The organism is Treponema sp. SP13 (genome assembly GCF_050938355.1).
Lineage (GTDB): Bacteria > Spirochaetota > Spirochaetia > Treponematales > Treponemataceae > Treponema_D > Treponema_D socranskii.
Window position 1 is genome coordinate 518,470 of the sequence record NZ_JADOVM010000001.1, and the last position, 57,671, is coordinate 576,140.

55 protein-coding genes and 1 pseudogene (2 of these 56 only partly in view) are annotated in these 57,671 nt (G+C 50.2%); 16 read left to right on the forward strand and 40 right to left on the reverse strand.

Annotated features, from left to right (window positions below):
• Positions 1-889, reverse strand: the 5' portion of a protein-coding gene (locus IZU26_RS02305) for a tRNA dihydrouridine synthase (protein ID WP_433276451.1). Its footprint begins 137 nt before the window's first position; 889 of the gene's 1,026 nt are visible here — the first part of the coding sequence; it begins with the start codon at positions 887-889; its stop codon lies off the left edge, out of view.
• Positions 890-1,028: 139 nt separating this feature from the next.
• Between IZU26_RS02305 and IZU26_RS02310 the strand changes: the two genes are divergently transcribed.
• The 3 genes from IZU26_RS02310 to sppA all read left to right on the forward strand — a co-directional run bounded on the left by IZU26_RS02310 (position 1,029) and on the right by sppA (position 3,560).
• Entirely contained in the window at positions 1,029-1,751 is a 723-nt protein-coding gene (locus tag IZU26_RS02310) for a CYTH domain-containing protein (RefSeq protein ID WP_433276452.1), read from the forward strand.
• Positions 1,752-1,846: 95 nt separating this feature from the next.
• Positions 1,847-2,608, forward strand: a complete 762-nt coding sequence (locus tag IZU26_RS02315; protein ID WP_433276454.1) for a DUF975 family protein — start codon at positions 1,847-1,849, stop codon at positions 2,606-2,608.
• Positions 2,595-3,560 carry a signal peptide peptidase SppA gene (gene sppA, locus IZU26_RS02320; protein WP_433276456.1) on the forward strand — a complete coding sequence of 322 codons (966 nt, stop codon included), beginning with the start codon at positions 2,595-2,597 and terminating at the stop codon, positions 3,558-3,560. Before IZU26_RS02315 ends, sppA begins: the two co-directional genes overlap by 14 nt.
• Before the next feature lie 136 nt (positions 3,561-3,696).
• Here sppA and IZU26_RS02325 read toward each other — a convergent pair whose 3' ends face one another.
• Positions 3,697-4,305, reverse strand: coding sequence for a response regulator (locus IZU26_RS02325; RefSeq protein WP_021330846.1), 609 nt, complete (start codon positions 4,303-4,305; stop codon positions 3,697-3,699).
• A 147-nt stretch (positions 4,306-4,452) separates the two neighbouring features.
• Between IZU26_RS02325 and pepF the strand changes: the two genes are divergently transcribed.
• Positions 4,453-6,255 (forward strand): oligoendopeptidase F, encoded by a 1,803-nt coding sequence (gene pepF / locus IZU26_RS02330; protein ID WP_433276459.1) that lies wholly within the window; start codon positions 4,453-4,455, stop codon positions 6,253-6,255.
• A 61-nt stretch (positions 6,256-6,316) separates the two neighbouring features.
• Entirely contained in the window at positions 6,317-7,348 is a 1,032-nt protein-coding gene (gene add, locus IZU26_RS02335; RefSeq protein ID WP_310824110.1) for an adenosine deaminase, read from the forward strand.
• A 286-nt stretch (positions 7,349-7,634) separates the two neighbouring features.
• Here the strand turns inward: add and IZU26_RS02340 are convergent, their stop codons facing one another.
• The 17 genes from IZU26_RS02340 to IZU26_RS02420 all read right to left on the reverse strand — a co-directional run bounded on the left by IZU26_RS02340 (position 7,635) and on the right by IZU26_RS02420 (position 23,112).
• Complete coding sequence (locus IZU26_RS02340; protein ID WP_433276461.1) at positions 7,635-8,045, reverse strand: PIN domain-containing protein; 411 nt, start codon at positions 8,043-8,045, stop codon at positions 7,635-7,637.
• Positions 8,042-8,311, reverse strand: a complete 270-nt coding sequence (locus tag IZU26_RS02345) for a type II toxin-antitoxin system RelB/DinJ family antitoxin (RefSeq protein ID WP_310824106.1) — start codon at positions 8,309-8,311, stop codon at positions 8,042-8,044. Before IZU26_RS02345 ends, IZU26_RS02340 begins: the two co-directional genes overlap by 4 nt.
• Before the next feature lie 108 nt (positions 8,312-8,419).
• A complete protein-coding gene (locus IZU26_RS02350; RefSeq protein ID WP_433276463.1) occupies positions 8,420-8,668 on the reverse strand; it encodes a PIN domain-containing protein in 249 nt (82 codons plus the stop codon).
• A 360-nt stretch (positions 8,669-9,028) separates the two neighbouring features.
• On the reverse strand, positions 9,029-9,637 hold the full coding sequence (locus IZU26_RS02355; RefSeq protein WP_433276465.1) for a hypothetical protein: 609 nt from the start codon (positions 9,635-9,637) through the stop codon (positions 9,029-9,031).
• Positions 9,630-9,794 carry a hypothetical protein gene (locus tag IZU26_RS02360; RefSeq protein ID WP_433276467.1) on the reverse strand — a complete coding sequence of 55 codons (165 nt, stop codon included), beginning with the start codon at positions 9,792-9,794 and terminating at the stop codon, positions 9,630-9,632. Before IZU26_RS02360 ends, IZU26_RS02355 begins: the two co-directional genes overlap by 8 nt.
• 227 nt (positions 9,795-10,021) lie before the next feature.
• Positions 10,022-10,360: a type II toxin-antitoxin system RelE family toxin gene (locus tag IZU26_RS02365; protein WP_433276469.1), complete on the reverse strand. Its 339-nt coding sequence runs from the start codon at positions 10,358-10,360 to the stop codon at positions 10,022-10,024.
• Entirely contained in the window at positions 10,360-10,632 is a 273-nt protein-coding gene (locus tag IZU26_RS02370; RefSeq protein WP_433276470.1) for a type II toxin-antitoxin system Phd/YefM family antitoxin, read from the reverse strand. The genes IZU26_RS02365 and IZU26_RS02370 overlap by 1 nt, the downstream gene beginning before the upstream one ends.
• 290 nt (positions 10,633-10,922) lie before the next feature.
• Positions 10,923-13,016: an SUMF1/EgtB/PvdO family nonheme iron enzyme gene (locus IZU26_RS02375; RefSeq protein WP_433276472.1), complete on the reverse strand. Its 2,094-nt coding sequence runs from the start codon at positions 13,014-13,016 to the stop codon at positions 10,923-10,925.
• Between the two features lie 135 nt (positions 13,017-13,151).
• Positions 13,152-13,484, reverse strand: coding sequence for a hypothetical protein (locus IZU26_RS02380; protein WP_433276474.1), 333 nt, complete (start codon positions 13,482-13,484; stop codon positions 13,152-13,154).
• 206 nt (positions 13,485-13,690) lie between these two features.
• Positions 13,691-14,572 (reverse strand): sensor histidine kinase, encoded by an 882-nt coding sequence (locus IZU26_RS02385; protein ID WP_433276475.1) that lies wholly within the window; start codon positions 14,570-14,572, stop codon positions 13,691-13,693.
• Complete coding sequence (locus IZU26_RS02390; protein WP_433276477.1) at positions 14,569-15,165, reverse strand: hypothetical protein; 597 nt, start codon at positions 15,163-15,165, stop codon at positions 14,569-14,571. Before IZU26_RS02390 ends, IZU26_RS02385 begins: the two co-directional genes overlap by 4 nt.
• The gene (locus IZU26_RS02395; protein ID WP_433276479.1) at positions 15,162-15,815 is read right to left on the reverse strand and encodes a LuxR C-terminal-related transcriptional regulator; all 654 of its coding nucleotides are present in this window, start codon (positions 15,813-15,815) and stop codon (positions 15,162-15,164) included. Before IZU26_RS02395 ends, IZU26_RS02390 begins: the two co-directional genes overlap by 4 nt.
• Before the next feature lie 213 nt (positions 15,816-16,028).
• Complete coding sequence (locus IZU26_RS02400) at positions 16,029-17,987, reverse strand: tRNA uridine-5-carboxymethylaminomethyl modification enzyme MnmG/GidA (RefSeq protein ID WP_433276480.1); 1,959 nt, start codon at positions 17,985-17,987, stop codon at positions 16,029-16,031.
• Position 17,988: 1 nt separating this feature from the next.
• Entirely contained in the window at positions 17,989-18,348 is a 360-nt protein-coding gene (locus IZU26_RS02405) for a hypothetical protein (protein WP_433276481.1), read from the reverse strand.
• A 150-nt stretch (positions 18,349-18,498) separates the two neighbouring features.
• Positions 18,499-19,077 (reverse strand): hypothetical protein, encoded by a 579-nt coding sequence (locus IZU26_RS02410; RefSeq protein ID WP_433276483.1) that lies wholly within the window; start codon positions 19,075-19,077, stop codon positions 18,499-18,501.
• Positions 19,078-19,267: 190 nt separating this feature from the next.
• Positions 19,268-21,787, reverse strand: coding sequence for a DUF4959 domain-containing protein (locus IZU26_RS02415; protein ID WP_433276485.1), 2,520 nt, complete (start codon positions 21,785-21,787; stop codon positions 19,268-19,270).
• A 482-nt stretch (positions 21,788-22,269) separates the two neighbouring features.
• Positions 22,270-23,112 (reverse strand): Rpn family recombination-promoting nuclease/putative transposase, encoded by an 843-nt coding sequence (locus IZU26_RS02420; RefSeq protein ID WP_433276487.1) that lies wholly within the window; start codon positions 23,110-23,112, stop codon positions 22,270-22,272.
• Between the two features lie 164 nt (positions 23,113-23,276).
• Between IZU26_RS02420 and mgtE the strand changes: the two genes are divergently transcribed.
• Positions 23,277-24,656 (forward strand): magnesium transporter, encoded by a 1,380-nt coding sequence (gene mgtE / locus IZU26_RS02425; RefSeq protein ID WP_433276490.1) that lies wholly within the window; start codon positions 23,277-23,279, stop codon positions 24,654-24,656.
• A 20-nt stretch (positions 24,657-24,676) separates the two neighbouring features.
• Here mgtE and IZU26_RS02430 read toward each other — a convergent pair whose 3' ends face one another.
• Complete coding sequence (locus IZU26_RS02430) at positions 24,677-25,300, reverse strand: peptidase E (protein WP_433276492.1); 624 nt, start codon at positions 25,298-25,300, stop codon at positions 24,677-24,679.
• Positions 25,301-25,402: 102 nt separating this feature from the next.
• On the opposite strand from IZU26_RS02430, the gene IZU26_RS02435 reads away from it, so the two are divergent.
• Positions 25,403-26,359, forward strand: a complete 957-nt coding sequence (locus IZU26_RS02435; protein WP_433276495.1) for a helix-turn-helix transcriptional regulator — start codon at positions 25,403-25,405, stop codon at positions 26,357-26,359.
• Positions 26,360-26,380: 21 nt separating this feature from the next.
• Here IZU26_RS02435 and IZU26_RS02440 read toward each other — a convergent pair whose 3' ends face one another.
• Positions 26,381-27,811, reverse strand: a complete 1,431-nt coding sequence (locus IZU26_RS02440) for a prolyl oligopeptidase family serine peptidase (RefSeq protein WP_433276498.1) — start codon at positions 27,809-27,811, stop codon at positions 26,381-26,383.
• 183 nt (positions 27,812-27,994) lie between these two features.
• Here IZU26_RS02440 and prfA point away from each other — a divergent pair, with 183 nt between their 5' ends.
• Positions 27,995-29,086, forward strand: coding sequence for a peptide chain release factor 1 (prfA, locus tag IZU26_RS02445; RefSeq protein ID WP_315326627.1), 1,092 nt, complete (start codon positions 27,995-27,997; stop codon positions 29,084-29,086).
• A 32-nt stretch (positions 29,087-29,118) separates the two neighbouring features.
• Positions 29,119-30,159, forward strand: coding sequence for a peptide chain release factor N(5)-glutamine methyltransferase (prmC, locus tag IZU26_RS02450; protein WP_433276501.1), 1,041 nt, complete (start codon positions 29,119-29,121; stop codon positions 30,157-30,159).
• On the opposite strand, the gene IZU26_RS02455 is transcribed toward prmC, so the two are convergent.
• The 4 genes from IZU26_RS02455 to IZU26_RS02470 form a co-directional block, all read right to left on the reverse strand.
• Positions 30,117-31,151 (reverse strand): SAM-dependent methyltransferase, encoded by a 1,035-nt coding sequence (locus IZU26_RS02455; RefSeq protein WP_433276504.1) that lies wholly within the window; start codon positions 31,149-31,151, stop codon positions 30,117-30,119. The genes prmC and IZU26_RS02455 overlap by 43 nt on opposite strands.
• Positions 31,136-31,528, reverse strand: a complete 393-nt coding sequence (locus IZU26_RS02460; protein ID WP_433276506.1) for a hypothetical protein — start codon at positions 31,526-31,528, stop codon at positions 31,136-31,138. Before IZU26_RS02460 ends, IZU26_RS02455 begins: the two co-directional genes overlap by 16 nt.
• Positions 31,529-31,631: 103 nt before the next feature.
• Positions 31,632-33,533 (reverse strand): ABC transporter ATP-binding protein, encoded by a 1,902-nt coding sequence (locus IZU26_RS02465; RefSeq protein WP_433276509.1) that lies wholly within the window; start codon positions 33,531-33,533, stop codon positions 31,632-31,634.
• Positions 33,534-33,536: 3 nt separating this feature from the next.
• Positions 33,537-35,270 (reverse strand): ABC transporter ATP-binding protein, encoded by a 1,734-nt coding sequence (locus tag IZU26_RS02470; protein ID WP_433276512.1) that lies wholly within the window; start codon positions 35,268-35,270, stop codon positions 33,537-33,539.
• Positions 35,271-35,334: 64 nt separating this feature from the next.
• Here IZU26_RS02470 and arfB point away from each other — a divergent pair, with 64 nt between their 5' ends.
• Positions 35,335-35,745 (forward strand): alternative ribosome rescue aminoacyl-tRNA hydrolase ArfB, encoded by a 411-nt coding sequence (gene arfB / locus IZU26_RS02475; RefSeq protein WP_433276514.1) that lies wholly within the window; start codon positions 35,335-35,337, stop codon positions 35,743-35,745.
• Positions 35,746-35,830: 85 nt separating this feature from the next.
• On the opposite strand, the gene tsaD is transcribed toward arfB, so the two are convergent.
• The 6 genes from tsaD to hisD form a co-directional block, all read right to left on the reverse strand.
• Complete coding sequence (gene tsaD / locus IZU26_RS02480) at positions 35,831-36,859, reverse strand: tRNA (adenosine(37)-N6)-threonylcarbamoyltransferase complex transferase subunit TsaD (RefSeq protein ID WP_433276516.1); 1,029 nt, start codon at positions 36,857-36,859, stop codon at positions 35,831-35,833.
• Positions 36,860-36,875: 16 nt separating this feature from the next.
• On the reverse strand, positions 36,876-38,168 hold the full coding sequence (locus IZU26_RS02485) for a divergent polysaccharide deacetylase family protein (protein ID WP_433276518.1): 1,293 nt from the start codon (positions 38,166-38,168) through the stop codon (positions 36,876-36,878).
• 80 nt (positions 38,169-38,248) lie between these two features.
• On the reverse strand, positions 38,249-39,256 hold the full coding sequence (locus IZU26_RS02490) for a leucine-rich repeat protein (protein WP_433276520.1): 1,008 nt from the start codon (positions 39,254-39,256) through the stop codon (positions 38,249-38,251).
• Between the two features lie 122 nt (positions 39,257-39,378).
• Positions 39,379-40,326 (reverse strand): methionyl-tRNA formyltransferase, encoded by a 948-nt coding sequence (fmt, locus tag IZU26_RS02495; RefSeq protein ID WP_433276523.1) that lies wholly within the window; start codon positions 40,324-40,326, stop codon positions 39,379-39,381.
• Between the two features lie 75 nt (positions 40,327-40,401).
• Positions 40,402-40,977: a peptide deformylase gene (def, locus tag IZU26_RS02500; protein WP_433276997.1), complete on the reverse strand. Its 576-nt coding sequence runs from the start codon at positions 40,975-40,977 to the stop codon at positions 40,402-40,404.
• 93 nt (positions 40,978-41,070) lie between these two features.
• Positions 41,071-42,438: a histidinol dehydrogenase gene (gene hisD / locus IZU26_RS02505; protein ID WP_433276525.1), complete on the reverse strand. Its 1,368-nt coding sequence runs from the start codon at positions 42,436-42,438 to the stop codon at positions 41,071-41,073.
• 141 nt (positions 42,439-42,579) lie between these two features.
• Here hisD and IZU26_RS02510 point away from each other — a divergent pair.
• Positions 42,580-42,696: pseudogene (locus IZU26_RS02510) on the forward strand (formylglycine-generating enzyme family protein); the annotation flags it as partial.
• Between the two features lie 71 nt (positions 42,697-42,767).
• On the opposite strand, the gene amrS reads toward IZU26_RS02510, so the two are convergent.
• The 6 genes from amrS to IZU26_RS02540 form a co-directional block, all read right to left on the reverse strand.
• A complete protein-coding gene (gene amrS / locus IZU26_RS02515; protein ID WP_433276527.1) occupies positions 42,768-43,613 on the reverse strand; it encodes an AmmeMemoRadiSam system radical SAM enzyme in 846 nt (281 codons plus the stop codon).
• Positions 43,600-44,568: a DNA-methyltransferase gene (locus tag IZU26_RS02520; RefSeq protein ID WP_433276530.1), complete on the reverse strand. Its 969-nt coding sequence runs from the start codon at positions 44,566-44,568 to the stop codon at positions 43,600-43,602. The genes amrS and IZU26_RS02520 overlap by 14 nt, the downstream gene beginning before the upstream one ends.
• Before the next feature lie 15 nt (positions 44,569-44,583).
• Positions 44,584-46,005 (reverse strand): AmmeMemoRadiSam system protein A, encoded by a 1,422-nt coding sequence (gene amrA, locus IZU26_RS02525; protein ID WP_433276533.1) that lies wholly within the window; start codon positions 46,003-46,005, stop codon positions 44,584-44,586.
• 95 nt (positions 46,006-46,100) lie between these two features.
• On the reverse strand, positions 46,101-48,359 hold the full coding sequence (locus IZU26_RS02530) for a polysaccharide deacetylase family protein (protein WP_433276535.1): 2,259 nt from the start codon (positions 48,357-48,359) through the stop codon (positions 46,101-46,103).
• Positions 48,356-48,601, reverse strand: coding sequence for a hypothetical protein (locus IZU26_RS02535; RefSeq protein WP_021330688.1), 246 nt, complete (start codon positions 48,599-48,601; stop codon positions 48,356-48,358). The genes IZU26_RS02530 and IZU26_RS02535 overlap by 4 nt, the downstream gene beginning before the upstream one ends.
• Before the next feature lie 82 nt (positions 48,602-48,683).
• Positions 48,684-49,874 carry a peptidoglycan DD-metalloendopeptidase family protein gene (locus IZU26_RS02540; protein WP_433276538.1) on the reverse strand — a complete coding sequence of 397 codons (1,191 nt, stop codon included), beginning with the start codon at positions 49,872-49,874 and terminating at the stop codon, positions 48,684-48,686.
• Positions 49,875-49,919: 45 nt separating this feature from the next.
• Here IZU26_RS02540 and lepB point away from each other — a divergent pair, with 45 nt between their 5' ends.
• From lepB to IZU26_RS02560, 4 genes are all read left to right on the forward strand, one after another.
• Positions 49,920-50,432, forward strand: coding sequence for a signal peptidase I (gene lepB, locus IZU26_RS02545; protein WP_021330779.1), 513 nt, complete (start codon positions 49,920-49,922; stop codon positions 50,430-50,432).
• On the forward strand, positions 50,429-52,297 hold the full coding sequence (locus tag IZU26_RS02550) for a penicillin-binding protein (protein WP_433276540.1): 1,869 nt from the start codon (positions 50,429-50,431) through the stop codon (positions 52,295-52,297). Before lepB ends, IZU26_RS02550 begins: the two co-directional genes overlap by 4 nt.
• A gap of 43 nt (positions 52,298-52,340) precedes the next feature.
• The gene (locus IZU26_RS02555) at positions 52,341-54,227 is read left to right on the forward strand and encodes a motility associated factor glycosyltransferase family protein (RefSeq protein ID WP_433276542.1); all 1,887 of its coding nucleotides are present in this window, start codon (positions 52,341-52,343) and stop codon (positions 54,225-54,227) included.
• A gap of 210 nt (positions 54,228-54,437) precedes the next feature.
• Positions 54,438-55,700: an HD-GYP domain-containing protein gene (locus tag IZU26_RS02560; RefSeq protein ID WP_310824044.1), complete on the forward strand. Its 1,263-nt coding sequence runs from the start codon at positions 54,438-54,440 to the stop codon at positions 55,698-55,700.
• Between the two features lie 94 nt (positions 55,701-55,794).
• Here the strand turns inward: IZU26_RS02560 and IZU26_RS02565 are convergent, their stop codons facing one another.
• Positions 55,795-56,202: a hypothetical protein gene (locus IZU26_RS02565; RefSeq protein WP_433276544.1), complete on the reverse strand. Its 408-nt coding sequence runs from the start codon at positions 56,200-56,202 to the stop codon at positions 55,795-55,797.
• 108 nt (positions 56,203-56,310) lie between these two features.
• Between IZU26_RS02565 and IZU26_RS02570 the strand changes: the two genes are divergently transcribed.
• A complete protein-coding gene (locus IZU26_RS02570) occupies positions 56,311-56,607 on the forward strand; it encodes a helix-turn-helix domain-containing protein (protein ID WP_162147025.1) in 297 nt (98 codons plus the stop codon).
• 35 nt (positions 56,608-56,642) lie between these two features.
• Here the strand turns inward: IZU26_RS02570 and IZU26_RS02575 are convergent, their stop codons facing one another.
• Both IZU26_RS02575 and IZU26_RS02580 read right to left on the reverse strand, forming a co-directional pair.
• The gene (locus tag IZU26_RS02575; protein ID WP_021330794.1) at positions 56,643-57,404 is read right to left on the reverse strand and encodes an aldo/keto reductase; all 762 of its coding nucleotides are present in this window, start codon (positions 57,402-57,404) and stop codon (positions 56,643-56,645) included.
• 72 nt (positions 57,405-57,476) lie between these two features.
• On the reverse strand, positions 57,477-57,671 hold the 3' end of the coding sequence (locus IZU26_RS02580) for a glycine--tRNA ligase (protein ID WP_433276547.1). It continues 1,242 nt past the right edge of the window; the window shows 195 of its 1,437 coding nt (coding positions 1,243-1,437); its start codon lies beyond the right edge, outside the window; the stop codon is at positions 57,477-57,479.

The following is a 57,671-nucleotide window of genomic DNA, read 5'->3' on the forward strand; positions in this document are numbered from 1 at the left end:
GCGTTTGGAAATAGTGCGCAAACGAAAAACCGCGGCAGTAATACGCGAAAAAACGCTGCATACGGGTTTTCCAAAATTCTTTCGGCTGATATTTTTCAAGCATATCGATAAAATCGAGGGCAAGCTTTTCGCAGTCGATCACCGCATCGAAGCTTTCGTGCCGCAAATCCGCTGCAAGTTCGGCAAAAAGCCAGGGTTTTTCGATCCCTCCCCGCGCGATCATAATGCCCGAAGCGTGAGGAGAGGTGCGCAGGGCATCGCGCATCGACGGCACATCCCGTACGCCGCCGTTCAAAACGACGGAAACCCCTTCTTTCGCATATCGCAGGGCAAGGCGTTCGACGTATTCCCATCTGAGAGGAGATCGGTATTTTTCTTTGCTCGTGCGCGGATGCAATGCAAAAAGCGTTACGCCTTCGGCAACGAGCATATCGCACAACGAAAAAAAACGCTCGTCGGTAAAATGTTCGTCGCCGAGTCGGAGTTTCACCGAAAGCCTCTTTCCCGAAGGCAAAAGCGCCTCTTTTACGCTTCGCACCATAGCGCGAGTTTCGGAAGCATCTTTCGAAAGCCACGCCGCACCCGCACCGCTTTTAACGATGTCCGGAGCCGAGCATCCCATATTGATATCGATCCCGATTCCCGGAAGCTCGGCGAGCATGGAAGCGGCTTCCGCAAGGTGTTCGGCTTTCCGTCCGGTGATCTGCCACACCGTTTTTTCAGGTGCAGGGTCGGGAATGACATAGTATTTTTCAAAAGGGCCGCCGTTGACAAAGGTAGCCGCGTTTATCATTTCGGAATAATATTCGTCGCAGCCGCCGAAGCGGTCGACGAGGGTGCGGAACGCCGCATGCGTAACCGTCGCGACGGGCGCGCAGATCAATTTCATAGCGCTACTATATCACGTATTAAAAATCGGTAAAAGCTCGCTGCAATCGACGCGGAAAACTTCGCGCTCAGCGCCCGTTGCAAGTGCCGCGGACAATGCGGGCGCTTTTACAAAAGGGGCTCCCGTGCTACAATGCGCTATGTACGAAATCGAACTGAAAGCGCATGTCGAAGACAGCCGTGCAGTCGCCCGCACACTCGATTCTTTTGCCGAATATATAGGCGAGCTCACAAAACGCGATACCTATTACCGGCTGCCTCTCGCTTGCGTGCCGACCGGCACGGAGGCGGCATCCTCGAAGCGCGCTGACGCAAAAGCTCATTCTGAAAACACGGAAGTGCAGACCCATATCGGCTGCCGCATACGGAAAACGGTGTACGAAAAAACGGGCGAACCGAAAATCACGTTTACGTACAAGCGAAAAGAATTGCGCAAAGATGCCGACGGCATCGCAATTGAAGTGAACGACGAAAAAGAATGTACGCTCTCCGAAACGGATGCGATCGAATCGTTTATCAAAGATGCGGGCGGCAGTATTTCGCACGTAAAAGAAAAAATTATTAAAGAGTGGTATGCCGAAACGGAAGCGGGAAAAGCGCACATCGAGCTGTGTACCGTACCGCCGCTCGGAGACTTTCTCGAAATCGAAGTGCTCGCAAAAGACGATGCGCATACGGAAAATGCAAAACGCGCGATCGTGTCGATTTTCAAAAACTGCAGTATCGACGAAAGCGCGATCGAAAGACGCTATTACAGCGATATGCTCGACGAAGCGAATGAGCGGAAAACTACGGATGCCGGTACTCGCAAGCCGCACACGGCAAACGACAATAAATCGCACACAGTCACGTGTCCTCGATAAATCGCAGGCGGCAAACGATGACAAATCGCAGACGGTCGCACACGTCGGTTGAAGAAAGGTGTATTATCGTTTATCATCATCAGGAGGCAGAAATTATGTTCGACAGAAAAAAATACAAATCGTTCGCACGCATCCAATTGAAAAAACGGCGGACTGTGCCCGTTTTCATGATACTCATCTCGACGCTCGTCGTACTGCTTTTATCGCTTCCGTCAATTAAAACGTCGATCGCGATGTACAGTGAAATTTTGCAAGCATCCGCTGTATCGGCTAATCAAAACGCACTCCTCCAAATCGTGCGCAAATATCAAAAGTCGGCACCGCTCGATTCGTTTTTAAATTGGATCGTATTTTTTGTAACGGCCGTCTGTACGATCGCACAATACTGCGTCTATTTAAAAATGTCGAGAACCCCGGATCCCGTATCGTTCGGAGATTTTTTTGCAGGCTTTACGCACTGGCTCCGTGCGATCGGAGCTGCTCTGTGGAGACGGCTTTGGACGTATTTATGGACGCTCGTCTTTATTATCCCCGGTATTGTCAAAGCCATAGCCTACTCGCAGACGGATTATATCGTCGCCGAATTTCCTCACGTGCCGGTAACGCAAGCGCTCGATATCAGCAAAAAAATTACGCAGGGATACAAAGCGGATTTATTTGTCCTGCATTTGAGTTTTGTGGGTTGGAATCTGCTGTGTATTTTTACTTTCGGCATCGCATCACTGTGGGTTGTGCCGTATCAAACGATGACATACATAAACGCATACCACGGGCTCATGAAACGCGCGCTCGAAACGGGCGTCGTTACGCTTGAAGATATCGGAGATTTTGACGGAGAACGCTATGGCAAACAATAAAAAACGCGGCGGCATCGTCGTATTCGTCGTCATTTTACTCATCGCGGCGGGAATCGGCGCCTACACGATCGCGACGGACAGTTCGCGCTACGACGGCAGCACGGGATTTTTTAACAATTTCATCGTGCGGAAAAATTATATCGCATCGCTGTATATCGAAGGTGTCATCGAACCGGAAAACAAAACATACAATCACGAGTGGCTTATCGACACGATTCATTCGCTTAAAGACGACGAAAAAAACAAAGCGATTTTGCTGACCGTCGATTCTCCCGGAGGCGGCGTCTACGAATCGGACGAAGTGTATCTCGCACTGTGCGATTACACCGAGCATACCGGCCGGCCGGTTTATGCGTACATGACGACTCTCGCAGCTTCCGGCGGTTATTATATTTCGTGCGCAGCGGAAACGATATACGCAAACCGCAATACGCTCACCGGCTCAATCGGCGTTATCGCAAGTCAATCGGTCGATATGACCGAACTGCTCAAAAAACTCGGCGTCAAAGTGGAAACGATCACTGCGGGAAAAAACAAAAACATGCTCAATATCAACTCGCCGCTTACCGACGAACAGAGGGCTATCATGCAGTCGATCGCGGACGAAGCATACGAACAGTTTACCGCCATCGTCGCAAAAAGCCGCGGCATGAAAATCGGCGAAGTGAAAAAACTTGCCGACGGCCGCATCTATACCGCTTCTCAAGCGAAAAAAAACGGACTCGTCGATGAAATCGGAACGTGGGAAGATGCGCTCTCGTCTCTTCGAAAAGAACTCGATGACGATGAAAGCGTCGTAACGACGTACCGCTACGAAAAAAAAGAATCGCTTTTGGAAAGGCTTTCGGAAGCGGTGAGCAAAGCGGGAAAAACCGACGCGCTCATCCCCGATGCGATCCGAAGCGAACTCATGCTCGGCATTTCATATCCGGCGTATATTTATCGAAAGTAAATGCGGCAAGGATTGGAGGGGCGAAAGTTCCGAAGTGAGCATAAAGCGAGCGCAGGAATGAAGCCGAAAGGCGGAACCCCGAAAAGCCTGTTTTTTGCGATGCAATCGCAAAAAGCCGCCCTTATAAAGCCTTGTATCAATCTTTGAATACGCGGTCGACCGCGTCGGCGAGCAATTCGAGTTTCAGCGGTTTGCGGAAAAACTTTTCGATGCCGAGATCGACGATGCGGTTTTCATCTTCTTTGCTTTCCAGCGCGGTTACGACGATGACGGCGGGTTTTCCGTATGAATTGTCGGCGTTGATTTTGCGGCAAAGCTCGAACCCGTCGACACCGGGAAGATTGAGATCCAAAACGATACATCGGGGTTTTTTCGAAAAAAGCTGCACGCCCGCATCGAAGCCGTCAAAGGCTTGAATTATCTCAAGCTCCGGAAAACGGTCGCGAAGAAATTCGGCGACGAGCGTATTAAACGTTTTGTCGTCGTCGATGACGAGCAGCGTCGAAGAATTGTATGCCGCGCGATTCGTACACGCGCTGAGCAGTCTCATCGGGATGTGCATATTGCGCTCGCTCATAAAATCCGCAAGATCGTCGGGGTACACGCGGTACTGACCGCCGGGCGTTTTGAACGCTTTGAGATAGCCGCTGTTTATCCAGTTGATCGCCGTTTGATTTACAACGCCGCAGATATTCGCAACTTCAAGGGCGGAATATATCACCGGCTTTTCGATTTTTTTCGCCATAGACTCATATCCGTGTTTTCAATAATAGATTTAATAATGGATTTATAGTATAGCGGATCGCGTCGGAAAGAGCAATTACCGTACAACGCACTGTCGACAGGCGTTATCACGGGTGTAAAAAAAGGCGATATGCGCTATAATGACGGTATGACACAGCATTCAGTTCCGCTTCGAAAAGACGTTCCCTCTTCGGACAAATGGGATTTATCGTCGCTGTTCGCATCGGACGGCGATTGGGAAAAAGCGCTCTCGGAAATCGAAACGCTCACCGAAAAAGCCGCCGCGTACAAAGGCAGGCTTTCCGAATCCGATAAAACGCTGCTTTCGGCGCTCAAAGCGTACGAAGCTGCCGACAAAAAACTCGAAGCCGTTTTCAATTACGCGAGTTTGCAGCTGACCGCGGATGAAACCGACTCCGCCGCTCAAAACAAAGAAGGGCGCGCTCGTATGGCGTACACGAAATACCTCGCGGCAACGAGTTTTTTCAATCCCGAAGTCCAATCGATCCCGGATGAAAAGATACGGGCTTGGATGGAAGAGGACGCTTTCCGCGATTACCGCGTCTTTTTGTCGAAACTGCTCCGTATGAAGCGTTATGTTTTAAGCGAAAAAGAAGAGCGCATCATGTCGCTGCAAAGCGAAAGCGCATCCGCCGCACACAAAGCTTTTACCGTGTTTACCGATGCCGATCTGCGCTTCGGCACGGTAACGGTCGGCGGAGTAGAAAAACCTTTGACGCAATCGACGTGGAGCGTGTTTATGGACAATCCCGATCGGAGCGTCCGCGAAAACGCATATAAAAAATTCTACGGCACGTTCGAAGCTTACGAGCACACGCTCGCATCCCTCTATTCGGGGAGCGTCAATCAGGACGTGTTTTCGATGCGTGCGCGAGGCTATGCGTCCTGCCTCGAAAAAGCGCTCTATCCCGACAATGTGCCCGTAAGCGTCTACCGCAATCTCATCGACACCGTGCATAAAAATCTTCCCGCGCTTCACGAGTATTACGCGCTCAGAAAAAAAGCGCTCGGTCTTATCGAACTGCGCCACTGGGACGTATACGTGCCGCTCGTCAAAAACGTGCGCACGAACACGAGTTACGAAAAAGCGGTCGAAATATGCCGCGAAGCGCTTTCTCCTCTCGGAAGCGAATACACCGATCGACTCTGCAGCGGACTTCTCGGCGGCTGGGTCGACCGCTACGAAAACAAAGGAAAACGCAGCGGCGCTTTTTCAAGCGGCGTATACACGGGAAATCCCTTTATCCTGCTCAATTACAAAGACGACGTTATCCGCGACGTGTTTACGATGGCGCACGAAGGCGGGCATTCGATGCACACGTGGTATTCGGTACACGCGAATCCCTATATGCAGTACAACTACACGATTTTCGAAGCCGAAGTCGCATCGACATTCAACGAAGAGCTCGTATTCCGCTGTCTTTTAAAACGAGCCGAAACCGACGATATGAAAGCCTATCTCCTCGCAAGCCATGCGGGCGACATACTCGCGACGCTGTACCGCCAGACGATGTTTGCCGAATACGAACTGAAAGCGCACGAATTCGTCGAGGCGGGAGAGCCGCTTTCGGCGGAACTGCTTCGTAAAACCTATCGATCGCTTCTCGAAAAGTATTTCGGAAGCGAAATGCGGTTTGAAACAAACAGCGATATGGAAGGTTTGCGTATCCCGCACTTTTACAGCGCGTTTTACGTATACAAATACGCAACGGGGATTTCGGCGTCTCTTGCGCTTGCCGAGCGCGTATTGAACGGAGGCAAAACCGAGCGCGACGATTATTTCAGCTTTTTGAAATCGGGAGGCTCCCGCTACCCGATCGAATCGCTCAAAATCGCAGGCGTCGACATGAGCGAAAGCAAGCCGATCGAAGACGCGTGCGCCGTATTCGCACGCATCGTAAAAGAGCTTTCGGCCCTGCTTAAGATTTAGCGAAAATGTGCCGATATATATAAAGTCGGATTTTTTGCGGAAAATCTTACGGAGATTATAATTGAAAGAAACCGAGTTTTACTCTTTTTTGGCAAAGATACCGAAAGCGGAAATACACATCCACATCGAAGCCGTCATGTCGTTTCGTACGATCGAAAAATTGTACGAGCGGCGCTTCGGAAAAAAGATGAGCTCTGCGGACGAAGCCGAACTCTTTTCATACGATAATCTCAACGGCTTTATCAAAGCCTTTCTCGCCGTACAGGATCTTTTTCAATCGGTTTCCGATTTCAAATACGTTTTCGACGACTTCGGAAAATACCTTGCCAAAAACAATATCGTTTACTGCGAAGCTTTTTTCGCGCCTTCTGCATTTTTGAAAAAAGGATTCGACTACGGCGAAATGATTTCGCTCTTTTCCGAAAAAATCGCCGAAATCAAAGAAAAGCACAACATCGTCATAAAACTCCTGCTCGACGTATCGCGGACATTCGGCTGCGACAACGCGATGAAAAATTACGAACTGCTCAAGCAATACCCGTGTAAAGACATCATCGGCATCGGACTCGGAGGAGCCGAACAAAAGGGCCCTGCAAAAAATTTCGAACCCGTATTTTCGCGCGCGCACGCGGACGGCTTTCATGCAGTCGCACACGCGGGCGAAGACGTCGGACCGGAATCCGTGTGGGACACGATCAAATTTCTCCGCGCCGAACGGATCGGACACGGCATCACATCGGTGCAGGATCCCAAACTCATGGACTACCTTGCCGAAACGCAGCTGCCGCTCGAAGTGTGCATCACGAGCAATGTATTTACGAAGCGCTTTATCGATACCGTCGAAAACCATCCGATCCGCCGTATGTACGACGAAAACATCTTCGTCACCGTAAATACCGACGATCCGCTCTTTTTCAAAACGAATCTCATCGAAGAATATTGGAAGTGCTACAAAAAGCTGCACTTTACGCTTCCTGAAATCAAGCGCCTCATCTGCAACGGCTTCAACGCGTCTTTCCTCTCCGATACCGCGAAAAAGTCCTACATCCGCGAAGTAAACGCCGCGTGGAAAACTTTCGCGCCTGCAGAGTAAAATACGATTAATAATTATTAAGTTGAACGTCGGTGAACGAAGCTATCATTCTTTTGTCCGGTTCCGTTTATCACAAAAACCGATTTTAGCGTTTTTTTAGGGGGTTCCCCGCCTGCGGCGGGTCGGGCTATTCGCTCCAATCGCCTTCGGCAATTTCCGCTTCTATCCCTAACCCGTATGCGGGCTTGACATTGCCGGTCTTGCCCCTTCTTTCCGCACTTTCGCTGCACACATTACCGCAAAAAGCCTCCGTGTCCCAAGCAGGATAAATTACGTCTGTTAGGTTTTATTTATAACATTCTGTCGTCCAATCCTCAATTAATAGGCCTTCGACTCTTGAAAACTCTTCGACATTATGTGTTATCAAGGTTCCGCTGTTTGCCAGAACTGTCGCTGCAATCATCATGTCATTCGGACCGATTATGATACCATTTGAAGATAAAATTTTTCTTAATTTTCCGTATTCTACTGATGATTTTTTATCAAAAACGGCTATCGGATATAAATCAAAAAATGCTTTGTAAACTGAAATTGTCTTTTCATAATCATTGGAATTCCTTGCCCCATATTCAAGTTCAGCAAGAACAACAGACGGAATTACTATATCGCTTTCATGTTCCTCCAGTTTTTCTCCAATCTTACGAAATTTTCCCTTTATAAAATAGATTACAATGTTTGAATCTAAAAAATACTTCACATTGTCTCCAGCTTTGTATCAGCAGAAAAATTCGGTTCAGCGGATATATTCATTTCGATATCTTTGCCGCTTCCGAAATATTGCCAGATATTTTTTTTGTTTGAATCATCTCTCAGGTCGAAAGGGAGTCCATTAACTGCAACCGTTTTTTTCATAAAAATCCTGATAGCTGTCGGTAAATCCAGTCCGTAATGATTATAGATATCAGTAACTTCATCTTTTAGAGCTTCATCAACTCTGACTTGAACAAGTGCCGTATTGATCATTATAGCCTCCTTTTAAGTATACACTATTCATACATTCGTATTAATAGTGTATATTTAAATAGACTGTTTGTCAATTTATACTAATTTTATAATTATAGTATTAAGTTTTCATTCTTTTACCCAATCTTCAATTTTCAAATCGGGTACTCTCGAAAATTCATCCGTATTGTGAGTAATAAGAGTCGCTTTTTCATGCACTGCGGCGGCGGCAATAAGCAAATCGTTCGCACCTATCGGTGTACCGGCAAGTTCCAAATCTTTTCGTATTTTTGCATACTCGTAAGACATTTTATCCGTAAAATCTACAATTTCAAACGGCTTTAAAAATTGTTCCACTTTTTCCGTAGTTTTTTCCATAAAAATACATTAAAAAGCTTCTCGCGTTTCAAGCTTCGGCTGATCGGGTCCGGTAAATGACGAATCTGAAACGGAACCGAACAAATCGGCCCAACCTTCCGGATAATGCGGTTCTATTTTTTCCATAATTTTGCTTACGGCCCATTTTGAAAGCGACATATTTTCTGCATGAGCTTCGTTTTCGATTTCAAGTATATTATATATTAAATTCGGCGTTTTATAAAGTTATTTTTCAGGGGGTTCCCCGCCTCAGGCGGGTCGGGCTATCCGCTCCAATCGCCTTCGGCAATTTCCGCTTCTATCCCTAACCCGTATGCAAGTGCGACTTCCGTCGAAAAAGTCAATGCCAGGTTTATATTATTAAACTGATTTAAACTTACTATCTGAAACTCTTTCTTTAAAAAAAGCTTTAATACAATTCGGATTAATTATTGCAATTTGAATATGATCTTTTTCTCTAAAACCGGCAGTTGGATATAATTCATTACCTTCAAAAAATACTCCACGAACGGAATCATATTCATTGCCGGAATCTTTTTGTATTTTAATATAAGAATTAATTACAAGACAATCCAATTCCCGTTTATATAAATCTGTACCACCGGAGTTTTTAGGTAATTCAATACCTTTTTCTTCCGCTTCTTTTTTTAATTTTTCATAATGCTTTTTTATTTTTAATAAATTCTCTTGTTCTGTAAAATCTAAACAATTACCTAAACAAATAACCGCGCCAAGTACCGCAGGATTTTTAATTTTTTGTTTGGCATTTTGAGTATGCTTTTGCAGCATGATAGCCCAGTCCAAGGCTCTTTTAGGATCATTTTCCCAAAAGTACATACCTTTACCAAGCCAATCATAATTATTTTCGCTATAGTTTAATTTTTTCCGTTTATTATTGACCAAAGAGTCACATAGAGAACAATCACAACCGTGAAATCCAAAGATTAAATTGTTTCTATTTTTATACATTCTTATTAGGATTGGATTCGTATTTAGTTTCTTTTAAACTACTATTTATTATTTTGTACCCACAATATGCTAATACGGAAGCTGTAAGTATACCGGCAACCACCGCTCCCGTATTTGTTTTTTTATTCTCTGGAGATTTATCTTTTTCTGTATCCATAATAATCCTCCACTACTGATTTGTACAAACGATATCAGCGCCTCCTTGATGTCCCTAACTGCGGCTCATGATCCGTATATATTACAGTATATACGGAGGTAGGCTTATCGTCAAGTTCCGTTTATCACAAAAATCAGTTTTTACCGTTTTTTTCAGGGGGTTCCCCGCCTCAGGTGAATCGGGTTTTCTTGTGGTGCCGGCTTTCGTAATCACATTAGGCAGTTATCCTATCCATTCTTTCTGTCGTCTACCTCTTTATAAACTTCCATGTTTTCTCTTTTCCCAATGCCCCAAACCTCGATGATTTCTACTTTTTCCGGAGTCAAAAGTCGGTAAACAATACGGACGCTTTTACCACAAGCATAAAGTTTATAAAAACCTGTTAAATCCATATTCGCTTTATTGCCCAGCGGAAAACCAAGAAACGGATTTTTATCAAGTTTTGCAAACTTCTTATCAACCTCAACCCTTATACTGCCATCCAAATTTTTATATTCTTCGGCCGCTTCCGGAATCAACCGGATTTTTTCAAATTCATCCGCTCGGAATTCCCCTTTTTTACTCATTATTCATCCCTAAGAGATGACCAACTTACAGACTTTGAAGCATCGTAGCGGCTCATTCTTTTTTGAACCTCTGAAAAAATTTCTTTGTGTTCTTCGAGTTCTTCCAATTCGGAAAGTTTCTCGTAACGGTCAAATGGAATCATAACGGCTTCCATGATATTGTTTTTCATAATGAAAACAGGCTGATGGTCTTCGGAAATCTTTCTGACAGTCTGTGTGAGCGTTTTCTGCAACTGTGTAATCGGCATAATTTGTGAAGTTTCTACTAACATATTACCACCCCGTAAATATATAATAATACATATTTTTATATGTAGTCAAGGGTTATATTTATGGAAAAAAGCGGTTATTTTCGGTGTTTTATAAAGTTATTTTTTAGGGGGTTCCCCGCCTCAGGCGGGTCGGGCTATCCGCTCCAATCGCCTTCGGCAATTTCCGCTTCTATCCCTAACCCGTATGCGGGCTTGACATTGCCGGCCCGGCCGCTGCGTTCGCAGTATTTCTGCCGGAATACCGCACTTCGCTTGCCGGGCTTGCACCTTCTTTCTGCACCCATATAGGGTTAGTGCGCGTTGCGAACCAGGCGGAAGCCATAGACGTCGTAGCGAAAGTTCGGGTCGCCGAAGTTCCGGTTAGCAACCCGCGCGACGATGGCGCCCTCATACCAAGAACCGCCACGTCGACAGCGGCTAGAACCCGACGCCGAGCCTGTGTTTGGTGTGGTGTTCGATATGTTTCCGTACCGGTCCCAGCACCATTCCCACATGTTCCCGCTCATGTCGTACAGTCCGTAGCCGTTCTTTTTCTTTGTCTTCACGTCCCTGGTTCCTGTATCGTTTGTGTTTGATGTATACCATGCCACTTCATCAATGGTGTCGCTTCCGGCATATTCGTAGCCGTCTCCGCCGCGGGCAGCCCACTCCCATTCCGCTTCCGTCGGAAGGCGGTAGCCGTCTGCATTCCAGTCGCATGTAGCGGCATCCCATGTAGAGTCGCTCGATGTCGGAACTGTACCCCAGTCAGCAGGGTCTGTCTTGTCGTTGATTTTATAGCATGGGGTGAGGCTTTCTTTTTTCGAAAGTTTATTGCAGTACACGATCGCGTCATACCAGCTGACTTTGTTTACAGGATTGTTGCCTGCGGCGTCTCCGGTAAGCTTGTTGCCGTCCTTGTCGTAAGCGTCCGCCATGCTGCCCGGGAGGCTTCCGATTACCTCCTTGTACTCCGCTCTTGTTACTTCGTGGTCGCTCATGTAAAAGGATTTTATCTCCAGAACGCGGCCGCTCACAAATACTGCTGAACTCGGTGTCCAGCTTTCCGTTCCGGCGATTGAGGTGCCGGGTACTTCCACAAAGCCTTCGGGAACGTTGCTTGTGCCAGTCTGTACGCCCACCTTATGTTTAACTTCCGCGCTCTTGTTTCCGAGTTTGTCAACGCTCGCTATGTAGTAGGTGTAGTATGCCTTCGTTGCGTCGATGCCGGTGAATGTCTTGGTTGCGCCGTTTACGCTTTCCGCTTGCGACCTTGCGGAGTCTGTCGTTCCGTCATTCGTAGTGTACGAGATTTCCACATGGTCAAAGTCGCTTTCGCTCGGGTTTGTCCAGTTAAGGATTATCACATGGAGCGTGTCTGAATATATTCCGGAAACATTTTTTACTTTGGAAGGCGGCGTAAAGTCAAATTTACCTATGGTAATCTGCTCCGTCTCCTCTCGTCCCGATTCGTCAAGAACCGCAACCGTGTACGTTCCGTTTCCGTCGGCTTCGCTTGCCGCCGTGACGGTGAAGTAACCGTTTGATTTGACGCTTCCCGTAACGTCATACGCACCTGTGTCCGAAAGGAGGGTTTTCGCGTTCACGCTTCCGCCCTTTTTGTACACAACCTTCTTCAGTTCGGCGGCTGTCGTTACCTCTACCTTTACATCAAGGCTTGTGTTTGTGGCGGCATCCGGGACGCTTAATGCGATCGTCATCGGTGAATTCGCGCTGACGGCGACAGGCGTTGCCTTTGCCGTTACGCCCCCGCTCTTGTTTCCGCTTGTGTCCATTGTCCTTACGGTAAACGTGTACTCCGTGCCGTTCGTAAGACCCGAGACATAGCAGCCGCCCGCTCCCTGAGCTGCCATCATGCTTGTGGAGTTCAGTGCGGGAAGTGCAGCCCGGTTTATCGGGGCGCTTCCGCTGTAACTTACTTCGTATCCGTAGATGTCACTGTCCGAAGCGTCAGTCCAGGTAAGAAGCACTCGGCTGTCTTTTGCCGTCGCCGTAAGGTTTGTCACGGCAGCCGGAGCAGTCTCGTCTACTTCCACGGTCTTTGTCTTTATGGAAACTTTTCCCACGGAAACAGGACTGTTTTCAATACCGTCCTTTACGGCGATCGCCTTTATTTCCACGTCTTTGTCAAATGTCAACGGTGCGCTGTATTTTACGCTTTTTGCGTTCGGCTCCTTGCCATCCGTCGTATAGAAAATCGACGCCCCTTCCGTTGCGGTTGCCATTGTGATTTTTACACCGGCTTCCCCGGCATCTTCTGCCTTGAAGGTTACGGCTGACGCATAAGACTTCTCTTTTTCTACCTCTACGGTGTTTTTGCATCCCGCAATCCAGATTACGGCAATCGCCGCTACTATTCCGATTTTTCTTAAACAGGTTCTCATAGTTCCTCCTAGGTAAGTTTATATTATTTTGTAATATTTACTTCTTCTGAGCGTTATTTTTGCGTTTATACCGACCGGTAATTTTTATTGCCGGTTATTAAAAAAATAACCGGACTTTGTTTTGATTTTGCTATGCTACTCCATGTTTGCAAGTAATTTGTTTACTTGTTTCGCCGTCATACTGAGACCGATATTTCCGTTTTCTTCATTTCGGTTTCGAAATTCCTTTTGGATACCCTGTCTTGCTTTGCTGCCTTCAACTTCCGGTAATTTCTGCCTTAATTCAGATACAGCAGCAATATACAGCTGTTCCAAATTATAGAAGCTTTTTATTTCTTCAAGATAATTTTTTATCCGTCTGCGGTTGCGTTCATCCCTCTTTATATTCAAATTCACAAGATATGTTCCCAAAAAGGTTAAAAGCGATCCGAGAAGTGCAAAAATACCGTTAATAATTGCTTCATGCATATATATTCCTTTTAAAGACACCAACTTAAAATTCTCCGGTATAACCGCTTATTAAAAACGATTTTTAAACAAAAAACGTTCGCCGGCAGTTTCTTTGCATTGATTTTACACTTGCTTTTGCTTACATGATAGGGAGTTTACTCCCGAAAAAGTCGGGACAAACGGAAAAGTCAAAACTTCGGGATTATGACCGAATTGGATTGAAACTATACGCTTTTTACCGGAATTTCCAGCCTCACTTCCGTTCCGGCTTCCGCATTGCTTTGCACAAAAAGAGAGCCGCCCAAAAGTTTTGCACGCATTTCCATTCCGCTCATGCCGAAGTGATTTTGCGAATATAGTCCGCTTTCAATTTGCGCGGCGCCGGCAAAGCCCTGCCCGTCGTCAAAAATCATTATGCAAATAAAATCTTCGCCGGCCTGCACCTGTTTTTCCGAAACCGGCTCGGAACGGCGGTTTTCACTGCGGCCTTTTCTTATGACAATGCTTGTCTCGCTTGCTTTTGCGTGCGTTTGTGCATTGTTCAAGGCTTCCTGAATTATCCGTAAAATGTGATGTTTTTGCTCTTTTGAAAAATCGTCAAGCATAACATCGGGAGAAACGAAAAACGAGCACTCTATTCCGCTTTGCTCTTTGAATTGCTCGCACAAATCGTTTATGACAGTTTTAAAAGGAATGTTGCCGACAGCCGGAACTGCAAGGTTTCGAATGATCGTTCTGAGCTGCTTTTGATTTTGTTTTTCAAGACTGATGATTTTTTCGATTTTGAATTGTATTTCATCGCCTTTGGAATCGGAATCGCTTAAAACCGCCGAAAGTTCTTTTTCTTTTAGAAGAAGGGTTTTTATGTTTTGGCTTACCGTATCGTGAAGTTCCCGGCTTATACGGTTTCGCTCCGCTTCCTGCGTCTGAATTATTTCCGAAATAAACTCCCGGTTTTTTTGTAATTTTTTGCGGCTCTTTATATTGCGGATCAAAATAAAAAGAACTGCGACAAAAGAGGTAAAACAGAGTACGATCAAAAGGAAAAAAAACGATGTGTAGAGGTTTAAGGTAGAAAGTAAATCCTGTAATTGCTGTTCGTTCATAGTTCAATTACTCTATATATTCCGTAGCCTAAAAAAGTGGAAATCAGCCTGTCCAGCACGATGATCGGAATACGCGGCAAAAGATATGAAAGGAATATTCCGAATTTTAAATTTTGGAATGCGATGTAAAAATCGTCGATTGCGGAAAACCGCGACAAGTTTCCGAAAAGCGGACGAATAAACGTGTTCAGCGCGCTTGCGGAAAAACTGGTTAAAAAAGCGGAAACGAACGCGATAATCAAAAGGTATAAAACCGTAACGGTATGACTGAAAAAGAATTCTTTTTTGTTTCGGCTGAAAATCCAAGTCGAAATGACTATCAGGATTCCGCAGATTGCATACAAAAAATCAAAATAAAAAATTTCCGTTCCATAGATCACACACAGTAAAATCGTCATAATCGGATTATAGAGAGCTGCGACGATCAAAGCCGGCACAAGCCCTGCATAAAAAACGAGAGCGACCGTAAAAATCGTGTCCATAAAAACGGGAAGTCTCAAATAAGTGACGAGTAAGAAAGCTGCAATATTCAAAGCGAGTGCCGCCGCGCAAAGAAGTGCCGTTTTATAAAATGTTTTCACTCGAACGTTCAATTTAACCTCCCCATCTTTTCCAAGAATTCGAGTTTGTTTTTTACCCCTGCTTTGTCATACAAAATTGTAAGATAGTTTACAACGGTTTTTTCCGTGATGCCGAGAGCGGCGGCAACTTCGGCGTTTGTGTTATGGATTGTCAGAGCATCCGAAAGCAGTTTTTCTTTTTTGGTAAACGTCCGACTTATGCAGTTTACTTCCAAAAGGCCTGTTACAAGTTCCGCCTGAATGTATGTTTTTCCGTTAGACACCGCATAAATCGCCGCAAGCAGGATTTCTTCATCCGCATTTTTTGAAACAAAACCTTTTGCGCCGACAGCGCAGCTTGTAGCATGCTCAACAAACCCTCCCGAATCATGACTCGAATACGCGATGCAAGGAACGCCGAGCGCGGTAAAACGGCGGATTATTTCAAAACCGCAATTTTCTTCGTGGGCTGCCGCCGCATATTCGGCTTTGAACGAAATATCTACGACGGCGATATGGTTGTTCGGAGAGCCGGCCAAGCGAAACGCTTCGATGATTTTTTCGCATTCCGCCCACGTTCCCGCTTCATGCGTAACTTTGTATTTTGAATGAGTTTCTATCCAGCTTTTTATTCCGTTTCTCAACAGAGCGTGGTCATCGCAAAGAATTATATTCGGAATCATGATTGTATTTTATATAAAAAAAACGGCGGTTTACAGGGGGGGGGGGGGCTGCAACAATCGATTTGCCGCTGCCTTTATTCTTTTTCATATAATCCGGTCGCTGCATGATTCTCCACCCTCAAGTATCTTTGCATCATCGAATTCCCAACACCGACTGAACGTACGCCGTTAGGACATCACGCGGTAACTGAACGGCGAGCTTCAACCTATCAACTACTTTACGTACACCATGAGGAGCATAACGTCGCTCACTCGGATGCCGGAAATGCGTCCCGCCTGCCCCAGCGTGCGAGGGCGGATCTTTTCGAGCTTTGCGCGCGATTCGGCGGAAAGCGATACGACGGATGCGTAGTCGAAATCGTCGGGGATGCGCGCGCTTTCCATACGATGCATTTTTTCGACACGCCTGTCCTGCTTTTCGATATAGTAGCGGTATTTGAAATCGATTTTCGCTTCTTCCCATTCGCTTTCGCCGTAGCCCGGATTTTTAAGATTGGGATCTTTTAATAATTTTTCGAATATCTCTTCCCGCACGGCATACTTTCGGTTTACGGCGTCGAACTGCGCTTTCGTCTTTAAGCCCGCGGCAAAGCTGTAGGAAGCAAGGCGGCGGTCGGCCGTATCGCTTCGGAGTTTTAAGCGATATTCGGCTCTCGCGGTAAACATGCGGTAGGGTTCTTTCGTGCCGAGCGTCACCAAATCGTCGATCAATACGCCGATATACGCTTCGTCGCGGCGGAGTACGAGCGGCTGCCATTCGGGTATCGTTCGAAAATTGTTAAAGCCCGCATCCCTTTGCGCTTTTTCGAGAGCGTCGTTCAAGCGTTCGGGAGAAGCGCGCATATCGTCGGAAGCTGCGCACATGGGGCCGCAGATTTTCCGATGCGCTTTCGCGTAATAGCCCGCGTTGATGCCCGCGACGATACCCTGCCCTGCAGCTTCTTCGTAACCCGACGTTCCGTTGATTTGCCCCGCGTTGAACAATCCCGCGACGCGCTTCGTTTCGAGCGACGAAAAAAGCTGGGTGGGTTCGACGTAATCGTATTCGACCGCATAACCCGGTCTCGACGGTACGGCGTTTTCAAAGCCCGGCAACGTACGCAAAAACGCATCCTGCACGCTTTCGGGAAGCGAAGAGGAAAATCCGTTCAAATAGATTTCATCGGTTTCAAGGCTTTCCGGTTCTACGAAAATCTGGTGCCGCTCGCGGTCGGCAAAGCGCACCACTTTGTCTTCGATGGAAGGACAGTAGCGCGGCCCGATCCCCAAAATCTTTCCGCTGAAAAGCGGCGAGCGGTGAACGTTGTCGCGGATTATCCGGTGCGTTTCGCCATTCGTGTATACGATGTGGCAGGGTACGAGCGGGCGATCGACTGAGGTATTGTCGTATGAAAAGGGGATAACGTCGGCGTCTCCTTCCTGCACGTCGAGCTTCGAAAAATCGACAGTCTTTTTAAGCACGCGAGGCGGAGTGCCGGTTTTCAGTCTCCCCGTCGTAAAGCCGAGTTTCCGAAGCGACTCCGTCAAACCCTGTGCGGCGGCCTCTCCGAGCCTTCCGCACGGAGCGTCGTATTCGCCGATAAATATGCGTCCGCCCAAAAAGGTTCCCGTCGTAAGCACGACGGCGCGCACGGGAACGACGCGGCCCCGCTCGGTTACGACGCCGGTGATTTTCAAGCGCATAGCCGTGCCGAGCGTTTCGCCCCTTTTTTCGCCCGGTATCGTTCCTTCTTCCGCGCTCCCCTCCGAATGCGGCGGAAGCGGCGTCGAACTTTCCGCCGTCACGATATCGGTAACGGTGTCCATGAGCGTCGAAAGATTAGGCTCCGCTTCGAGCGCTTTCCGTGCAAGCCCGGAATAGACGATTTTGTCCGCTTGAGCACGCGGAGCGCGTACGGCCGGCCCCTTGCTTTTGTTGAGGAGGCGAAATTGAATGAGGGAAGCGTCCGTGAGCTTTGCCATCTCACCGCCGAGCGCGTCGATTTCGCGGACGATATTGCCCTTTGCGATGCCGCCGATCGAAGGATTGCACGACAGGCGTCCGATCGATTCGATCGTCTGCGTTACGACGAGCGTCTTCAATCCCATACGCGCGCACGCGAGGGCAGCTTCGATTCCGGCGTGTCCCGCACCGACGACTGCGACGTCATAAAAATCGTAAAAACCGGACATGTCAGCCTTGTCGTCTTTTTCTCAAAATGCGGACGATGAACATAATGACCGTCATGCCGGCGACGGGCGTCATAACTGAAATGAGGAATCCCGAAAAAAGGAAAAAGGGCTTCACATAGCCTAAAACGATGCCGAGCACTGTGAACGCAAACCACGCGATCACTTCCCATGCGGGCGTGTATTCGTTTCCCGCGTCGTCGCCCGACCAAATAAAATCGGAGATGAGATAGCCTGCAGCGCCGCCTATCCACAAAAAAATCACATAGACCGCACCGAGGGTTTCACCGGAAAAGGACGAACAGCCGGTAAAAAGAAGCGGAAGAGAGAGGAGCAGCACGGATACGAAAGGTTTGGATTTCATAGGCAGTGCAACACTATCACATCGCCGTTTTTTCTGCAACGGGACGGGATAGAATGGAGAATGGGTAATTGATAATTCTGGAAAAGTCGGATTACAAATTACACATTACTCATTACAAATTAAAATGTATGCCGAGCGGCCGCAGCCGAATTACTGTTTTCCCGCCTGAACGACGTCCTTACAAAAGTCCGACATGGGTTTTACCAAATTGTGTACTATCTGCCTTTTTATCTTCATAGCGTGCGCCTGCTTTCCCTCCGCTTTCGGAGAGACTTTCAGGATCGGTTCGGAAAGCCATATCGGTTCGCCGAGGAAATAATATGTTTTTTCCGTTTCGCGTTCTTCTTCGTCAAGACAGAGCCCGTATTCCCATTTCATAACAAGGGCGCTGCCGAACATTTCTTCCAAAGCTTTTCGCCGTTTTGTAAAAAGCTTTTTCGTATTGCCGCCCGTATCGCGGAAAAAGAACAGGACGGGCGCATAGCAATAAATACCGTTTTTACCGATCTTCTTTTGTGCGTTGTGCGTAAAATACGGTGCGAAAAAGTCGATATCGATATCGATGTTGGCATCGGTCTTGGTCTTGTCCTTGATCTTGGCCTTGTAAGGGGGCGGATCTTTGCGTTTATATATATTATGTCCGAAAAACCGATACAATTCGATCAAGTCGCTTACATCCTGAATCAAAATCTTCTTTCGTTTTATCGAATCGAAATCGAATAAGTTCATACCGTAAAACTCCTGCGGCACTCGGCCGCTTTCCGTACCGGCTCTCTTGCATGCACGATCCGTACGGAAGATCGTGTACGCAAATCCTTAAAGCGCGCTCCCGCGGCAGTCCGTCGGCATTTCGGCGGACTGCCGCACATATAAGCACACATACCGCGCGAAGGGGCAAAGCCCGTTCGCTCCGCTCACGTTAAAAGCCGGCTATACAACACACATTGTTATTGCCGTTCTTGCCGTCGTCGTACAGGTAGCCGCTGCCGAAACCCGCAAGCCACGCATATTTATAGTAGTCGGAATACTGCGACGACGACCAGTACCACCCCGTCCCGAGACTTGCATCCGCATAGGAAGAAGCCGAACCGTTGATTTTTAAAAGACTTTCATTTACCGCCTCCTTATTTTTATACACTTGGCAAAGTTCTGCTATGCTCGGCATATACCACGCGGGCCGTGCCGATCCGAGCTGCGCCTCATACGCCGTATTGTACTTCAGTACCCAATCGAAGGCAGGGTAATTCACGGCAACATTTGCCGTTCCTTCGGGGTCGGCCGAACATATATAGTCCCAGTTGTCGCTTCCGTCCTCATCTCCCGTAAAAGCCGCCGTAAGCGCCGCTCCGTTTTGGTTATATACGCTCGGCGTGCAGACGATCCCTTCGAACTTCGTTTTGTAACCCGTCGTGCCGTCTTTCGCCCACTCCAGATGAGTACCCGTATGCAGCGCGACGCCGATCGCGGCGCCGTATACGTTCGTCCCGCAGACGACCGCAACGGGCGGATTGCCCGGATCTACTGCCGTAAAGCCGTCTTTATCGACTGCCGTATTATCCGCAAGGACGATTTTTCCGGGAGTCCATGCGCTGTAATCTTTTACGGAAAGAGTACCCGTTTTGCTTGCGCTTTTACAGTGTACCGTAACGGGATACTCTCCCGCCACATAGGGACAGGACACTTCCGCGGTCGTCTTTGTGTCGCTTATGATTTTGAAATTCGAAAAGGTCGCACCCGTACCGCTGAAGTCGGCTGCGCTTATGCCGGGAGCTTTAAAGTTTTTTCCGATAATCGTTACGGGAAGTTTATTGCCCCCATAGCTTATGCCCGCACGGGGGATCGCAATGCTTGTAATGACGGGGTCGTCATAAAGGTGCAGCGTTGCGGTTTTTGCCTCTTTTTTGCCGTCAAAATAAAGCGCAACGGTATAAAAACCGCTTTCGGCCGGCAGCGGGACGGAAGCGGTGAACTCCGATGCGTTTCCGACGCTTGGTGCGACGGTTACCGTGCTCGCGCTTACTTCCTGCCCTGCAGAATTCAAAAGCTTTATCTTCGTTTCGCCGCGGATATCGAAATTCGCTCCTTTTACTTTTACGGAAACATTCGATGCCGAGCCGAATTTGATCTGTGCGGGCGAAAGGACGATTTCTTTTACCGCTGCGGGCTTGGAAACAATAAAGTTTGTGGTCGCCTGTGCGGGCGTCGCACTGTTTACAATCGCCTTTACCGTATACACCGTACCCGCTTCGGTCGGACTTGCCGGAACGGGTGCCGAAACCGTCGCGGTCGCTGTATTGTGCGCCGCATCGATCGTCGCCGTTACGGGAGGCTCGGAAGTATGACCGTCCGTTACCTGTACCAAAAGGCTTGAAAGCGTATTGAAATTGCTTCCCGTTACGGTTACCGTTATGGAGCGGTTTATCATAATCGTATCCAAGTGCGTGCGGTCGAGGCTTATAGCCGTTACTTCCGCATTGAGTGTCGAACGCACCGTTACGCTTTCTTTTTCGCTTTCGTTACCGACCGTATCTTTCGTACTCACCGAAATCGCGTACACACTGTTGTCGGAAAGTATGCCCGTCATTTCATAGCTTGTGTCGGGTTTTGCGATCGGCACTTCCGTTTCGCTTCCCGCGCCTTTTTTCCAGCGCAAAACGCATCCTGCAAAGTCGGCGTCCGAGGGGTTCGTCCACGTTACGGTGATCTTCCCGCTTCCCGAAGCGTAGCTTGCCGAAAGGTTTTGTACCTTTGCAGGCGGAGTTTTGTCTATATTGCCGATCGTGATCGTCTTTATCTCGCGCCTCCCGTCGGTATCCATGACCGCAACGGTATAGATACCGTTATCGCTTACCGTAAAACTTCCGCCCGAGATAGCGGTACCGTTTGCCAAAACTTCATCTACGGTTTTGACGCCCTGCAACCATTTGGCGCTCTGTATCGACGTACTCGATGTAACCGTTACCGTAACACTTCCGTTTGTGGGGGTCGCGGGGCTTTGCGTAAGCGTAATCGTCATAGGGGCGCCCGGTACGGATGCGCTTTGCGTACGTGCCGTTTTACTTACGCCTGCGCTTTTGTTGAGCAATTTATCAACGGTCTTTACCGTAAAAGTGTATTCCGTGTCGGCGCTCAAAGCGTCCGCACTATAGCTTACGTCTTTCCCCTTTTCCGCCGCAAGGTATATGGCAGTTTTAAGCGAGCCGTGAGCGGGGTGAGCCGTGATTTCGACTTGGTACAGATCCGCATCCGACGGATTTTTCCAACTCAAAATGACTGCGCTTGCGCTTCCGGGCATCGCCGTAAAGTTTGCAACTTCGGCAGGTGCTCTCGTATCCTTCGGCGGCTGTGCCGGCGTTTCGGCATTTTGCTGACAGCCTGCAAGCAAAAATACTGCGGCAAGCGCCGCCGCCGTAAACGATCTCATCTTATTATATATCATACTTCCTCCTAAACCTATTTGATATATGCGCCGCTTTGAAGCCGACAATAAACGAAACGGATACGGCGCACGAAAGATGCCTTTCGTACGCCGCATTGAGTGAGACGATCGTATGTTTTCGATTTTAAAGAGAGTTCGCCCGAAGCCGTGAAGCCGTGAAGCCGTGAAGCCGTGAAGCCGTGAAGCCGTGAAGCCGTGAAGCCGTGAAGCCGTGAAGCCGTGAATTTTGCGCGATGCGCGTATACGTGTCAAGTACCCCGTACGACTTATACGCTGCAAATACGTTTTTCATCGCCTACAGTATATACCGTATGCGGCGGAAAGTAAAGGGATTAATAATTGGTAATTTGTAATTGGTAATGGGTAATTGATGGGCAAGCGGTAATGATGGAATGCGGGACGGTCTCGCGGCAATGCGGCCGTATACGCTACAACTGCGGAAAACACGATGTGCGCCGAGCCGGCACCGTATGGAGCTGCGGTTACAGCTTTTCGATTTCAGCTTTGGAGAGACCGGTCATCTGCATAATAAAATCAAGTTTACAATGTGACTGCTTCATCAGTCTCGCCGTTTCAAGCGCTTTTTGATATGAGCCTTCCTGTAGCGCTTCTTCTTTCTGTACGGCGATATCGACATCGTAATCGTATTCGGCTATTAACATATTCATCACCTCCTTTGACTTCCGCTGTAAATATTCACGCAAGATGTCGTTTTGTATGCACTCTTTGATCGCGTTTTGAAAACCGTTTTCAGGATCGAATTTCGTATGCCGCCTCACGGCTTCGATGAACAGAGTATACTCTTTAAGCGGTTTGCACGTATGTAAGATTTCACTGCCCTTAGTATAATTGATATTTGTCACGCTGACAACAAGTTCGAGAGCAGGCTTTTCGGGTATAGTCATAAAGGCATCGGAAAGACGGAGCGTCGTGCTTTCGGGGTAATCCTCTTTCCCGTTGTAGAATACGTAAAACTCAGGCGTCGGAATCTTTTTCAAACGTCTGAGATAGCGGTCGCGCGGGTTTTGAATCAGTTCGTAGAGACGGGCTGCGTATTGCAAAAAGCGCAGCGGCATATTGGCGTTGATTGTAGATTGATGTTCTACGAGAGCGATAATTTTATCGTCGACGAGATACGCGACATCGTTTCGGAAAGCCATATACATCACCTGTTCGAGCCTGAGCGGTTCGAGTCCGGCAGATATGTCGAGGTGAGTCCCGTGGAGCGCATTGTAGAGCGAGAGAAAATTGCTCTTTGCGTTTTTATCTTCACCGAAAAAATCGACAAAGACCGAATCCTTATACCGACGATTATACTTTGCCATAAAATCACCCTACTATATATCGCTGAGATATTGCGATTTCGGAGTTTTTAAGGCAGCCTGCAATATTTTTTCTTACAATATTTTTCTTTTTATACGTTTTATGCTATAATACGCCCTGCAAACCGTTTATCATAGGTTCAATCTCATACCTTCGGAGGCTGCACATGCAGACAGAATTGCTTTCGCCCGACATCGAAACCCTCGTCAAAGAAGAACGGTATGCCGATGTCGCACGCTTTTTGAGTACCCGTCACCCGACGGAAGATGCCGAACTCATCGAAGGATTGGAGCCGGAAGAGATATATCATCTGTTCAAAAAGCTCGATCCGCGTACGGCGATCGACATTTTCCGCGAACTTCCCGATACGCTCCAATCCGAAACCGCCGAACTTTTGAGCGACGGAGAGCTCACACGGCTGCTCAAAATACTGCCGCCGGATGAGCGCGCAGACCTTGCAAAATCGATTTCGGAAGACCGGCTCGACGAAGTGCTCCCGCTTCTCGCGCAAAAAGAGCGCGACGAAATCAAACAGCTTTCGTCTTACCCCGAAGGAACGGCAGGATCGGTTATGACGACCGATTACGTCGCGTTCCCCGAATCGTTTACGGTACAGGAAGCGATCAACCGCATACGGCTTGAAGGCGCGCAAAGGGAAGCGGTATCGGTTATATTCGTGCTCACCGAAGAAAGAAAACTGTGCGGCTACGTAACGCTCACTGACTTGATTCTCGCAAAACCTACAGCGACCCTCGCTTCGATAAAAAAAGAGCCGGCAGGAGAAATCACTGCGGACGCCGATCAGGAAGAAGCGTCGTTTACGATAACGAAATACGGCCTTCTCGTTCTCCCCGTCGTCGACAGCTCAGGGCTCCTCATCGGCATCATCACGCACGACGACGCGATGGATGTCGTCGAAGAAGAACGCACGGAAGATATGGAACGCTTTATGGCAATCACCGGAAAACATCAGGAAACGTCGTACTTGAACACGTCCGCGTGGGCGCATTTTTCACGGCGCGTCATCTGGTTGGTCATACTTGCAATATTCGATTTTTTTTCGGGCGCAGTACTGCAGACATACGAAAACACGATCGCACACCTTATGCTCCTCACGTTTTACATTCCCATGCTCACCGATATGGGAGGCAATACCGGAAGCCAAGCCGCGACGGTTATCGTCCGGGCGCTCGCGCTCAAAGAAATCGACAAGAGCGATATACTGCGCGTCATATGGAAAGAGCTGCGCATTTCGCTCATGCTCGGCCTCGTACTCGGAGCGATCGCGTTTTTGCGCGTCAATCTTATGAGCGGCGGTACGACGATCCCCGCCTCTCTCACCCTCGTACAGATAGGAGTTGCTATTGCGTTCGCGCTCGCCGTACAGGTTATCTCCGCGACCATTATCGGTGCGGCCCTTCCGCTTATTTCCGCCGCGTTCAAAGTCGACCCCGCTCTCGTCGCAAGTCCCGCACTCACGACGATAGTCGACATCACGGGGCTTTTGATTTACTTCGGCATTACCAAAGCGATGCTCGGCTTATAACGGGAACACCTATGTTCCGATCACATTCGCGCGCTGTGCTCGACGCGCAGTGCATCGCCTTCGACCAATATCGCTTCATCGTTGGCGATCGCAAGCAAATTGAGCGAAGCCGAATATTCGTCGATTATTTTTTTCGCCGCTTTTTTAAATGGAAAATTCCGGACGTGCGGCACCGTATAAAAATCCGTCAAGCCCAGCGCATCGAAATTCGTCAATTCGGGCGCTTTTTTACTTGAGTCCATCGCTTTTATATATTCGATATTTTTTGACGCGACGATCGATCCTGCCGATTCTCCGATGTAAAGCTTTCCGCCTTTTACCGCTCGAACGATGACGGCATCGGCTCCCGTTCGTTTCAATTCCTGCAATAAAAAAAATGTATTGCCGCCGGAAACGTAAATGCAATCGTTTGCAGCGATCCTGCGGCGGATCTCATCGGGATTTTCTGACGACAGGTCCAAAACATCGACGATCATACCTAAACTTTCAAGCGCTTCTTTTCCCGCTTTTACATAAAACGTAACTTTTTCTACGGTACTCGCGGTCGGTATAAACGATACCGTTTTTCCCGTAAGTTCTTTTTCAAAGAGCGGCAACAGACCTGCAACGTCGACAAAAGATGAAGATAAAAATAATTTTTTCATACGATGATCACACTCCTCTGTATTTTATCATACGATCGCAGTATACTGCAAAAAGGTGTCATATTACGACACCTTTAAAATCTTATTACAGGGAAGTGCATCGTGAACAAATCGGAACGCTTGCAGGATATGATGTTCTTTTTAAATGATAAAGATTCGTTTAAACTCGCCGACATAATGCGTCGCTACGACATATCGAAAAGCACGGCGCTCCGCGATATAGCCTCTCTCGAACACATCGGTATGCCGATATATGCCGAATACGGCAGAAACGGCGCTTACCGCATACTGCAAAACAAGCTCTTGTCTCCGATTCTTTTTACGCTCGATGAAGTGCTCGCCCTCTATTTTTCCATGTGCACGCTTCGAGCATACGAAACGACGCCCTTTCATCTGAGCGTCGATAAGCTGAAAGAAAAATTCGAAAGATGTCTTGCGCCCGAAAAGATACGGATGCTGCGCCGCATGGAAAAAGTTTTTACATTCGACGCCGTGCGCCACAATCATCGCTGCCGTTTTTTGCGCGATGTTTTACGATCCGCCGTCGAAGAGCGGGTGTGTTCCGTCAGCTACGCGAAAAACGGCATAAAAACCGCATACGTCGTTCAATTTTTCGACATATCGGCTTCGTACGGTCAGTGGTATGCGACCGGTTACGATTTCGAAACGAAAAGACCTCGCGTGTTTCGCTGCGATAAAATTATGTCGCTCACACCGAACGATCGCCGAAAAGCGAAGCCTCTTTCACAATTTATTAAAAGCGCCGATGCGCTGTACAAAACTCAGGGCGCCGTCGAATTCGAAGCCGCCGTCTCGGAAAAGGGAGCCGATCTCTTTTACAAAGAACACTATCCGTCGATGCAGCTGTATACGGAACACGGCGGCTATATTGTCAAAGGCTTTTATAACAAGGGCGAAGAAGCGTTTATCGCGCAGTATTTTATCGGTTACGGAGAAAACGTTTTGTCGGTGAAACCGGCGGCATTGAAAAAACTCATTGCCGCACGGCTGAAAAAACTATCACGTCGGTATACAGCGGAAAAGAAAGCGCCGACATAATGCGTCGCTACGGCACACGTATCAGCGGCGCCGTGAAGCAAGCCACGCGAACAGCTTTATGCCCCCATCTTCGACATCGTCGTTCAAAACGTATATCCACGACGCATGTCCGTCAAAGCGATACGGATTGCCTTTTTTGTCTTTATAGGCGCCGCTTAGATCAAGGACGTTGTCGTAAACGACGTAATGCAAATCTTCGGGATGCAATTCTCGCAGACGCGATACGGTCGCGCCGTCGTACTTTTCCATCTTAATTGTGTCGTCGTCTTTTGCTCGCGTAAACCACAGCGGAACTTTCGCAAGTTCGCCGAGCTGGCTGTCCGTAATTTTTTTATCGGGATACGCTTCGCACACGGGAAAAGCCGCCGCAAAAAAATCGGGATACTGCAAAAGCATATTGAGCGTCATATAACCGCCGGCCGAACAGCCGCCGACATATATGCGATCCGGGTCGATGTACGGATGCTCTGCAATACATTCGTCGATCAATCCTTTTACCGCCTCGCTGTAATATGAAACGCTTGCCACGGGATTTTTTTTATCGGATTTGATTTTCAAATCGGTTTTAAAAATAGCATTGGCTGTTTTGAGAAACGGATTCAGTATGTTTTTTGCCGTTCCTTCAATATCGACGGGAACCCAAAGCCGCGTTCCTCCGGCACCCGCACTTGTCGATTCGAGCCACGCCGTCGGAGCTTGCGGAACGAGGACTGCCGCGCCGTTTTCGAAATACGACTGTATTTTTTGCCCCGCGAGGTTCACCGCCTTCGTACCCAAAATCGGCATATACGGATTATTGCCGCCTTCGGCTATACCGTGAAACCAAACGATCAGCGGAATTTTTTTATCGCTTTGATCGGAATTTGTCGGCGTCCAAAACGCATACTGCATATCCGTATCGCCGGATGTAAAATCGAACATCGTAAAGCGCGCAGCCTCAGGACATACGGCGGCACTCCGTTTTTTTATCGTAAAGCCGAGTTTTTCGTTTTCAATTTTTAAACCGTAGAGCGTCCCCGTATAGAAGACGGCTTTTATAAAAGGATTTCCGGAAGATTCCTCCGGTTCAACGGAAAGTTTCAGCGTTATATGATTTCCTTCGCCCTCGATTTTATTGCCTCGCGAGTCGGAAAGATACGCGTCGACAACATCGCGCTCGCCTTTTGAAAAACCGGAACCGCGCCGCGCCTGCTCTTCCGGCGCAAAAATTTTCGTAACTTCAAAATCTTTCGCTCTGACGGCATCGGCCGAAAAAGTTTTGCCGGTATTCATTATCACCGTATCGGCGACGGGACCCCAATCGTAGGCACCGACGACAAGCACGTATCGATTTTTTGCAGGCTCCGCAGAGCATGTGAAAACCGTAACCGTGTCCGCTTCTTCCGCAGCAAACGGCAAGAGACAAAAATGCAATAAACATATCGCAAAAAAAATCTTATCAGCTTTGCTCATAAAATTAAGTATATACTATTCTCATACGTACCGCTACAGCGAACGCCGCGACGGAGATGACGTATGTGAAAAACAACAAGGGGGCGGAAAATATTTTTCTTCAATAATTTTTTCGATATTTTTTCGTTTCATGTTTTTTCGTTTCATTGCAAAAATCGTTCGGAAACTATACAATAAAACGCTATGGATTTACTGAAAAAACTCGAAGACTGCAAAAAACGCTTCGACGAATTAAGCGCGCGCGTTATGGATCCCGATCTTGTTAAAGACGTCGAAAAATACAAAGACGTTATGCGCGAACACGGTCATCTGTCCGAGCTCATGGAATTATACGGCGAATACAAAAAAATGCTCGACGGCATCGAAAGCGATACCGAACTGATCACGAACGAAGACGATCACGATCTGAAAGAGATGGCGAGGGAAGAGCTGAAATCGCTCGAAGAACAAAAGCCGCTGCTCGAAGAAAAAATAAAATTAAAACTCATTCCGCCGGATCCGCTCGACGAAAAAAACATCATCGTCGAAATACGAAACGGCGTCGGCGGAGACGAAGCGTCGCTGTTCGTCGCCGACCTCTACGAAATGTACGCGCGCTTTGCGGAGATGAAAGGCTGGAAATACGAAATTATGAATTCGACGCCGACGGAAGTGGGCGGCTATAAAGAGATTTCGTTTTCGCTTTCCGGAAAATTCGTATACGGCACGCTCAGATGGGAAGGCGGCGTACACCGCGTACAGCGCGTTCCCGCAACGGAAGCGCAGGGGAGAATCCACACGAGCACGGTGACGGTCGCAGTCCTCCCCGAAGCGAGCGAAACCGATATCGTCATCAAGCCGGAAGACGTGCGCATCGACGTGATGCGGGCGGGCGGACCCGGCGGACAGTGCGTCAACACGACGGATTCCGCAGTACGCCTCACGCATATTCCGACGGGGCTCGTCGTCATCCAACAGGACGAAAAAAGCCAAATCAAAAACAAAGCGAAAGCGTTTCGCGTTTTGCGTGCGCGCTTGTTCGATTTGGAAGAGAGCAAAAAACGGGCGGAGCGGGACGCGGCGCGGAAATCGATGGTCGGGAGCGGCGACAGAAGCGAACGCATCCGCACGTACAATTTCCCGCAAAACAGAGTGACCGATCACCGCATCAATTTGACGCTGTACAAGCTCGACCAGTTTATGCTCGGCTATATGGACGAAATGCTCGACGCGCTCAACGTGTATGCAAAAGAAGAGCAGCTTAAAGCGGACGTAAGCGAACTCGAACACGACTAGCGGATAAGAACGCACGGCGGCGGAATACAAGCGTGACCATCAAAAACGCAAGAGACGAAGCGATAAAAAAATTAACAAATTCTCCGACGGCTCCGCTCGATGCGGACGTTCTTTTATCGCACACGATCAAGTGTTCGAAATCTTTTTTACTCGCATACCGAAACGATAATTTGACGGATGCGCAGTACGGCGCATTTATGTCCGCGATTGAGAAGCGCAAAACGGGGCTTGCAGTCGCCTATATCACGGGGCACAAAGAATTCTATAAACTCGATTTTATCGTCACACAAGACGTCCTCGTTCCGAAGCCGGACACCGAAACGCTCGTAGAAAAAGCGGTCGAAGGCATCAAAGAGATTGTACGAAATAAAACGACGAGTACCGGCAAAGCGGTACGGACTGCCGAAGCGTCGAAAAAGAACGCCGAAACGACGAAACAAAACGAAGGGGGACAAACCGACGATACGCTCCGCATCGCCGATATATGCACGGGAAGCGGCTGCGTCGGTATCGCGGCAGCTCGTGAATTGAACGAGTGCGGAATCTTTTGCGAGCTTACGCTTACCGACATTTCTTCCCGCGCTCTTGAAATCGCAAAGCAAAACGCATCTCGGCTTTTAACAAAAGCGCAGTTCGAACGCACGGCATTCGCCTCAGGCGATCTGCTGAATGCACTTTCGCCCTTCTCCCTCTTCGACGCGATACTCGCAAATCCGCCTTACGTGCCGTCCGATGAAGTGACGGAATTATTAAAAGACGGAAGAGGCGATCCGGCTCTCGCCCTCGACGGAGATGCAGACGGCGCGCTCGGCGTACGGCAAAGCTCGGACGGTCTTGCGATCACGAGGCGCCTCGTAGTGCAAGCGTATGAGCACCTTACGCAAGGCGGTGTGTTTTTTCTCGAAAGCGGCGAATACAATGCAAAAGAAGCCGCTCACCTGATGAAAAAAGCGGGTTTCGTCCGCGTCGAAACGCACTGCGATCTATCGGGCAGGCCGCGCGTAACAACAGGCCGCCGAAGCGGCATCGTTTATTTTCCGCAGTGCAGCCACGTGAGTTCGTGCTTATTATAATTCAAATGTATGACACGGCTGTCGGGAATAGCTGCAAATTTTTCCACAAGCTGCCAATCGATATCGCCCTGCATTTTAATCGTACAGATCATATTCCGGCAAAGCCCGCTTGAAAGCCATGTGCCGATCCAATCGTAGAGCCTCGAAGGATAACATATCACATCGCTGAAAACCCAATCGCACGCTCCGACATCCTCGGGCTTGAGCGTAAAGGCATCGTGCTTTAAAAATTCGACGCGGGGATGCTTCATAAGCCCCGGCGCCAACTCCGCACGGTCTACCGAAAACACCATGCAGCCCGAACCGGCAAGCACCCACGTCCAACCGCCGGGGCTTGCACCCGCATCGAAACAGCGCTCTCCGGCACACGGCGCTTCACACCCGAAAAAAATCCGCATAAGCGTCAACGCTTCATAGAGTTTCAAATATGCGCGGCTCGGCGGATCTTCGTGATTTTCCGTAAACCGAATCGCACCGGCAGGCAAAAGACTCGTCGTCGCTTCCGATGCGAGCATCTCATGTTCTCCGATGAGCGTATACAACCCGATGGGAGATGCGGGTATGCGCACGGGAAAGATGCGTTCTTTGAGATTGACATACGGAAGTTTTTCCTGAATAAGCGAAGCGCGCCTAAAAAAACGATACTGATACGGAGCCCAAGAGCGCTGCATATCGGTAAGAGCGTGCGCCGCATCTCCTATCGAATCGAAACCGATCACAAGAGGCGAAAGCATAGCCGTGCGGCACCAATACGGCGTGCAAAGACTCGAAGCGCCGTTTTCCGAAAGCGTATTTCCGTTTTCTTTCGCATCGCCTTTAAAATTATTAATTAATAAATTATCGATATGCGGAACATAGAGCAGATCTCCGTATCGCACGGAATCGCGTAAATCGCAAAAAAAACGTTCGCGAAGTTCGGAGACGAGCATATCGTACATGTCGGGAAACGATAAAAATGCGGCGCCCGGTAATTTTTTTACACTACTTGGCATACGGAGCCGACGATTTGATTTTCGACCCTTTGTTCATCGGCAGCGTCGGAAAGGCCTGCGACATATTCGGAAAGGTATACGGAATCGGGAGAGCGGAGAATACTGAAGCCGATTTCCGTCGCGCCTCTGTCTTCTTTTACCCAGCGCGGATGACAGAGCAGCGTAAAAGCGGTTTTGTGCATTTCGCCCGAAATGTGCGAAGGCATCACCCTTATCTCATAATCGCTGTCGAGGTCTATGACAACGAGAAAGGGATAATGCACTTTGCAGCCTTCCCTGCTTATGTTGTCGAGCACGCCGGGCAGGGCGCAGATTTGCGGAGCGTCTATTCTGCCGATATCGTCGTATCGAATCGATTTTCGAGCGGCGGCACACATAAGGACAGTATGGCCGTTTTTATGCATATAGTCAACACGTACGATTTGACTTCGCATACGCTTCCCGCACGATCGATTTAACGGCGCGGTTCCGGCATTTCCCCTACTCCAAAATCGCGCTGCCCGTATACAGGCGATAATAGCGGCCGCCGGAAGCGATGAGTTCATCGTGCGTACCGCGCTCGATAATCGTACCCTGTTCCAGTACGACGATTTCATCCGCATTGCGGACGGTGCTGAGGCGGTGCGCGATGACGAACACCGTTCTGCCCTTCATAAGGCTGTCTATACCTTTTTGAATGAGCATTTCGGTTCTCGTGTCGATCGAACTCGTCGCTTCATCGAGGATGAGCACCGGCGGATCGGCGACGGCAGCGCGCGCGATCGCAATGAGCTGCCTTTGTCCTTGGCTCAAATTTCCGCCGTCGCCCGAAATGACGGTATCGTAACCCTTTTCAAGTCTGCGGATAAAAGCGTCCGCATTTGCAAGGCGGGCAGCAGCGATAATCTGCGCATCGCTTGCTTCCAAATTACCGTAAGCGATATTGTCGCGTATCGTTCCGGAAAAAAGGTGCGTGTCCTGCAGCACGATGCCGAGCGAACGGCGCAGATCCTCTTTTTTAATTTTATTGATCGGAATACCGTCGTACGTGATGCTGCCCGAATCTTCGGCGACGTCGTAAAAGCGTGTCAAAAGATTTATCACTGTCGTCTTTCCGCTGCCGGTTGAGCCGACGAGCGCGATTTTCCGTCCGGGCAAGGCGCGCATACAGATGTCGTGCAAAACAGTTTTTCCTTCGTCATAGCCGAAACTCACGTGATCGAAGGCGACATCGCCTCGCAATCGTATCAATTTCGTATCGGAGGGATCTTTCCACGCCCATTCGCCGGTATATGCGAAAGACTGCACGAGCTTCGCCTTCCCGAATTTGTCGCGCGCTTCGCACGCGTTGACGAGGCACAGCGTTCCTTCGTCCTTTTCGCCTTCTTCGTCGATAACCGCGAACACCCGCTCCGCACCGGCGAGCGCGTTCAATATTCCGTTGAATTGCTGACTCATCATCGTAATCGGCCGGCTGAAATTTCGCGTGTACTGCAAAAAGGCGGCTATGGAACCCAAGTCGAGCTTGCCGCCGATGACGAAAAGCGCACCTGTGACCGCGACGAGCGCGTACTGAACGTGCGAAAGATTTCCCATAAGCGGCATGAGCATACCCGCGTAAGCATTCGCGCGGATCCCCGAAGCGCAAAGCTCGCCGTTGAGCGAAGAAAAAGAGGCAATCGCTTCGCGTTCGTGATTGAACACTTTGACGACGCGCAGCCCTTCGATAAGCTCTTCGACATAGCCGTTTACCCGTCCGATATTTTTTTGCTGATCGCGGAATGCGCCCGCGCTCTTTTTTCCGACAAAAGCGGCGAGCAGCATGATGAGCGCAATCGAAGCGACGGCGATAAGCGTGAGCACGGGACTCAGCACAATCATCATTGCAAATATGCCTGAGACGGTAAGGGCCGACGAAAAAAGCTGCATCAAACTCTGACTGAATACATCGCGCAGCGTACCGATATCGTTCGTAAAGCGCGACATGATTTCGCCGTGCGTCCGGGTATCGTAATATTTTATCGGGAGCGTTTCAAGTTTTTTGAACAAATCGCTTCGGATACGGAAAAGCACGTCCGACGAAATATGCAGCATGATACGAGAACTGCCCCATGAAGCGAAAGAGCCTGCGGCAAAAATCGCAAAAACGAGGGCAAGCATTTTAATAAATTTCGTTAAATCGGGATCCTGTTTTCCGATAAGCGGAATGATATAGTCGTTGAGCGCGGGTTTTATCGCATACGAACTGACGACGCTCGATCCTGCGTTTACGGCGATAAGGATGAAAACCGCAATCCACAGCGCTTTGTATCGCCCCATATAAGACGCGAGCCGCTTCAATGTCGTGCGCACGTGCTTCGGCTTCGCATAGCCTTTTTTTTCGAATCGTTTTGCTCCCGGCATACCCTAGTCCCCGGCCGTCCGCTGCGACTCGTACACTTCTCTATAGATCGCATTCGATTTTAACAATGCTTCATGCGTGCCGAAACCGTTTATTTTACCTTCGTCGAGTACGAAGATGACGTCGGCGTCCCGCACCGATGAAATGCGCTGCGCGATGATGATCTTCGTCGTCTCGGGATGCGAAGTTTTTAAAGCGGAGCGTATGCGCGCTTCGGTCGCCGTATCGACTGCGCTCGTGCTGTCGTCGAAAATCAATATTTTCGGATTTTTCAACAATGCGCGCGCAATACACAGCCGCTGCTTTTGCCCGCCGGAAATATTGACGCCGCCCTGTCCGAGAACCGTATCGTAACCCAACGGAAAAGATTCGATAAAACCGTCGGCATCCGCCGCTTTGCACGCCGCAACGATCGCTTCGTCACTCGCCTCTTTATCGCCCCACTTGAGATTTTCTTTTATCGTACCGCTGAATAAAACGTTTTTTTGCAGCACCGTCGAAACGCCGTCTCGGAGAGAAGTCAAATCGTAGCGCCTCACGTCCTCTCCTCCGACCCTTACCGTACCGGCGCTTACATCGTACAAGCGGGGAATAAGCGAAACGAGCGTCGTCTTCGAAGAGCCGGTACCGCCGATGATGCCTGCGACTTGACCGCTTGCAATATGCAGATTGACGTTTTCAAGGGCAAAGCTGCCTGCGCTCTCGGAATAACGGAACGATACGTTTTCAAAATCGATCGAACCGTCTTTAATAATTTTCAGTCCGGCATCGGGAGATGCGACGGAGCTTTTTTTATCGAGCACTTCGTTTATGCGCTTGATCGACGCACGGGAAAGCACGAGCGAAACGAAAATCATGCCGAGCATTAAAAGCGACATGAGGATTTGCGTGATGTACGAAAGAAAACTTACGAGCTCTCCCGTTTTCATATCGCCTGCAATTATCATATTGCCGCCGAACCACAGAGAAGCGATAATCGTACTGTACACGGTCATCTGCATGACGGGCCAAATCCATAAAACAACTTTTTCCGCCGAAACCTGCGCACGTCTTACGGCGTCCGCCGAAAAAGCGAATTTTTCGCATTCGAATTTTCCGCGCACAAAAGCTTTTACGACTCGGATCGCGATGAGATTTTCCTGAATGATCGTATTGAGCGCATCGTATTTTGCAAGCATTTTTCCGAATCGAGGATACGCTTTCGAAGAAACGAGGGCGATGGCGATTATTAAAATCGGAATCGAAACGAGAAAAATCGATGCGAGGCGGCCATTTATGACGTATGCCATAACCGTACCCGATACGAGCATAAAGGGCGCGCGCACGCTCGGACGGATGAGCGTCTGATACACGTTTTGCGCATTCGTCACGTCGACGGTAAGACGTGTAACGAGTGAAGCCGTTCCGAACTCATCGATATCGGCGAAGGAAAAATCCTGTACGTTTGCAAAAAGCTTTCGCCTGAGGTTGTGGGAAAATCCCTGAGAGGCGGAAGCCGCGAAGAAGGCTCCGGCCGTACCGCACAAAAGCGAAACGATCGCACAGCCTATCATAATACCGCCGGTACGCATGACATAAGCGATATCGCCCTGCGCGATGCCTACGTCGATGATGCGCGACATGATGTACGGAATCACCGTCTCCATGACAACCTCTCCGATCATCGTAAACGGAGACAAACACGTATATACGATATATTTTTTTTCAAGTCCTCCGGTCAGATTCTTCTGCGTCGGCATGGCCGAAAGTATAGCACGGCAAAAAATATTTTACCACAAGAGCGGATTGTGCTATACTCGCCGTATGGACAGGCAAAAACTGCACGACAGCATCGCGCTCCACACCGAAATGACATTCGCCCGATCGAGCGGAGCCGGCGGACAAAACGTAAACAAAGTCAACACGAAAGTACACGCATCCGTAGCGCTCGAAAAAATCGAAGGCTTGTCGGAAGCTGAGCGGGAACTTGTCATGCAGCGTCTCGCAAAAAGCATACACGCGGGCGTCATCTCCGTCGACGTGCAGGACGAACGCTTTCAGGAGCGAAACAGAAAAATCGCGCTCTCTCGCATCGAAGCGAAAATTACGGCAGCGGCGCGGATCGAAAAAAAGCGGCGAGCGACATGCCCCACAAAGGCATCGCGAGAACGGCGCTTGAAGATAAAAAAACTGCGCGCGGACATTAAAAAGAACAGGGGAAAAGTGCGGATGTGAAAGGCATTTTATGGAAAACGATCACATTTCCCCGTGCTTTGCGGAATATACACCCGTAATATAAAGCGCAATCACCGCGTTATCGCTATCGCCTCCGCACCTGTTCCAATCCGCGCTTGAACTGAGAAATGCGCGCACAAGCGGTAGTGTTGAGCGGACTCGTATCGCCGCGCTGCAAAAAATGATAGGCGACGCCTGCGATCATAGCGCCGTTGTCGCCGCAGAGTTTGAGCGGCGGAAATATGCACGTGATATCGTGCCGTTCGGCGAGCAGCGCGCGCAAGTGCGAATTGGCGGCGACTCCTCCGCCTGCGACGACGGTTGTAAGACCCGTGTCTTCCACCGCGCGGAAAAGGCGCGACGTGAGCGTGCGGCACGCAACGTCCTGAAACGATGCGCACATATTTTCCGTCGTCGGCTCGAAGCCTTCGTTCAAAAAGAGATCGCGCTGATGGATGACGGCGGTTTTCAATCCGCTGAACGAAACGTCGTAGCGGTGTTCGCTTTCGTCAAGCTTGGGAACGGGAAAGGAAAATGCGCGCGCATCTCCCTCTTTCGAAAGTTTATCGATAATGACGCCGCCGGGATAGCCGAGGTCGTAAAACTTGGCGACTTTATCGAATGCTTCGCCGACCGAATCGTCGACTGTCGTACCGAGCACTTCGATATCGTCAAATCCGTACACTTTGCAGATGATGCTGTGACCGCCTGAAACGAGGAGACCGAGATACGGATAGGCGATATCGTTTGCAAGGTGCGCCGCGTAAAGGTGACCGAGCATGTGGTTGACCGCGATAAAGGGTTTTCCCGCCGCCCATGCGAGCGTTTTGCCGTAAGTCAAACCGACGAGGAGAGCGCCCATCAATCCCGGACGGTTCGTCGCAGCGACCGCATCGATGTCGCCGAGCGAAAGGCCGGCTTCTTTGAACGCCTGCTTTACGACGGGCAAAATCCATTCGGCGTGCTTTCTGCTCGCGATTTCGGGGACGACGCCTTTGTATATTTCGTGAAACGGGATCTGCGTCGCAACGACGTTGCTTAAAATAACGCGGCCGTCTTCGACGATCGCCGCCGCCGTTTCATCGCATGAAGATTCGATACCGAGAACTTTCATAATCGCTCCAAACAGCCTACGGACGGATAAGCGCGCCGGAATTGCTCACCGTCGTAAACGCATATCCCTTATTTTTCAGCACGGGGTAAAATTCGATCAATATGCCCGGCAAAATATCCGCCGACCATATATGCCCTATCATGATCGCAGCGCCGTTCGCATTCGCAATGCCGATGCCGCGCATGAGTTCGCGGATGATTTTTTCGCGGTCTTTGGTATTGTCGAGAAACACGTTCCGCGAATAGTAGGGTATGCCGAGCGCCATAGCCGCCTGCGGTACGCGCGTTTGACTCGTCGTTCGCGAATCGAGAAAAAAGACGCCGCTCTCTTTTGCCGCAAGCATCGCAGCTCCGATTTTCATTTCGTCTTCACTGATGAGAGAGCCTTCGTGATTGTTGATCCCGGCGACAGGCCCGATTTCGGCGATATTCTCTTTTATAAGCGCTTCGATCGAAGACGTCTGCATATCCGCCGTAACCGCGCCGGGGCCGGGATTGACGTTCAAGTTTACCGCCTGCATTGGCTGGTGCAGCATCACTTCGTTGCCCGATGCGCGCACTTTGTCGGCGCACGCTTTCGAATGTACGAGCTTGGGCAAAACGGACACGGTGATCGGAAAGGGGAGCGAAAGGAATTTTTCAAGCTGCGAAAGGCTCTGTCCCGCATCGTCGAATACGAAAACGAGCTTTGCGCCGTTTACCGCCTGCGGAATGTCGGGAAGAGGCGAGGCGGGTACTGCGGGAGACAGGGGCGCGGAAGACGACGGCTTTACCGACGAAAGCGGTTTTACGGATGGGGGATTTGCCGGCTGCCCCTTGGGCGCGGAAGACGAGGGCTTTGCGCTGCCGGAGGATTTATTGTCCGCGCTTCGGCGAACCTGCGCTTCGACCACGCGCTCCCGCTCGGTTGAAGCCCCCGCAGATGTGTTTTTTTTCGGCACATCGCTCCGCGTCTCTTCCCGTCCGGAGCTTTGCCGCGCAACGGAATTTCCCGCGCTTTGCTGCGGCTTTTGTGAACTTTGCCGATCGCCGTTTTGCCGAGCCTCCGCCGTGCGCGACGCATCGCCCGCACTATCCGCATTTTGTGAGGCGATCTGATGTTCAACGGCGGTGTTTTTCGGATTCCGCCCCGAATTGACGATGAGGACTGCAAAACAGGCGGCGACGATCAAAACACACAGGATCGCCGTCTGCATGGAAGAAAATACGATTTTATGTTTTTTGCCTTGAATCCGACGAGGGGGGGACTTTGTTCGAGTCGAAGATCGCGAAACGGTTTTTCGCCCGCGCGTGCGTCCATTTTGTGCCATAGCGCGTATTCTATCACGTATCGCAGATTTTGGAAACGTTCGAAAAAAATATCTGTAGAAAAAATATCACTTAAAAAAATCTACGGCAGAGTTACATAACACCTTGCCGAACCCGCCAAATCGATTCTGTCGCCGTTTTTTAATACGAGGATGAATCTCATTTTTGCCCAATACTCATGACATTCTTTCAATATCGTATAAATCAAATCGGTTTCCGGAAGTTCGAAGTGTTGTGTCGGAACGCCGGTAAAAGTATAGACCGTTTTATTTCTTTTGATTTTGATAGGAAGCGTACCCATGAGCTCACCTCCGTTATGCACATCGTATACGAATATGTTCGCCTTTTGCGTTTTCGCAGGCTTTTCTGCAAGCGTTATCGTATAAGCGATATCGTCCCACATGTGATAATTGGCATGGTCAAAAGCGACGGTACCTCTTTTCCCTGCAGGCGGCTCATCGTTTTTTTTATCGGTCTTTTTATCGGAAAAATCTTTTTCGTCCGAATAAACGATTTTTGCGTCGTTCCACGCGTTCCACGCAAGCGACCAGTCTTTCGTATTCGCAGTTTTATCGATTAGTATGTATTCGAGCGAAAGGCAATCGCCGAAAGCACAAGCTCCGACATAGCGCACGCTTGCAGGAATTTCGATGTGCTTTAATGAAGGCACGTCAAAAAATGCGTTATAGTTAATTTCCTCAAGCCCGTCGGGAAGCGTTATCTCTTCGAGCTGCATACAGTCAAAATAACGGAGAAATTTTGTGCTCATCGGCAGCACGCATCTGCGCACATTTTTGATGTGAAAAAGCTCGAGTATGCAATCGTCGTCTGCATAAGTGCATTCCGACAGATCCAAATCGAAATACAGGTTCTGGGAATTTTTGGTTTTCCACGTCAGCGTCACCAAGTTGTTTTGCGTTTCGGAAGAGAGCACGTCTTTTATTTTTATTGAAACGGTTTCGCTCTCGGCACCGGATGCGATTTTATAATTTTCGACATAAGATTTGAATTCCGAAACCGTAAAGGTTTTTTGAGCGAACGCTGAAAACACCGAGCAAAACACTGCAAGCGCGATAATCGATTTACGCATAATTTCTCCCGGAATCGGCCGATAGGCGGCGATTTGTTACATCATGAATGAAATACAAAATTTCGTCTACTCTCCGCACCGTTTCAACGCTTGCATCTCCATGTAAACGCCTCCGCAGAAAATCAGCGCAGCACGGTACCGATAAAGTTCCGCGCGCCGTTTATAAAGGACGGAGCGTCGAGCGCTTTTTTTCCCTGCCGCTGCAGTTCCGTCACGGCGATGATGCCGCTTCCCGTTTGAACGAGGATCCCCCGCTTTTTATCGAAGGAAAGCACGGTGCCCGGGACTTCGGACGAAGCGGGGATATCGTCAGAAATGCGGGCGGAAAGAATTTTAAGCGGGGCGCCGTTTTCTTCCGTCCACGCTCCGGGTTCCGGAAAATACGCACGGATCTTCGCGTCGATTTCCGCCGCAGTTTTCATCCAGTCGATGCGGCAATCGTCCTTTATGATGATTTTCGTATACGACGCTTCCCCCGTCTGTTTTTTCCCATCGGGAAGTTTACCGTTCGCAGCGCATTCACCGAGCAGTTTTTTAATACTGCCTGCACCGAGAATCGCGCAGTGATCGAGAAGAGCGCCCGCCGTTTCGGTACCGTCCAGTTCGACGGCCTCCTGCGCGAGGATATCGCCTTCGTCCATTGCAAGCGAAATCGTCTGCACGGTGACGGCCGTTTCGGTATCGCGGTTCAGGATGGCGGCGTTTACGGGAGCAGGCCCTCGGTATTTCGGAAGCAGTGAAGGATGCAAATTGACGGCACCGAAAGGAAAGAGCGAAAGAAATTTCGGACCGAAAATATGGCCGTAGGCAAAGCACACGAGGATGTCGGGCCGTATGCCGATAATCTTTTCGCGCGAAGCGGCATCCAAATGTTCAGGCGTAAAAAGCGGAATACCGTGCTCTTCGGCAAAACGCGCAACGGGTGTCGGAACGGGCGTTTTATGTCTCCCTTGAGCGCTCGGCGGATTTGTCAAAACACCTGCGATTTCATAACCGTCCGCACCGTCAAAAAGCAGCGAAAGCGTTTTTGCGGACGCTTCGGGACTTCCCGCATACAGCACTCGAATCATCATTCGCTCCTAAAAAATTACTAATTAATAAAAAAGAAAGCGCTGAAGTCTTCGATTCTCAGAGCCGGCCGACTATCATTGAAACGCCGATTTTTTCGCTTCTTTTGCAGCGATCTTCGCCGTGATGCGCTTTTTTTTCAATTCTTTTTCCGCACGGCGCTTTGCAGCTTTTTCTTCACGCTGCTTAAACTGCGCTTTTGTCTTTTCGGCGAATTCGGGATCTCCTCTGTCGATAAACAAAACGCCGTTCAAGTGATCCGTTTCGTGCTGGATGATCCGCGCAAGAAGACCGTCCGCTTCGAGCGTAAAGGGCTTTGCGTTTTCATCGAGCGCCTGCACCGTAACGCGCACGGGACGGCGGATCGTCTCATACACGCCGGGAATCGAAAGACAGCCCTCTTCATAGTCGCCGACTTCTTCCGACGTCGAAACGATCTGCGGGTTGATAAACACGCGCTTTACGTCGTCGTCCGCAACAGCGACAAAGAGCCGCAGTTTTTTTCCGACTTGCGGTGCCGCAAGCCCGACGCCGTTCGCATCGATCATCGCTTCAAACATATCGTCGATGAGCATTTTAATCTCATCGGTAAGTTTTTCGATCGGTTCCGCTTTTTCGCGCAGCACTTTTTCTCCGAGTTTACAAATCCGTATCACATCGCACTCCGGAAATCGATATATCTTCGGGTTCGCCGTAAGCACAGCATCATTCGCTGCCGCTTTCCGAACTCACTATTCGACAAATTATTAATTCTCTAAACGCAGACGAGCGGCTCTCGCGTGAGCGGCAAGCCCTTCGGCGTCTCCCAAACAGGCGGCAGCTTCGGCACTCCTTTTCACACCGGTCTTCCCTTTTTCGCATCGCAGCGTCGTCACCGTTTTTAAAAACGTACGCACGCTCAAACCGCCGGTAAAGCGTGCCGAAGTCGACGTCGGCAGCGTGTGATTCAAGCCGGCCGCGTAATCGCCGAACACTTCGGCCGCATAGTGCCCGATAAAAAGAGAACCGTAATTGTGAACGAGAGAGGCGAGCTTATCGCATTCGGCCCCTTCGGTAAGCGCAAGCTCCAAGTGTTCGGGCGCTTTGCGGTTTGACAATTCCGCAGCTTCTTCGAGCGAAGACGTGATGATAATCCTTCCATACGAGGAGATGCTCGCTTCGGCCGTCGCTCTCGTCGGAAGAGATACAAGCTGCGCTTCGATTTCGGAGGCAACTCTCCGTGCAAGCGCTTCGTCCGGCGTCGCAAGAACGGGTTGAGCGACCGGATCGTGTTCGGCCTGCGCCAAAAGATCGGCTGCAAGCCACGCGGGATTTGCCGAGCCGTCGGCAATGATAAACACTTCCGTCGGGCCTGCAAGCATATCGATACCGACCGCGCCATACACTTCTTTTTTGGCGGCCGCGACAAATTTATTGCCGGGACCGACAATCACATCGAGAGCAGGGATCGATTCTGTACCGAACGCCATCGCGGCAATCGCTTGAGCGCCGCCGCAGGCAAAGACCGTTTTGACTCCGCAGATAAAAGCCGCCGCCATAATGCCTTCGTCCGCATACGGCGCCCCTCCGACAAAAGGCTTTCCGGCAATGCCCGTACCCGACTTTTCCGCTTCACACTTGTCGTTCGGATGAACTCTCGGCGGCGTACAGATGACAAGTTTTTTTACGCCTGCAGCGACTGCGGGAGCCGACGTCATAACAACCGTCGAAATAAGGGGAAATCTGCCCGCCGGAATATACGCGCCCGCGCTCGCCACGGGGATTGTCTTTTGCCCCGTAAATACGCCCTGCTCAAGCTCGACTTCAAAATCCGAAAATGATTCTTTTTGCTTTTTCGCAAAACGCAGCGCCAAATCATAGGAATACGAAAGCGCATCGTACAGTGCAGGACGTTCGCGTTTGAACTTTTCTGCAGCCGCGCGCAATTCATCCTCCGGCACCGAAAAAGACGCGGGAGACGCAGCGTCGAATTTTTTCCCGTAATCGCGGAGCGCCGCATCGCCCCGTTTTTTTACATCGTCGATAACCGCCCGCACCGTTTCCGCCGAATCGCTAAAATCGCGGGGCGTAAAAAAATCCTTTTCAACTTCCGATGCATATTGAATCTTGATCATGGCAAAATCAGTATAGCAAAAAAAATACTCTTATGCACGCGTTTTCGGCTCTGTTTTCTTCAAGGGAAGGGGCTTCCCCTCGGAGTTGGGGCTATCCAAAAGCTGAAGTTTTTGGATTGTTTCCTTAATTTACTATGCGACGTTTATTTAACCAATTTGAATTCTGCAAGCGGTGCAACAAAATCCATCGGTTTTAACGGTATGACACCGCCACCAAGTGATTATGAAACTTTACGTGCAGAAACGGCAAGAGCAGCTTAAACCCTAATCGCGGGATTTGCCGTAGACGGTAAGTCCCAACTTGCCGTCTATAGCTGCGTCTCTCATGTTCAGCAGTTGCCGGGGTACACGTATTCGAGGTATTCGCGCGCGGCGGAAACCGAACGGTACACCGTGTCGACCGGCGTCGCGTTACCATCCGGCATGCGCCAGTGCGGAAAAAAGCGTGTGATGTGCAGCGGAATCTTTTTATCAATTTTCGAAACCCACTGCGCGAGCAAGCGTATCTCATCTTCGCCATCGTTTTTCCCGGGAACGATGAGCGTCGTAAGTTCGACGTGCGCCCGCTTCACCGAGCGCGCAATCGTATCTTTGACGACATCCAAATCGCCGCCCAAGGTTTCGTACCACTCGCGCGTAAATCCTTTCAGATCGATGTTCATCGCATCGATGTACGGCAGCACTTTTTCGATCACAGTGCTGTTGACGCAGCCGTTTGTAACGACGACGTTTTTCATACCGAGAGAGCGTACACAGCGCGATGCATCGCGCACGTATTCCCACGACACGAGCGGTTCGTTGTACGTGTACGCGACGCCGATATTGCCGCGAGGAGCAAGCGATAAAGCTTTTTCGGCAAGGGATTCGGGTGAAACATATGCCGTTTCGATGTCGCCGCCGCTTTGCGAAATATCCGCATTTTGGCAAAACGGGCAGTGCATATTGCAGCCGAAACTTCCCGCCGACAAAATCATGCTTCCGGGAAAAAATCGATACAGCGGCTTTTTTTCGATCGGATCGAGGGCGAGCGCGGTAAGCCGTCCGTAATTGAGCGGAACGATGTTTCCGCCGCTGTTGATTCGGGCGCGGCATTTTCCCGTTCGGCCTTCGGCGAGAGAGCAGCGGTAAAAACACGTGTCGCACGTCACACGCATTTCGGACTCAACGCTTTCCACGAAGCTCTCCCTGCTCCCTTCCCGTGTTGCGTTCCCAAAACACGCCGTCCGTATACCCTTGAATCGACGTATCGCGCTCCGCACGCGCGAGGCGCTTCAATGCAAGGAGACAGTAGTCTTCGTTGATTTCGATGCCGCAATACCTGCGCCCGAGCTTTTTTGCGACGACGGCTGTCGTACCCGAACCGAGAAAGGGATCGAAGACGAGCGAGCCTTTTTCCGAACTCGCCAATATCAATTTTGCGATAAGCTTTTCGGGCTTTTGCGTCGGATGCTCGGTGTTTTCGCTCATCGACCAATAAGGCACCGTGATGTCGTCCCAAAAATTCGACGCGCCCGTCAAGCGGAATTTTCCGCCGTCGCCCTCTTCCCAATCTTTCGGTTTTCCGTCTTTCCGGTAGGGCGCTATGACGCGCCGCTTTTGCTTAACCGCATCCGCATCGAAATAATAATCGCCGCTTACCGTCGCAAAAAAAATATCTTCCGAACAATTTTTCCAATTCGCCTTCGCCCCGCGTCCCTTTTCCCTCTGCCACGTAATGCGGTTCCGTACCGTCAAAAGACCGCTTGCCGCCGTGTACAAAGATGCCGCGCTCTTCCAATCGCCGCAAATATAAACGCTCGCGTTTTTTTTGAGGAGCCGCACGATTTGAGGAAACCACGAGGCAAGGTAGTCCGCATACGCTTCGTCTCCGCGAGACGCGAATTTCACGCCGCCGAAATTTTTTGTGATATTGTACGGCGGATCGATTATCATGAGATCGACCGATTCCGACGGAAAAAAATCGATCGTCTTGAGCAAGTCGCCGTTGAATATCGAATCGACGATTTCATCTTTCGAAAGCGGGGCTGCCGCGCGGCGGATGAGCGGCTTTAACGATTTTCTGTCGTCCGCCGTAAGGACTGTCGTATGATTTCTCGGCGAAACATTTTTTGTACCTGCATCGTGTTCCATCGCAATACCCGGAATTTAATAATGGCGTACAACTTCAAAGCGTTCGAGTTCGGGATTTTCACTTTTGTCGATGCCGCCTTTTTTGCACGCGATTTCGATCTGTTCGTCGACCGTGTTTACCGTTTCGAGATTCGGCAAAAGCAAGCCGCGCCTGTTTCCCTTTGTCACGATGACGCCGTAGCGTTTTACGTCGAGCGCTTCTTTCGACGAAATTTTTTCAGGGCTCGAAAGGACGTCGACGCTGTAGACGAGAGATGAAAGTTCGTCTTCCGTCACTTCGGAAAAGCGCGGATCGGAAGAAGCGGCGCTTACGGCATTGTGCGCGATCTCTTGGGCAATGCTCTCCCGTACCGGTACGATCGTTCCGATACAGCCGCGGAGCATGCCGTCTTTTTTCAACGATACGAAAACTCCTGCGCGGTTTTTGAGCAAGTCGCCCGAAAGCTCCATACGCTCGGAGCCGCTTGAGCAAAGAGCCGCACCGCCTTCGATGCGAAGCCTGCCTTTTGTTCGCACATAGTTTTCGACCGCAAGCCTTGCGAGGCGGACGTATTCGTCTTCGCTTTTTTCCCGCGCATCGAGAGAGCGCCTCTCCTCCGCTTCGTACCGCTCCAAAAAATTGCGCGCGTCGTCGCGCCCCGTCACTTCATAGGCGCATATCCCGTAGCCGACGCCGAAAGGTCCTTCGTAAGAAAGCTTTTCCGCTCGGACTGCCGTGCGATCGAGGCTGCCCGCCATAATGATAAACGAACGGTGCCCGCACTCCGCGGCGTTTTCACAAAAATCGGGGCTGAACGAAAAAAGCTTTCCGAAATCGGCACATCCCATAACGTCCATAATGCGCTCATCGTATACCGCCCCTTCCGCGCGATACCCGTAAGGCCCGTCAGATTTCAGCACGTGCGAGAGATCGCCGCTTGCGACGACGGCAATTTTTCTTCCCGTCCTTTCAGCTGCCCGCCGAATGCATTCGCCGAGCGCATAATGCGCTTTGTACGACTGCCCCGAAAGGCCGATGCGCACGAGTTTATAATCGGTATAATATTTATTAATAAAATACAGCGGCACCGCCGTACCGTGGTCGAGCGACGCACGCCTTTCCCCTTTCGTGCCCGCCGCGATATCCGCTTTATCGGCTTCGCTGCAAAGTGCCTTAACAAAATCGGCATCGTAAAAAAGGTGAAAGCGCACTTCCGACGCACCGAAATCGGAAAAATCCCCGAAGGCTTCGGTACCGGGAGAAATATGAAAATAATCGCGGTAAAGCGGTACGTGCGGAGACGTGACAACGATCGTTTCCGGCTTGAGGTTCGCGATTTTTTTTGCGACCTGCACATACGCGGCAATTGTCGCCGCGATTTCATTTTCCCTGCCGCGCCCGACTTCATGTACGATGAGCGGAGGATGCGGAACCATAAATGCGCCGATTATTGCCATAGCAACTCCCGTTTTTAGTATAGGGAATCTTTAAAAACTTCGGTTTTTAGCGGTTCCCTATATGCGTTTGCGCACGAGTGCGGATTCTTTCAGCGTTATTCGGCGAGTTCGTCCGCACCGACGATATCGAAACCTGCATCGAGGATTGCGCTTATGAGCAAATCGAGTTTTTGATAAACGCGCTCGTTTGTCAAATCGCGCGAAAAGCCGACGCTCACAGGCACGATGCCGCCTCCGTTTTCACTCAGAGATGCAAGACAGCTTTCGATAAAATCGGTCGCGTTCCGGTATCCGGTGTAAGCGCTCGGGTATTCGGCAGAAGCGAACGGTTTGCGAACTCGTGCGTTCGAATATCCCTCGGTGTTTGTCCTTTTTTCCGCAGCGCCGCTTACGGATTCGGCATAAGCGTAACCCGCTTTTTTCCCCGCGTTCCGTGCAGCGGCGGTTGCACGGTAAAACGGCGCATGCCACAAAAGCGAAAGCTCTTTTCCCGTACATCGGAAAAACTCGTCTTCGTTTCGCGCAAGGCCGCGCCGGATAAAATCTTCATCGACGACGAAGGGGCTCTGCGTAAAGTCGAGTTCGGAAAAAAACAGAGAGGCGCAGGTATTACCCGTGAGCGAAATCTGTTTCGTCTCTTTCGGATAGCGCCTGATAAATTCGCCGTTGAAAAAGAAGGTTCCGCGTATGTTGTACGTGTCGAGAGCCGAGAGGATGAGCGGAAGCCCGTCCGCGCTGTCGTATGCGTCGAAAGCGAGCGCGGCTTTTTTCCGAGCGGGAGTTTTTTGTGCGCTTTCGGGAAACACCGCGCGCGTAACCGCTTTGCCCGAAAGCGTGCGCACGTACAGCGCGTTTTCATAGCTCGCGTGCGGCGTCGTTCCGAAAAATACGCGGTAGCGGCCGTTTTGCATCGAAATGCTGTTTTCGCGAGGAGAGGACAGTTCCGTCCACTTTTTCAGCGATGCGTCGAGTGAAAAAGTTTTGTTTCCCGCCGTTACCGTCGCGCGCCCGGTTTTATCGTCCCACGAACAGGATGAAGCGGATGAAAGGAAGAGAGCGCTGCTCGTGCCCGAAGCGACGTTCCAGCGGCGCACCGATCGGTCTCCTCCGACATAGAGCGTGTCGTTTCCGTTCCAAACCGCGCTCACCGTATTTTCCCCTGCAAGTTCGCCGATGCGCTTCCACGACGAAATGTCGTACACATAGACGGTGCTGCCGGAAAAAAAAGCCGCGCGGCTTCCGTCGGGAGAAATCACCGGACGACAAGAATTTTCTGCAGAGAGAATGGGCGAAAGGGAATCGGACGCGCGATATACGGCGGCCATCGGTTTGCCTCCCGAATACGGCATGACGCGCATCCACGCATAGGGCGTTCCGTCGGAATCCCAAAGGACAACCGCATCGACAAGGGAGCCTATTGCGCTCACGTAAGGGCGGGAAAAAACGACGGGAAGATAGTCCGCCGAATTACCTCTCAGGAGATAGCGCGAAAATATCTTTCCCGATTTTATTAAAAAGAGAGAGGTGCCGTTTTTGTCGACGCTGAACACATCGCGCGAAGGATCGAAGGCCTCGGGCAGACGACCGACAGGCGTTCCTCTGCCGATGACGGCAGAATACAAACCCGTCGTATACAATTCCTTTACGTTGATTTTATAGAGCATGTCGCCGTCGATGTAAAAAACGCTGCCGCCCGCCCAGCACACCGAATCGATCGAACCCGGTCCGATTTCGCGGTAGGCTTCGTCGATTTCGACGCCGCGGAAAAGCGCGTCGGGGCTGCAAAAACATACCGTGCCGTCTTTAGCATAGAGTACGAGGGAGCTGTCGGGCGCCCACTTAACCGGAAGAGAATCGTAACTGACGGATGCGTGCGGATCGAGCGCGGTCTGCCTGCCCGTCGCGGAATTTTCAAACATCAAAGTGCCTTCGGCGAATCCCGTTTTGACGACAAAGCAGCTCCATGCACCGTCGGGACTTACCGCGCGGGGAAAGAGCGGCATCGAATCGAGGGGCATCGTATCGGCCTGTTCGGTCCATTCGAGGCTCTCCATTTCGAAGGAATAGCGCGCCGTACCGCAGCGGTTCCGTATTTGCAATACGCTTCCGCCCGAAAGCAGTTCCATCCGCTCGGGATAGCAGGTAAGCGCTCGAGGGCTTTCTGCGGGAGCGCCGTTTACAAGCTTTGCGTAAAAAAGCGAGCGGTAGGACGGAGTTCCGGGAAAATCGCGGCGCACCGTAAAAAGGATTTCGTCCTTGTCGTTCAGATCGGCACTGCCGAACGAAACGCCCGCAGCGAGCGGCAGTACGGTAAGAGAAACGACGAGGCAGCACAGGGCGCCGAGATTCGTCATTTATGCAGCTCCGCGCTCAAGACGATCGCATCGAGTTCGTGTACGAGATCGTCGAGCTGCTTTTCCATTTCGCTTATCTGCCGGTTGCGCGAATCGTTTTGCAGCTGTTCGAGCTGATTGAACACCGCTTCGAGCGATGCGCTGTCGTCGGAAGCGACGCGCGAATAGCCGCACCACGGGCAATAGATAAAATCGTTATCGATCGTGCGTCCGCATCCGCGGCACACAGTTACCGGCTTCATACGGTGACCTCCGTCTATTGTAAGTATAAACCATATCGTAATATTTTGCAAAACCGTTTCGGATAATTCTCCTCAGAACCGATTATTTCAGCACGGAAGACGGGTTTATGAGCCGGCCGTTTTTATACACGGTAAAATGCAAATGCGACCCCGTCGAATAACCGGTCGAGCCGACGAGCCCTATGACCGTCGCCTGCGTTACGTTCTGTCCTTTTTTTACGCGCGAAGAAGCCATGTGACCGTAGAGCGTTTGATATCCGTTCGGGTGATTTACGATGACGTAGTTTCCAAACACGTTCGACCAGCCGACAAAAGCGACTTTGCCGTTCATCGCCGCACGGATCGGGGTGCCTTCGGGACAAGCCAAATCGATTCCCGTGTGATAAGAGCGCACGCCGGTAAAGGGATCGGGCCGCCAGCCGAATTTCGATGAAATGCGGTACGCTGCGGAAATCGGAATTTTAAACAGGTCGCCGAGCACTTCGTGCAGTTTCGCCGCATCCATCTTTGCACCCGGGATAAACAATTTTTGTCCCACGGTGAGGGTTTGACTTGAAAGATCGTTTACATCGAGGAGATCTTCAAGCGGCACGTTGAATTTCGCGGAAAGACCTGCGAGCGAATTGCCCTTTGCCACCGTGTACATGACGCCGTCGACCGACGGGATGCGGAGCTTTTGCCCTTCGTGCAGAGAACGCGCGTTTGTAATGCCGTTCAAATCGATGAGCGTCGAAAGGTTCGTCAAGCCGAAGCGCTTTGTGATGCCGCCGAGCGTATCGCCGGATCTGACCGTATAGGTTTGATACGAAACGGGCTTTTTAAATAAAGCTGCGAGTTCAGCTTCGGATTTTCCGCTTCCGACGATATCGCCGCTGTCGGTATAGCTTATCGACGCATCGGCGACAAAGGCCGCCATCACTTTATCGAGCGTTTCGAGTTCGGCTTTTCCGCTGTCTTTAAGCGCAAGCGGACCGGTGTGGCTTGCCGCATACGAAAGAGCCGCTTTGGCGCCCGAAAGAAAAGCGAATACGGCGATCACTGCAATTCCCGCTTTCCAATGCGAAAGTACGCTTTCGGCCGAGCGGCCGAGCGAAATCAAAAACGAGCGCAGCGAAAAATCGGAGCGCACGGCGGCCGCGGTAAACGAATGTGTCAGCGGAGAGTGCGTAAAAGCGAAGGAGAGATTGTTTTTGCGTTCTCCGAAGCGGAACGGCAATTTTAAGGGCGACTTCATCCGCCTTCCCTCAAAACCGACATAACTGATTATTTCCATATCATTTCTATCGACATAAAAACGCACACATATTAGAATAAAGCTATGCAAAAAGATGGAAAAAAAGCGCAGCACTTCATCGTTCCGGTACTCATCGGCTTGTGTATCGGCATCGTCGTTAAACTTTTCGTCATCGATTTTTTGCATATTTCCGGCCGCTCGATGGAACCGGCGATCAAAGACGGAGAAACGGTGTTCGTCAACAAACTCGCCTACGGCCTCGTAAAGCCCGGAAGCGCGGGATTTTTTGTCTCGTGGGCGGAGCCGAAAGCGGGCGATATCGTCATCTATCTGCACGCGAACCGCATCGTCATAAAGCGCTGCGCCGCCGTCGCAGGAGCGCATCTGGAATATTCGTCGAATTCGGGATATAGTCTTTTTGTGGGAGATTTGAAAATCGAGCTGACAAAAGAACAGTATGAATTGATGCGCGCTTCTTCCCGCGTACCCGACGGATACATCCTCGCTCTCGGCGACAACTATGCCGAATCGATCGATTCGAGGAATTACGGTTTCGTTTCCGTCAAAAACGTCGTCGGCAGGATTATTAATAAATGAACGATTTTTTTCACATGAAACGGATCGTCGTACTTGCCGTTTTCGTTTTTATAGCAGCCGCCTATATCACGCTGCGCTACGTCCGCCTCGCGCTCACGCCCGTCGCCGAAATCACTGCGCGCACGCCCGTCATGGAACGCGGCGCGATTGTCGACCGTTCGGGGAAACCGCTTGCCGTGCAGACGAATTTTTATCACGTCGGCGTAACGCCGAAAATGATCGCGGACGTCGCGTCTTTTGCAAAAGATGTCGCATCGATTCTCGGCATGAAAGAAAGTGAGGTCGCATCGCTCATCGAAAACGCAAAGGGTGCGCACTTTGTCTACCTTAAAAAAAAGATAGCGCAGACCGCATACGATGAACTCAAGCAGATCATCGATACGAAGGGTTACACGTTCGTGCGCTGCGACAGGATTCCCGGACGCGTCTATCCCGAAAACTCTCTCGCATCTCAGCTCGTCGGCTACATGGGGGACGACGGAAACGGACTTTCCGGAACCGAGTATTCGATGCAGTCCGTGCTCGCCCCTTCGGTCGGCGCCGACTCAGCGCAGATAGAGCCGGGCAAAAATGTGTATTTGACGATCGACGCGAATCTCCAATACAAACTCGAACAGATCGCTTTAAGCGCCATGAAAAACACGCAGGCCGAAAGCATGATGCTCGTCGCGGCCGAGGCGAAGACGGGGGAAATCCTATCGTACATCAGTCTTCCGTCCGTCAATTTAAACGAATACTACAAAGCGACCGTCGACGAAACGATAGACAGACCTGCGATGACGGCGTACGAGCCGGGTTCCGTTTTTAAAATATTTACGGTTGCGATCCTGTACGATGCAGGACTCATACACAGCGGCGACAGCTTTTTTTGTAACGGTATGTACGAAAGAAAAACACGCAGCGGAGAGACGCTTCGCATCAAATGTCTCGGCACACACGGCTGGGTGACGCCGCGCGATGCGCTCCGTCTTTCATGCAACGCCGCGCTCGGACAGATGAGCGACCGCATCGACGAAGATGAATTTATCGAAAAGATACGCGTTCTCGGATTCGGAAGACGCACCGGCATAGATCTGCCCGGCGAAACGGCGGGATCGGTCAAAGATCCGAATTCGCGCTCGTGGTCGGCGCGCTCGAAACCGACGATTGCGATCGGACAGGAGATAAGCGTTTCCGCGCTGCAGATGATGTACGCGGCGACTTCCCTTGCGTCGGGCGGCATTCCCGTAAAGCTTGCGACGATCAAGCGGATTACGAATAAAGACGGATCGACGTACTACGAACACAAAGCCGAACGCGGCGAGCGGACATTGAGCGAAGCAACGGCACGATATCTTTTGAGCTGCATGGAAACGACGGCGACAACGGGAACCGGCTCGCGCGCACGGCTCGGCGACATCTCCATCGGCGTAAAAACCGGAACCGCACAGATGGCGGACAAATCCGGCGGATACAGCAGCACCGATTTTTTATCGAACTGCATCGCGATCTTTCCGATCGAAGATCCCGAAATCATTCTCTACATCGTCATCGAAAAGGCGAAGGGCGAAACCTATGCGGGGCGCATCGTCGCTCCGGTTATCGCCGAAGCCGCCGACGCGATCATCAATCACCTCGGCATGAGCCGCGGAGGAGCGGAATCGCTTTTGCATTCGGGACGCATCGTGATTCCCGCCGGCAAAACGCTCACCGTCGGAAGCCTCCTTCCCGATTTTACGAATATGTCCAAGCGCGATCTTTTGCCGCTGTTCGAGGGCGGAAAATTCCGCGTAACGATACACGGAAACGGCTGGGTTACGAGTCAAACGCCGCCTGCGGGAACACCGGTCACGGAGAATATGGTCATTGAACTCAATCTGGAATAAAAACCGCAGCGCGTTTGCTTTTCGTTTTCCTTCGCTCGTGAAAATGTTTGCATCCGAAATCGCCGCAGTCGACGCGATTTGCAGCGGCAGCTCAATCCCGCACGATACTTCAAATGACAACCCTCCGGCAATCGGACAGCCCTTTCCGTTTTGGAATATCGTTTCGGCAAAAGACGGAAGCGTAAGCGCATACGAAGGCGGTGCGCTGCTCCACTCGGCATACAATCCGAAACGGGAGGCCGAACAGACGGTTGCAAATTCGGATTTTGCCGGATGCCGCGCCGCAGTCTTTTTCGGTTTCGGACTCGGCTATGCGGTCGAAGCTTATGCCCTTCGCTTTCCGGACAGGGCGATCATCGTCGTCGAACCCGATGCCGCCCGCTTTTTCGCGTCCCTCGCGCTTACCGATTGGACGGCGGTTTTTGCGAGTAAAGACTGCATCGCAGCCATCGCCTGTCCGCCGCACACGGTCGTTTCGTTTATCGAACAGTACGGTGCGTCGCACTGTGCGTTTTTTTCGGTACCTTCGCAAACCGCTCACTCATCCGATTATTTCGATACGCTTCGAACCCTCGTCGAACGGAACAAACGCAAAGACGATATCAATGCTGCGACGCTCGAACGCTTTGCCAAACGCTGGCTTAAAAACAGCTGTAAAAATATTAATAATTATGCATTGATGCGCGGAGTATCAGCCTACGCCGGAAACGCGCACGGCATTCCGTTTACGATCGTCGCGGCAGGTCCTTCGCTTGAGCGCGTGCTGCCGTATCTGTCGGAAATCAAAAAACGCAGCGTCGTCGTGTGCGTTGAAACGGCTCTCCGCGCGTGCCTCAGAGCGGGCGTCGAGCCGGATTTTATCGTCGTCGGAGATCCGCAGTATTACGCGTACCGCCACATAGCAGGCTTAACATCGAAGTCGAGCGTGCTCATCGCGGAAGTCGCAGTGTACCCCGCCGTATTTTCGTTTTCATGCAGAGATTTTGCACTTTCGTCATCCCTCTTTCCGATCGGAAAATGGTTTGAACGGCGTCTCGGGAAAAAAGGCGATTTGGGTGCGGGCGGTTCGGTCGCATCGGCAGCGTGGAATTTCGCGTATACTGCGGGTGCGTCCGAAATCCATTGCTGCGGGCTTGACTTCGCTTTTCCCGAAAAAAGGACACACATCAGAGGCAGCCTGTTCGAAGAGGGAACGCATGAGACTTCGGTGCGAACTCTCCCTGCGGAAACGCAAAATCTCCCGCTCCTTTTTTCGGCAGGCGCGGAGACCGCATCCGATTACGACGGAAAACCCGTGCCGACCGATTCGCGCATGAAGATGTTCACATGGTGGTTTGAAAGCAGACTTGCTTCCTGCCCCGATGTAAAAACGCATACGTTTTCCCGAAGCGGAATCGCGGTCCCCGGCATAGAACCCGTCGACATACGATCGTTTTTGAAAAAACCAGACATCACGGCGCGAAAAAACGAATTTATTAAAAAAAGCGAAGCATCGGAAAAAGCCTCTCCTCCGGCGAAAGAGCGCTTCGATGCCGTCCGCGCCGAATTTTTGCACGAAATCGCCTCTCTTCGAAAAATCGCGGAAGACGGAAAGAGGATATGCGAAAATGCGCTCGCGGACGGCGGTGCGGCGAAAAGTCGAGCACCAACCGGATGTGCGGCGCATATAAGCGATATGTATATGATTTCAGACGGCAATGCGGAACACTCCGTAATGCTTCGCGCCCTCGCCGATATAGACGCGGCGATTCTCAAAAGCAGCGTAAAAGACGCCGTGTCGCTTGCTTTGCCGAACGGGAAACGCTTTGCCGATCTTGCCGGAAACGGCGATAAAACGGGAGATGCGTTTCGAAAAAATCTTTTGCACTCGCGCCGCATCTACGAAGAACTCGCTCGCGCCGCATCGGAATGTGCAAAATATGTACCGTAATTAAACATTAAAGTTTTTCCTTTTTTTCCCGATAATAAAAATGTCGGATAACGCGGACGGTTCGACATCCGGACGCCTGCACAATACCGATTTTCGTGTTTATAAAAGTTGAAAAACGTGTGAGGTTTTTCAACTTTTTTTTTGCCTATTTCGATTTTTTTGACTTGCAAAACGGGCGGAACGCGTTACAATATACGGATAGAGAGTAGTATGAATACATTTGAATTGAGCGCCATAAGAGACGGTATTTGTTTTAATAAAGATGTGCTCCTCGATATGCTGTTTGTCGTCGAGCCGGCCGGAGTTTCCATTCCCAAAGCGGTGATTGCAGCGCTTGCGGATTGGGAGTTCAATGAAGTTATCAGCGAAGGTAATGTAAACGTCGATGCCCTGATGGCAGAACGCGCAAAATCGGAAGCAGATACGTCGATGCGCGAAAGACCCGCACCGGCGCTCAGCAGCGGCATAAAACGCTCGCTCGAAGATGCGGAACGCACGCGGACGCTCGAAAACAGTGACCAAGCTCGCCTCGCTGCCGTACAAAACGTATACGACGAATACATGCGTTACATCGATCACATATATACGCACTATGCGACACACAAAGAAATCGATTACGAAAGTCTGGAAGAAACGGTGCGGAGCTTGTGCGTCTTTATCCGGGAAAACCGCGGCTATGTGCTCAGGATCGCATCGTCCGACGATACAATCAAAAAAAATTTTATCGTTACGCATTCGATGCGTTCGACGGTGCTCGCGCTTGCAATCGGCTTACAGCTGCACATGAGCTTATCAAAGCTCGTCGAACTCGGCGCTTCGTGTATGTTGCACGAAATCGGTATGTTGCGCCTGCCGCCGCAGCTCTATCTTTCGAACAAACAATTGTCACCCACCGAGCGGGATGAAATATCGAAACACCCGCTCATCGGATTCGAAATCGCTAAAAAGTTGCAGTTTCCGGTGCCGGTACAATTCGGCATTTTCGAACATCACGAACGCGAAAACGGCACGGGCTACCCGAGGGGCATCACGGGCGATAAAATTTCGCTTTATGCGAAGATAATCGCAGTCGTGTGTTCGTTCGAATCGATTATTGCGCCTCGAGGATATAAAAACGAACGCAGTACCTTCGCCGCAATGGTCGAAATGCTCAAAAACGAAAACCGGCAATACGACGAAACCGTCATTAAAGCGCTGTTGTACAGTATATCGCTCTTTCCGATCGGCACCTATGTGTATCTTTCAAACGGAGAGACGGCGCAGGTTATCGATGTCAATCCCGACAATCCGAAAAATCCGATCGTGCAGCTGCTCGGCGAAAAAGACGCAGACGGCGCTCCGAAAACGCTGCAGACCGACGACAACGATATAAAGATCATGCGGCCGATCGACAAGCAGGAACTCGAAGACGTGATGAAGAGTCTTACGCAGCGGGAAGGCGGTGAAGCGCAGCCGGCGCAAACCGGTAAATAAAATCGATTGAAGTAAAAGAAAGGGGTGCGCGAGCGAGCCGAAAAAGCTTTGCACGTTCTCGGCTCGGATCGTTTATTTTGAAATAACTTCGTTACTACGCGAACAACGGCGTAAGGTTAAAGGTATACGCTAAGACCGTTACTTTTTTCGAAGCATCAATAGAATGTTCCCCGTTAAATGAAGCTGCCATTGCTGCAAATGTATCCGGAGTAACTTTAGTGTTTTTCAACGTGATCTTTGTTCCCGAAGCATCGAGCACAAAGTCTCCTTTAGCGGTAAAATCAGCGGGACCGACCTTGCCGGTAACTTTGTACGTGCCGGTACCCGTTGCTTTGTCAAGGGTTAAAATCGAAAGCGTCGCGCTTCCGTCTTCGGATGTGATCGTCGCGACGGGCGCCGGATCAGAATCGTCACCGCTTTTGCAGCTTGTAAACGTGCATACTGCAGCGGCTATGACGAGCGCTGCGCCGAACAAGGAAAAGAATTTTTTGTACATATTCATGTCTGACTCCTTAATTAAACCGAGCTTTACTCAATTTAATTGATAATCGGAGTATAATACCAATTAAACATTATTGTCAACACAAGAAATCATTTTATACTGGTAATGATGTATGAATATCAGCAAGAGTTTATCGCAAATGTAAAAAAGAACAGAATAAAAAACGGATTTTCACAGGCGCATTTTGCGGAACTGTGCGGCGTCGCAACCGGTACGATCGGCAACATCGAATGCGGCATCGCAAAACCTTCGTTCGATTTAATTATAAAAATGGCGGAAATTTTTCAAATCCATCCGGCACTGCTGTTTTCCGAAAATCCTGCGGTAGATTACGCTGAAATTCAAAACGATCGCAAACTGCTCACGGAGATCAAAGCGATGATAGAATCGTATCTGTCGACATAACAAAAAAATCGTCAACCGGGAAACCGCCTTTCCCGCTAATTAAAAAACGTACGCAGCTTTTCGACATCTCTTTGAAACGCTTCGTCGATGACCGGAGGCCGATCGTTGAAATACAAAATCTGCGAAAGCTCTTCGGGCGTTTCCGCACCCCACAGCGGAAAAACGTTTTCGTATTGATGGAGAAAGCCGAAGGCGAGCGGAATATTCGAAAGCACGCCCCCGCACAAGGGCTGCATCGCGATAAAGCCCATATCGCGCTCCGCGCACAAGCCGACGAGGGATGCTGTGTCAATCGGGCTTATCATGCTGAACGGAAATTGAATCGTTTCGTAAAGTTCCGTTTTAATAATTTCCGAAGCGGTATCGAAATCTTCGGTTACGGCTCCTATATGTTTGATTTTACCGGAGGCTTTCATCGTAAGGAGCGTTTGATAGATGCCGTCTTTGCCGTCGGCCGTCGGGATAAAGCCGTCGGTTTCGTATTGATACAGATCGATCGCATCGCAGTGCAGCGCGCCCAGGCTTTCGTCCAAGTCGCGAAGGAGTTCCTGCCCCGAAGAGGCTTTCGATTTCGTCGCGATGATGACGTTTTCCCGCACTTCGTACAGCGCGTCTCCGAGCAGCTTTTCGCTTGCACCGTTGCTGCGCGACGTATCGAAAAAATTGATTCCCGCTTCGTACGCTTTTCGGATAAGCGTTGAAGCCTTTTCGACATCTCCCGTATGCTTCAGCGACATGGCGCCGAAGGCCGTCCTGCTTGCGAGGAGATTCGTTTTACCGAGTCGAACGTATTCCATACTTTATCCGAGGGACGAAGATGCCGTAAACGCAAGCGGAAAACGCCCGCGCGCCTCCGGCTTACATAATTATTAATTTTTGACGACGGGCGTGTACGACGCGATCGCTTTGTGAATTTCGGAAACCAAATCGCTTCGCTTGACGCGCGTTTGTTCCATCGAATCGCGAAAGCGGATCGTCACGGTGTCGTCGTCTTTTGTTTGATAATCGACCGTAACGCAAAACGGCGTGCCGATTTCATCCTGCCGGCGGTAGCGCTTGCCGAT

Excerpts from the sequence above, each read along its gene's own strand:
- IZU26_RS02310 (WP_433276452.1), top strand. The coding sequence starts at position 1,029 with ATGTACGAAATCGAACTGAAAGCGCATGTCGAAGACAGCCGTGCAGTC.
- IZU26_RS02315 (WP_433276454.1), top strand. The coding sequence starts at position 1,847 with ATGTTCGACAGAAAAAAATACAAATCGTTCGCACGCATCCAATTGAAA.
- sppA (WP_433276456.1), top strand. The coding sequence starts at position 2,595 with ATGGCAAACAATAAAAAACGCGGCGGCATCGTCGTATTCGTCGTCATT.
- IZU26_RS02325 (WP_021330846.1), bottom strand. The coding sequence starts at position 4,305 with ATGGCGAAAAAAATCGAAAAGCCGGTGATATATTCCGCCCTTGAAGTT.
- pepF (WP_433276459.1), top strand. The coding sequence starts at position 4,453 with ATGACACAGCATTCAGTTCCGCTTCGAAAAGACGTTCCCTCTTCGGAC.
- IZU26_RS02345 (WP_310824106.1), bottom strand. The coding sequence starts at position 8,311 with ATGATCAATACGGCACTTGTTCAAGTCAGAGTTGATGAAGCTCTAAAA.
- IZU26_RS02350 (WP_433276463.1), bottom strand. The coding sequence starts at position 8,668 with ATGGAAAAAACTACGGAAAAAGTGGAACAATTTTTAAAGCCGTTTGAA.
- IZU26_RS02355 (WP_433276465.1), bottom strand. The coding sequence starts at position 9,637 with ATGTATAAAAATAGAAACAATTTAATCTTTGGATTTCACGGTTGTGAT.
- IZU26_RS02360 (WP_433276467.1), bottom strand. The coding sequence starts at position 9,794 with ATGGATACAGAAAAAGATAAATCTCCAGAGAATAAAAAAACAAATACG.
- IZU26_RS02365 (WP_433276469.1), bottom strand. The coding sequence starts at position 10,360 with ATGAGTAAAAAAGGGGAATTCCGAGCGGATGAATTTGAAAAAATCCGG.
- IZU26_RS02370 (WP_433276470.1), bottom strand. The coding sequence starts at position 10,632 with ATGTTAGTAGAAACTTCACAAATTATGCCGATTACACAGTTGCAGAAA.
- IZU26_RS02375 (WP_433276472.1), bottom strand. The coding sequence starts at position 13,016 with ATGAGAACCTGTTTAAGAAAAATCGGAATAGTAGCGGCGATTGCCGTA.
- IZU26_RS02380 (WP_433276474.1), bottom strand. The coding sequence starts at position 13,484 with ATGCATGAAGCAATTATTAACGGTATTTTTGCACTTCTCGGATCGCTT.
- IZU26_RS02385 (WP_433276475.1), bottom strand. The coding sequence starts at position 14,572 with ATGAACGAACAGCAATTACAGGATTTACTTTCTACCTTAAACCTCTAC.
- IZU26_RS02395 (WP_433276479.1), bottom strand. The coding sequence starts at position 15,815 with ATGATTCCGAATATAATTCTTTGCGATGACCACGCTCTGTTGAGAAAC.
- IZU26_RS02400 (WP_433276480.1), bottom strand. The coding sequence starts at position 17,987 with ATGTCCGGTTTTTACGATTTTTATGACGTCGCAGTCGTCGGTGCGGGA.
- IZU26_RS02405 (WP_433276481.1), bottom strand. The coding sequence starts at position 18,348 with ATGAAATCCAAACCTTTCGTATCCGTGCTGCTCCTCTCTCTTCCGCTT.
- IZU26_RS02410 (WP_433276483.1), bottom strand. The coding sequence starts at position 19,077 with ATGAACTTATTCGATTTCGATTCGATAAAACGAAAGAAGATTTTGATT.
- IZU26_RS02415 (WP_433276485.1), bottom strand. The coding sequence starts at position 21,787 with ATGATATATAATAAGATGAGATCGTTTACGGCGGCGGCGCTTGCCGCA.
- IZU26_RS02420 (WP_433276487.1), bottom strand. The coding sequence starts at position 23,112 with ATGGCAAAGTATAATCGTCGGTATAAGGATTCGGTCTTTGTCGATTTT.
- mgtE (WP_433276490.1), top strand. The coding sequence starts at position 23,277 with ATGCAGACAGAATTGCTTTCGCCCGACATCGAAACCCTCGTCAAAGAA.
- IZU26_RS02430 (WP_433276492.1), bottom strand. The coding sequence starts at position 25,300 with ATGAAAAAATTATTTTTATCTTCATCTTTTGTCGACGTTGCAGGTCTG.
- IZU26_RS02440 (WP_433276498.1), bottom strand. The coding sequence starts at position 27,811 with ATGAGCAAAGCTGATAAGATTTTTTTTGCGATATGTTTATTGCATTTT.
- prfA (WP_315326627.1), top strand. The coding sequence starts at position 27,995 with ATGGATTTACTGAAAAAACTCGAAGACTGCAAAAAACGCTTCGACGAA.
- IZU26_RS02455 (WP_433276504.1), bottom strand. The coding sequence starts at position 31,151 with ATGCCAAGTAGTGTAAAAAAATTACCGGGCGCCGCATTTTTATCGTTT.
- IZU26_RS02460 (WP_433276506.1), bottom strand. The coding sequence starts at position 31,528 with ATGTGTGCCGCCGCTCGAAAATCGATTCGATACGACGATATCGGCAGA.
- IZU26_RS02465 (WP_433276509.1), bottom strand. The coding sequence starts at position 33,533 with ATGCCGGGAGCAAAACGATTCGAAAAAAAAGGCTATGCGAAGCCGAAG.
- IZU26_RS02470 (WP_433276512.1), bottom strand. The coding sequence starts at position 35,270 with ATGCCGACGCAGAAGAATCTGACCGGAGGACTTGAAAAAAAATATATC.
- arfB (WP_433276514.1), top strand. The coding sequence starts at position 35,335 with ATGGACAGGCAAAAACTGCACGACAGCATCGCGCTCCACACCGAAATG.
- tsaD (WP_433276516.1), bottom strand. The coding sequence starts at position 36,859 with ATGAAAGTTCTCGGTATCGAATCTTCATGCGATGAAACGGCGGCGGCG.
- IZU26_RS02485 (WP_433276518.1), bottom strand. The coding sequence starts at position 38,168 with ATGGCACAAAATGGACGCACGCGCGGGCGAAAAACCGTTTCGCGATCT.
- IZU26_RS02490 (WP_433276520.1), bottom strand. The coding sequence starts at position 39,256 with ATGCGTAAATCGATTATCGCGCTTGCAGTGTTTTGCTCGGTGTTTTCA.
- fmt (WP_433276523.1), bottom strand. The coding sequence starts at position 40,326 with ATGATTCGAGTGCTGTATGCGGGAAGTCCCGAAGCGTCCGCAAAAACG.
- hisD (WP_433276525.1), bottom strand. The coding sequence starts at position 42,438 with ATGATCAAGATTCAATATGCATCGGAAGTTGAAAAGGATTTTTTTACG.
- IZU26_RS02520 (WP_433276530.1), bottom strand. The coding sequence starts at position 44,568 with ATGGAACACGATGCAGGTACAAAAAATGTTTCGCCGAGAAATCATACG.
- amrA (WP_433276533.1), bottom strand. The coding sequence starts at position 46,005 with ATGGCAATAATCGGCGCATTTATGGTTCCGCATCCTCCGCTCATCGTA.
- IZU26_RS02530 (WP_433276535.1), bottom strand. The coding sequence starts at position 48,359 with ATGACGAATCTCGGCGCCCTGTGCTGCCTCGTCGTTTCTCTTACCGTA.
- IZU26_RS02535 (WP_021330688.1), bottom strand. The coding sequence starts at position 48,601 with ATGAAGCCGGTAACTGTGTGCCGCGGATGCGGACGCACGATCGATAAC.
- IZU26_RS02540 (WP_433276538.1), bottom strand. The coding sequence starts at position 49,874 with ATGGAAATAATCAGTTATGTCGGTTTTGAGGGAAGGCGGATGAAGTCG.
- lepB (WP_021330779.1), top strand. The coding sequence starts at position 49,920 with ATGCAAAAAGATGGAAAAAAAGCGCAGCACTTCATCGTTCCGGTACTC.
- IZU26_RS02550 (WP_433276540.1), top strand. The coding sequence starts at position 50,429 with ATGAACGATTTTTTTCACATGAAACGGATCGTCGTACTTGCCGTTTTC.
- IZU26_RS02555 (WP_433276542.1), top strand. The coding sequence starts at position 52,341 with ATGTTTGCATCCGAAATCGCCGCAGTCGACGCGATTTGCAGCGGCAGC.
- IZU26_RS02560 (WP_310824044.1), top strand. The coding sequence starts at position 54,438 with ATGAATACATTTGAATTGAGCGCCATAAGAGACGGTATTTGTTTTAAT.
- IZU26_RS02565 (WP_433276544.1), bottom strand. The coding sequence starts at position 56,202 with ATGAATATGTACAAAAAATTCTTTTCCTTGTTCGGCGCAGCGCTCGTC.
- IZU26_RS02570 (WP_162147025.1), top strand. The coding sequence starts at position 56,311 with ATGTATGAATATCAGCAAGAGTTTATCGCAAATGTAAAAAAGAACAGA.
- IZU26_RS02575 (WP_021330794.1), bottom strand. The coding sequence starts at position 57,404 with ATGGAATACGTTCGACTCGGTAAAACGAATCTCCTCGCAAGCAGGACG.